61 protein-coding genes (2 of these 61 only partly in view) are annotated in these 53,959 nt (G+C 68.5%); 32 read left to right on the top strand and 29 right to left on the bottom strand.

What is annotated here, in order from left to right; genetic code table 11:
• Positions 1-1,224: the 5' portion of a sensor histidine kinase gene (locus ACWF99_RS16215; protein WP_378631545.1), read on the bottom strand. It extends 57 nt beyond the left edge of the window; 1,224 of the gene's 1,281 nt are visible here — the first part of the coding sequence; the start codon lies at positions 1,222-1,224; its stop codon lies off the left edge, out of view.
• Positions 1,225-1,370: 146 nt separating this feature from the next.
• On the opposite strand from ACWF99_RS16215, the gene ACWF99_RS16210 reads away from it, so the two are divergent.
• Together ACWF99_RS16210 and ACWF99_RS16205 are read left to right on the top strand one after the other, a co-directional pair.
• Positions 1,371-2,270 (top strand): ABC transporter ATP-binding protein, encoded by a 900-nt coding sequence (locus tag ACWF99_RS16210; RefSeq protein WP_452536493.1) that lies wholly within the window; start codon positions 1,371-1,373, stop codon positions 2,268-2,270.
• Positions 2,267-3,127 (top strand): ABC transporter permease, encoded by an 861-nt coding sequence (locus ACWF99_RS16205; protein ID WP_452536491.1) that lies wholly within the window; start codon positions 2,267-2,269, stop codon positions 3,125-3,127. Before ACWF99_RS16210 ends, ACWF99_RS16205 begins: the two co-directional genes overlap by 4 nt.
• 73 nt (positions 3,128-3,200) lie before the next feature.
• On the opposite strand, the gene ACWF99_RS16200 is transcribed toward ACWF99_RS16205, so the two are convergent.
• A complete protein-coding gene (locus ACWF99_RS16200; protein WP_378631550.1) occupies positions 3,201-3,677 on the bottom strand; it encodes a DUF4240 domain-containing protein in 477 nt (158 codons plus the stop codon).
• A 53-nt stretch (positions 3,678-3,730) separates the two neighbouring features.
• Positions 3,731-4,336: a TetR/AcrR family transcriptional regulator gene (locus ACWF99_RS16195; protein WP_378631551.1), complete on the bottom strand. Its 606-nt coding sequence runs from the start codon at positions 4,334-4,336 to the stop codon at positions 3,731-3,733.
• A gap of 102 nt (positions 4,337-4,438) precedes the next feature.
• Here ACWF99_RS16195 and ACWF99_RS16190 point away from each other — a divergent pair, with 102 nt between their 5' ends.
• From ACWF99_RS16190 to ACWF99_RS16175, 4 genes are read left to right on the top strand one after another with little or no spacing between them, the layout of a single operon-like run.
• Positions 4,439-5,092 (top strand): FMN-dependent NADH-azoreductase, encoded by a 654-nt coding sequence (locus ACWF99_RS16190; protein ID WP_452536488.1) that lies wholly within the window; start codon positions 4,439-4,441, stop codon positions 5,090-5,092.
• Positions 5,089-5,409, top strand: a complete 321-nt coding sequence (locus tag ACWF99_RS16185) for a DMT family transporter (RefSeq protein WP_378631554.1) — start codon at positions 5,089-5,091, stop codon at positions 5,407-5,409. Before ACWF99_RS16190 ends, ACWF99_RS16185 begins: the two co-directional genes overlap by 4 nt.
• 55 nt (positions 5,410-5,464) lie before the next feature.
• On the top strand, positions 5,465-5,911 hold the full coding sequence (locus tag ACWF99_RS16180) for an SRPBCC family protein (protein WP_378631556.1): 447 nt from the start codon (positions 5,465-5,467) through the stop codon (positions 5,909-5,911).
• A gap of 56 nt (positions 5,912-5,967) precedes the next feature.
• Positions 5,968-6,405 carry an OsmC family peroxiredoxin gene (locus ACWF99_RS16175; protein ID WP_378631557.1) on the top strand — a complete coding sequence of 146 codons (438 nt, stop codon included), beginning with the start codon at positions 5,968-5,970 and terminating at the stop codon, positions 6,403-6,405.
• A 13-nt stretch (positions 6,406-6,418) separates the two neighbouring features.
• On the opposite strand, the gene ACWF99_RS16170 is transcribed toward ACWF99_RS16175, so the two are convergent.
• The 4 genes from ACWF99_RS16170 to ACWF99_RS16155 form a co-directional block, all read right to left on the bottom strand.
• Positions 6,419-6,871, bottom strand: coding sequence for a hypothetical protein (locus tag ACWF99_RS16170; protein ID WP_378631559.1), 453 nt, complete (start codon positions 6,869-6,871; stop codon positions 6,419-6,421).
• A 36-nt stretch (positions 6,872-6,907) separates the two neighbouring features.
• Positions 6,908-7,693, bottom strand: a complete 786-nt coding sequence (locus ACWF99_RS16165) for a CbtA family protein (RefSeq protein WP_378663373.1) — start codon at positions 7,691-7,693, stop codon at positions 6,908-6,910.
• Positions 7,684-7,884: a CbtB domain-containing protein gene (locus ACWF99_RS16160; RefSeq protein ID WP_019044677.1), complete on the bottom strand. Its 201-nt coding sequence runs from the start codon at positions 7,882-7,884 to the stop codon at positions 7,684-7,686. Before ACWF99_RS16160 ends, ACWF99_RS16165 begins: the two co-directional genes overlap by 10 nt.
• A gap of 225 nt (positions 7,885-8,109) precedes the next feature.
• A complete protein-coding gene (locus ACWF99_RS16155) occupies positions 8,110-8,433 on the bottom strand; it encodes an antibiotic biosynthesis monooxygenase family protein (RefSeq protein WP_378631562.1) in 324 nt (107 codons plus the stop codon).
• A gap of 91 nt (positions 8,434-8,524) precedes the next feature.
• On the opposite strand from ACWF99_RS16155, the gene ACWF99_RS16150 reads away from it, so the two are divergent.
• Positions 8,525-9,268 (top strand): alpha/beta fold hydrolase, encoded by a 744-nt coding sequence (locus ACWF99_RS16150; protein ID WP_452536485.1) that lies wholly within the window; start codon positions 8,525-8,527, stop codon positions 9,266-9,268.
• A gap of 48 nt (positions 9,269-9,316) precedes the next feature.
• On the opposite strand, the gene ACWF99_RS16145 is transcribed toward ACWF99_RS16150, so the two are convergent.
• Positions 9,317-10,195: an A/G-specific adenine glycosylase gene (locus tag ACWF99_RS16145; RefSeq protein WP_452536483.1), complete on the bottom strand. Its 879-nt coding sequence runs from the start codon at positions 10,193-10,195 to the stop codon at positions 9,317-9,319.
• Between the two features lie 90 nt (positions 10,196-10,285).
• Here ACWF99_RS16145 and ACWF99_RS16140 point away from each other — a divergent pair, with 90 nt between their 5' ends.
• Both ACWF99_RS16140 and ACWF99_RS16135 read left to right on the top strand, forming a co-directional pair.
• Entirely contained in the window at positions 10,286-10,909 is a 624-nt protein-coding gene (locus ACWF99_RS16140) for a carbonic anhydrase (protein ID WP_056819369.1), read from the top strand.
• 82 nt (positions 10,910-10,991) lie between these two features.
• A complete protein-coding gene (locus ACWF99_RS16135) occupies positions 10,992-11,669 on the top strand; it encodes a hypothetical protein (protein ID WP_452536481.1) in 678 nt (225 codons plus the stop codon).
• Between the two features lie 155 nt (positions 11,670-11,824).
• Here ACWF99_RS16135 and radA read toward each other — a convergent pair whose 3' ends face one another.
• Positions 11,825-13,225, bottom strand: coding sequence for a DNA repair protein RadA (radA, locus tag ACWF99_RS16130; RefSeq protein WP_452536479.1), 1,401 nt, complete (start codon positions 13,223-13,225; stop codon positions 11,825-11,827).
• Positions 13,226-13,306: 81 nt separating this feature from the next.
• The gene (locus ACWF99_RS16125; RefSeq protein ID WP_378631569.1) at positions 13,307-14,008 is read right to left on the bottom strand and encodes a hypothetical protein; all 702 of its coding nucleotides are present in this window, start codon (positions 14,006-14,008) and stop codon (positions 13,307-13,309) included.
• A 351-nt stretch (positions 14,009-14,359) separates the two neighbouring features.
• On the opposite strand from ACWF99_RS16125, the gene carD reads away from it, so the two are divergent.
• The 6 genes from carD to ACWF99_RS16095 all read left to right on the top strand — a co-directional run bounded on the left by carD (position 14,360) and on the right by ACWF99_RS16095 (position 18,920).
• Positions 14,360-14,848 carry an RNA polymerase-binding transcription factor CarD gene (gene carD, locus ACWF99_RS16120; protein ID WP_019044685.1) on the top strand — a complete coding sequence of 163 codons (489 nt, stop codon included), beginning with the start codon at positions 14,360-14,362 and terminating at the stop codon, positions 14,846-14,848.
• A gap of 14 nt (positions 14,849-14,862) precedes the next feature.
• The gene (ispD, locus tag ACWF99_RS16115; RefSeq protein WP_452536477.1) at positions 14,863-15,609 is read left to right on the top strand and encodes a 2-C-methyl-D-erythritol 4-phosphate cytidylyltransferase; all 747 of its coding nucleotides are present in this window, start codon (positions 14,863-14,865) and stop codon (positions 15,607-15,609) included.
• Entirely contained in the window at positions 15,606-16,073 is a 468-nt protein-coding gene (ispF, locus tag ACWF99_RS16110) for a 2-C-methyl-D-erythritol 2,4-cyclodiphosphate synthase (RefSeq protein ID WP_378631571.1), read from the top strand. Before ispD ends, ispF begins: the two co-directional genes overlap by 4 nt.
• A gap of 131 nt (positions 16,074-16,204) precedes the next feature.
• Positions 16,205-17,608 carry a cysteine--tRNA ligase gene (gene cysS, locus ACWF99_RS16105; protein WP_378663359.1) on the top strand — a complete coding sequence of 468 codons (1,404 nt, stop codon included), beginning with the start codon at positions 16,205-16,207 and terminating at the stop codon, positions 17,606-17,608.
• Entirely contained in the window at positions 17,608-18,591 is a 984-nt protein-coding gene (rlmB, locus tag ACWF99_RS16100) for a 23S rRNA (guanosine(2251)-2'-O)-methyltransferase RlmB (protein WP_378631574.1), read from the top strand. Before cysS ends, rlmB begins: the two co-directional genes overlap by 1 nt.
• Positions 18,592-18,641: 50 nt before the next feature.
• Positions 18,642-18,920 carry a DUF4190 domain-containing protein gene (locus ACWF99_RS16095; RefSeq protein WP_378631576.1) on the top strand — a complete coding sequence of 93 codons (279 nt, stop codon included), beginning with the start codon at positions 18,642-18,644 and terminating at the stop codon, positions 18,918-18,920.
• Between the two features lie 3 nt (positions 18,921-18,923).
• Here the strand turns inward: ACWF99_RS16095 and ACWF99_RS16090 are convergent, their stop codons facing one another.
• The 7 genes from ACWF99_RS16090 to kstR form a co-directional block, all read right to left on the bottom strand.
• Positions 18,924-19,727, bottom strand: a complete 804-nt coding sequence (locus ACWF99_RS16090) for an enoyl-CoA hydratase/isomerase family protein (RefSeq protein WP_378631577.1) — start codon at positions 19,725-19,727, stop codon at positions 18,924-18,926.
• Between the two features lie 14 nt (positions 19,728-19,741).
• Entirely contained in the window at positions 19,742-20,917 is a 1,176-nt protein-coding gene (locus ACWF99_RS16085) for an acyl-CoA dehydrogenase family protein (RefSeq protein WP_378631579.1), read from the bottom strand.
• Between the two features lie 59 nt (positions 20,918-20,976).
• Entirely contained in the window at positions 20,977-21,843 is an 867-nt protein-coding gene (locus ACWF99_RS16080; RefSeq protein WP_378631580.1) for a metal ABC transporter permease, read from the bottom strand.
• Positions 21,843-22,691 carry a metal ABC transporter ATP-binding protein gene (locus ACWF99_RS16075; RefSeq protein WP_378663348.1) on the bottom strand — a complete coding sequence of 283 codons (849 nt, stop codon included), beginning with the start codon at positions 22,689-22,691 and terminating at the stop codon, positions 21,843-21,845. The genes ACWF99_RS16080 and ACWF99_RS16075 overlap by 1 nt, the downstream gene beginning before the upstream one ends.
• An 8-nt stretch (positions 22,692-22,699) precedes the next feature.
• The gene (locus ACWF99_RS16070) at positions 22,700-23,584 is read right to left on the bottom strand and encodes a metal ABC transporter solute-binding protein, Zn/Mn family (RefSeq protein WP_378631583.1); all 885 of its coding nucleotides are present in this window, start codon (positions 23,582-23,584) and stop codon (positions 22,700-22,702) included.
• 134 nt (positions 23,585-23,718) lie between these two features.
• Positions 23,719-26,289, bottom strand: a complete 2,571-nt coding sequence (otsB, locus tag ACWF99_RS16065) for a trehalose-phosphatase (RefSeq protein ID WP_378631585.1) — start codon at positions 26,287-26,289, stop codon at positions 23,719-23,721.
• 343 nt (positions 26,290-26,632) lie between these two features.
• Positions 26,633-27,250: a cholesterol catabolism transcriptional regulator KstR gene (gene kstR, locus ACWF99_RS16060; RefSeq protein WP_378631587.1), complete on the bottom strand. Its 618-nt coding sequence runs from the start codon at positions 27,248-27,250 to the stop codon at positions 26,633-26,635.
• Between the two features lie 147 nt (positions 27,251-27,397).
• Between kstR and ACWF99_RS16055 the strand changes: the two genes are divergently transcribed.
• From ACWF99_RS16055 to ACWF99_RS16025, 7 genes are read left to right on the top strand one after another with little or no spacing between them, the layout of a single operon-like run.
• Positions 27,398-29,521 carry an acyl-CoA dehydrogenase family protein gene (locus ACWF99_RS16055; RefSeq protein WP_452536472.1) on the top strand — a complete coding sequence of 708 codons (2,124 nt, stop codon included), beginning with the start codon at positions 27,398-27,400 and terminating at the stop codon, positions 29,519-29,521.
• A gap of 4 nt (positions 29,522-29,525) precedes the next feature.
• On the top strand, positions 29,526-30,605 hold the full coding sequence (locus tag ACWF99_RS16050) for an acyl-CoA dehydrogenase family protein (protein ID WP_378663340.1): 1,080 nt from the start codon (positions 29,526-29,528) through the stop codon (positions 30,603-30,605).
• Positions 30,590-31,753: an acyl-CoA dehydrogenase family protein gene (locus ACWF99_RS16045; protein WP_378631592.1), complete on the top strand. Its 1,164-nt coding sequence runs from the start codon at positions 30,590-30,592 to the stop codon at positions 31,751-31,753. The genes ACWF99_RS16050 and ACWF99_RS16045 overlap by 16 nt, the downstream gene beginning before the upstream one ends.
• Positions 31,750-32,721, top strand: a complete 972-nt coding sequence (locus ACWF99_RS16040) for a bifunctional MaoC family dehydratase N-terminal/OB-fold nucleic acid binding domain-containing protein (RefSeq protein WP_452536469.1) — start codon at positions 31,750-31,752, stop codon at positions 32,719-32,721. The genes ACWF99_RS16045 and ACWF99_RS16040 overlap by 4 nt, the downstream gene beginning before the upstream one ends.
• 20 nt (positions 32,722-32,741) lie before the next feature.
• Positions 32,742-33,164, top strand: a complete 423-nt coding sequence (locus tag ACWF99_RS16035) for a MaoC family dehydratase (RefSeq protein WP_452536467.1) — start codon at positions 32,742-32,744, stop codon at positions 33,162-33,164.
• The gene (locus tag ACWF99_RS16030; protein ID WP_378631595.1) at positions 33,161-34,351 is read left to right on the top strand and encodes a lipid-transfer protein; all 1,191 of its coding nucleotides are present in this window, start codon (positions 33,161-33,163) and stop codon (positions 34,349-34,351) included. The genes ACWF99_RS16035 and ACWF99_RS16030 overlap by 4 nt, the downstream gene beginning before the upstream one ends.
• An 18-nt stretch (positions 34,352-34,369) precedes the next feature.
• A complete protein-coding gene (locus ACWF99_RS16025) occupies positions 34,370-34,807 on the top strand; it encodes an NUDIX domain-containing protein (RefSeq protein WP_452536464.1) in 438 nt (145 codons plus the stop codon).
• Here the strand turns inward: ACWF99_RS16025 and ACWF99_RS16020 are convergent.
• Complete coding sequence (locus ACWF99_RS16020; protein ID WP_452536462.1) at positions 34,780-35,418, bottom strand: TetR/AcrR family transcriptional regulator; 639 nt, start codon at positions 35,416-35,418, stop codon at positions 34,780-34,782. The genes ACWF99_RS16025 and ACWF99_RS16020 overlap by 28 nt on opposite strands.
• A 65-nt stretch (positions 35,419-35,483) precedes the next feature.
• Here ACWF99_RS16020 and zapE point away from each other — a divergent pair, with 65 nt between their 5' ends.
• From zapE to ACWF99_RS15990, 6 genes are all read left to right on the top strand, one after another.
• Positions 35,484-36,536, top strand: a complete 1,053-nt coding sequence (gene zapE, locus ACWF99_RS16015) for a cell division protein ZapE (protein ID WP_452536460.1) — start codon at positions 35,484-35,486, stop codon at positions 36,534-36,536.
• A 138-nt stretch (positions 36,537-36,674) separates the two neighbouring features.
• The gene (locus tag ACWF99_RS16010) at positions 36,675-37,604 is read left to right on the top strand and encodes a DUF4129 domain-containing protein (RefSeq protein WP_452536458.1); all 930 of its coding nucleotides are present in this window, start codon (positions 36,675-36,677) and stop codon (positions 37,602-37,604) included.
• A 139-nt stretch (positions 37,605-37,743) separates the two neighbouring features.
• On the top strand, positions 37,744-38,238 hold the full coding sequence (locus ACWF99_RS16005) for a hypothetical protein (protein ID WP_101464691.1): 495 nt from the start codon (positions 37,744-37,746) through the stop codon (positions 38,236-38,238).
• A gap of 17 nt (positions 38,239-38,255) precedes the next feature.
• Positions 38,256-39,218 (top strand): AAA family ATPase, encoded by a 963-nt coding sequence (locus ACWF99_RS16000; protein ID WP_056818940.1) that lies wholly within the window; start codon positions 38,256-38,258, stop codon positions 39,216-39,218.
• Positions 39,215-40,489, top strand: a complete 1,275-nt coding sequence (locus tag ACWF99_RS15995) for a DUF58 domain-containing protein (protein WP_358069548.1) — start codon at positions 39,215-39,217, stop codon at positions 40,487-40,489. Before ACWF99_RS16000 ends, ACWF99_RS15995 begins: the two co-directional genes overlap by 4 nt.
• Complete coding sequence (locus tag ACWF99_RS15990) at positions 40,486-40,935, top strand: hypothetical protein (protein ID WP_378631603.1); 450 nt, start codon at positions 40,486-40,488, stop codon at positions 40,933-40,935. Before ACWF99_RS15995 ends, ACWF99_RS15990 begins: the two co-directional genes overlap by 4 nt.
• A gap of 6 nt (positions 40,936-40,941) precedes the next feature.
• Here ACWF99_RS15990 and ACWF99_RS15985 read toward each other — a convergent pair whose 3' ends face one another.
• Both ACWF99_RS15985 and ACWF99_RS15980 read right to left on the bottom strand, forming a co-directional pair.
• A complete protein-coding gene (locus ACWF99_RS15985) occupies positions 40,942-41,772 on the bottom strand; it encodes a GNAT family N-acetyltransferase (RefSeq protein WP_452536629.1) in 831 nt (276 codons plus the stop codon).
• Positions 41,773-41,841: 69 nt separating this feature from the next.
• The gene (locus ACWF99_RS15980; RefSeq protein ID WP_452536456.1) at positions 41,842-42,189 is read right to left on the bottom strand and encodes a winged helix-turn-helix transcriptional regulator; all 348 of its coding nucleotides are present in this window, start codon (positions 42,187-42,189) and stop codon (positions 41,842-41,844) included.
• Positions 42,190-42,259: 70 nt separating this feature from the next.
• Between ACWF99_RS15980 and ACWF99_RS15975 the strand changes: the two genes are divergently transcribed.
• On the top strand, positions 42,260-43,021 hold the full coding sequence (locus ACWF99_RS15975) for an SDR family oxidoreductase (protein ID WP_452536454.1): 762 nt from the start codon (positions 42,260-42,262) through the stop codon (positions 43,019-43,021).
• A 103-nt stretch (positions 43,022-43,124) separates the two neighbouring features.
• On the opposite strand, the gene dmpG is transcribed toward ACWF99_RS15975, so the two are convergent.
• The 3 genes from dmpG to ACWF99_RS15960 are packed head-to-tail and all read right to left on the bottom strand — an operon-like array spanning position 43,125 to position 45,902.
• Entirely contained in the window at positions 43,125-44,174 is a 1,050-nt protein-coding gene (gene dmpG, locus ACWF99_RS15970; protein WP_378631607.1) for a 4-hydroxy-2-oxovalerate aldolase, read from the bottom strand.
• A gap of 12 nt (positions 44,175-44,186) precedes the next feature.
• A complete protein-coding gene (locus ACWF99_RS15965; protein ID WP_378631609.1) occupies positions 44,187-45,092 on the bottom strand; it encodes an acetaldehyde dehydrogenase (acetylating) in 906 nt (301 codons plus the stop codon).
• A 24-nt stretch (positions 45,093-45,116) separates the two neighbouring features.
• Positions 45,117-45,902, bottom strand: a complete 786-nt coding sequence (locus tag ACWF99_RS15960) for a 2-keto-4-pentenoate hydratase (RefSeq protein WP_452536451.1) — start codon at positions 45,900-45,902, stop codon at positions 45,117-45,119.
• Positions 45,903-46,075: 173 nt separating this feature from the next.
• On the opposite strand from ACWF99_RS15960, the gene kstD reads away from it, so the two are divergent.
• Together kstD and ACWF99_RS15950 are read left to right on the top strand one after the other, a co-directional pair.
• Positions 46,076-47,779: a 3-oxosteroid 1-dehydrogenase gene (gene kstD, locus ACWF99_RS15955; RefSeq protein ID WP_378631612.1), complete on the top strand. Its 1,704-nt coding sequence runs from the start codon at positions 46,076-46,078 to the stop codon at positions 47,777-47,779.
• A gap of 93 nt (positions 47,780-47,872) precedes the next feature.
• Positions 47,873-48,733 carry a MaoC/PaaZ C-terminal domain-containing protein gene (locus ACWF99_RS15950; RefSeq protein WP_378664298.1) on the top strand — a complete coding sequence of 287 codons (861 nt, stop codon included), beginning with the start codon at positions 47,873-47,875 and terminating at the stop codon, positions 48,731-48,733.
• Between the two features lie 55 nt (positions 48,734-48,788).
• Here ACWF99_RS15950 and ACWF99_RS15945 read toward each other — a convergent pair whose 3' ends face one another.
• Together ACWF99_RS15945 and ACWF99_RS15940 are read right to left on the bottom strand one after the other, a co-directional pair.
• The gene (locus tag ACWF99_RS15945) at positions 48,789-49,334 is read right to left on the bottom strand and encodes a YdeI/OmpD-associated family protein (RefSeq protein ID WP_378631615.1); all 546 of its coding nucleotides are present in this window, start codon (positions 49,332-49,334) and stop codon (positions 48,789-48,791) included.
• Between the two features lie 48 nt (positions 49,335-49,382).
• Positions 49,383-49,979 carry a TetR/AcrR family transcriptional regulator gene (locus tag ACWF99_RS15940; RefSeq protein WP_452536448.1) on the bottom strand — a complete coding sequence of 199 codons (597 nt, stop codon included), beginning with the start codon at positions 49,977-49,979 and terminating at the stop codon, positions 49,383-49,385.
• A 31-nt stretch (positions 49,980-50,010) separates the two neighbouring features.
• Between ACWF99_RS15940 and ACWF99_RS15935 the strand changes: the two genes are divergently transcribed.
• Positions 50,011-51,207 (top strand): saccharopine dehydrogenase family protein, encoded by a 1,197-nt coding sequence (locus ACWF99_RS15935; RefSeq protein WP_452536446.1) that lies wholly within the window; start codon positions 50,011-50,013, stop codon positions 51,205-51,207.
• Positions 51,208-51,258: 51 nt separating this feature from the next.
• Here ACWF99_RS15935 and hsaB read toward each other — a convergent pair whose 3' ends face one another.
• The 4 genes in view from hsaB to hsaA are tightly spaced (at most 18 nt apart) and all read right to left on the bottom strand, a layout consistent with a single transcriptional unit that may run on beyond the window.
• Positions 51,259-51,834 carry a 3-hydroxy-9,10-secoandrosta-1,3,5(10)-triene-9,17-dione monooxygenase reductase subunit gene (hsaB, locus tag ACWF99_RS15930; RefSeq protein WP_378631620.1) on the bottom strand — a complete coding sequence of 192 codons (576 nt, stop codon included), beginning with the start codon at positions 51,832-51,834 and terminating at the stop codon, positions 51,259-51,261.
• An 18-nt stretch (positions 51,835-51,852) separates the two neighbouring features.
• Positions 51,853-52,758: an iron-dependent extradiol dioxygenase HsaC gene (hsaC, locus tag ACWF99_RS15925; protein WP_378631622.1), complete on the bottom strand. Its 906-nt coding sequence runs from the start codon at positions 52,756-52,758 to the stop codon at positions 51,853-51,855.
• Positions 52,758-53,627, bottom strand: a complete 870-nt coding sequence (gene hsaD / locus ACWF99_RS15920) for a 4,5:9,10-diseco-3-hydroxy-5,9,17-trioxoandrosta-1(10),2-diene-4-oate hydrolase (RefSeq protein ID WP_378631623.1) — start codon at positions 53,625-53,627, stop codon at positions 52,758-52,760. The genes hsaC and hsaD overlap by 1 nt, the downstream gene beginning before the upstream one ends.
• 3 nt (positions 53,628-53,630) lie before the next feature.
• Positions 53,631-53,959, bottom strand: partial view of a 3-hydroxy-9,10-secoandrosta-1,3,5(10)-triene-9,17-dione monooxygenase oxygenase subunit gene (gene hsaA, locus ACWF99_RS15915; protein ID WP_378631625.1) — the final stretch only. 835 nt of this gene lie beyond the right edge of the window; 329 of the gene's 1,164 nt are visible here — the last part of the coding sequence; its start codon lies off the right edge, out of view; its stop codon occupies positions 53,631-53,633.

The following is a 53,959-nucleotide window of genomic DNA, read 5'->3' as shown; positions in this document are numbered from 1 at the left end:
CGCTGGGCGAGCGGGCAATCGGGCCGCCACCCGGAACCCGCCGGACGGTCGCGGCCCCGCGGTGAGCGCCCCGCCGAGCGCGTGCGCCCGCTCACGCATGCCGATGATCCCGTTGCCGCCGATGCCGGTTCGGACAGCGGTTCCGGTCGGCCGGGTGTTGTCGACGGTGATGTCGACCGATTCCGGGGTGTATCGCAGGGTGATCAGGGCGGTCGCGCCGGGCGCGTGGCGCACCACGTTGGTCAGCGATTCCTGCACGATTCTGGCCGCGGCCACATCGATCACGCTCGGCAGCTTCTTCGGCGTACCGATGATCTTGGTATCGACGTCGAGCCCGGTCGCGCGGGTGCGCTCGAGCAGTGTGTCGAGGTCGTCGAGGGTCGGTGCCGGCGCGCGCGGAGCGGGACGCGGCGGCGGGGGCGAATCATCCACGACGGGAGCGTGTTCCGGGTACTGCGGCACCACCGCCGCGCCACTGCGAATCGCGTGCAGCAGCGTGTGCACCTCGGTCAGCGCCTCTTTCGAGGTCGTCTTGATGGTCGCCAGCGCCGCGGCCGCTTGCTGCGGCTTGCGATCGAACAACTCCAGCGCCACCGACGACTGCACGTTGATCAGCGAAAGACTGTGTGCCAGCACATCGTGCAGTTCCCGAGCGATCGCCAACCGCTCCTCGGAGGCCGCCCTGGCCTGCTGAGCTTGCTCGTCGCGTTGTGCCGCCTCGGCCCGTTGTTCGCGCGCGAGCACCACCGCGCGCCGCTGCCGTACGCCTTCGGCGATCCCGACCAGCACGCCCATCCAGGCCAGCAGGCCGAATATCTGCCACGCGTCGGAGTGCCGCCCGAGCAGGGCGGGTAGTGGCCACACCATCGTCAGATACCCGATCGCGACCACCGGGTAGGTGCGCCATCGCGACCCGGTGACGGCGGCCGAGAGGAAGGCGATCACCAGCGACAGGAAGATCGGCCCATATCCGTAGTCGCGCAGGACATAGGTCACCGTGGCGATCAGCGACACCGCCAGCACCACTTCGGGCGCTACCCGCCGGAAACCGAGCGCCACCGGCCCGGCGAGCAGCAGCAGATACGCGAACGCGTCCAGTGACCGCACGCCGGTTTGATGCGAATTCGCACCGGAACTACCGGCCAGCTGGATCACCGCGACCACCACTGCCAGGCCCCAGTCCTGAACGACTGAGCCACGCTCCCACTTCGCAGACGCTCCCACGTGCCCAACCCTATTGTGTGCGCCCACCCGCCGCGTCGGCCTGCGCACGTATTTCCCGCGAGAAGCCGCGTAGGCCGCGCGGCGTAGCGCCGTGCACGCCGCGGGACGGATGTCCCGGCACCCCTCGAGCACGGATTCTGATTTGCATGAACGAATCGATCGTGGTCACCACCGAGTTGACCAAACGCTATGGCGAGCACCTCGCGGTGGACGGGGTGAGCATGCGGGTCGCGGCCGGGGAGATCTACGGATTCCTCGGGCCCAACGGCGCGGGCAAAACCACCACGTTGCGCCTGCTGGCCGGTCTCATCCGGCCCAGCGCGGGCACCGCGACCGTGCGGGGCCTGCCGCCGGGCGACCCGGAGGTGCTGCGCCGAATCGGTGTACTCATCGAGGGCCCCGGCTTCTACCCGTACCTCTCCGGCCGCGACAACCTGCGGGTATTGGCCCGCTATCGCGGCCATGGCGATGCCGAGGTCGAGAAGGCATTGCAACGCGTCGGCCTGGCCGACCGGGCAGGCGACCGTTTCCGGGCCTATTCGCTCGGCATGAAACAGCGTCTCGGCGTCGGCGCGGCCATGCTCGGCGACCCGGACCTGCTCATCCTCGACGAACCGACCAACGGCCTCGACCCGGGGGGCCTGGCCGAAATGCGCACGCTCATCACCGATCTCGCGGCCGACGGACACACTGTGCTGCTGTCGAGCCACCAGCTCGCCGAGGTGCAGGAGATCTGCCACCGGGTCGGCGTGATCTCCGGTGGCCGCCTGCTGGCGGAATCTACGGTGGCCGAATTGCGCGGCACCGCGACACTGCTGGTGCGCGCCGAGCCCGTGGACGTGGCTCTGGACGCCGTACGCGCCGTCACCGATGCCCCCGCCCGAGCGGGGACGGACGGCATCAGGGTCGACACGAGCGCCGCGCTGGCCCCTGAGGTCGCGCGAGCCGTCGTGACGGCAGGCGCGGACCTGCTCGAACTGCGGGTGGACGAGAAATCGCTGGAAGAAGTGTTCTTCGAGATGACGGCTGTGGAGGTAGCGAAATGAATGCCATGACAAGGGATCTCACCGCGAGCGTCCGTGCGGAAGCGCTACGCCTCGGCCGCTGGCCCGCCTTCTGGATCGTCCTCGGTACCTGGATCCTGCTCAACCTGACCTTCGCCTACCTCTTCAACTACCTCGCCTACACCTCGGGTGAAAACGGTGCGATGTCGGACGGGCTGCCTCGCGATGTTCTGCTCGGCCAGCTCATGCCCGCCGCTGTCCCCGAGGTGTTCACGCAGGGCATGTCGATGTTCGGCGGCGCGCTGGTGCTGATCCTCGGCGCTCTCGCGGTGGGCAGCGGATATGGCTGGGGCACATGGAAAACCGTGTTCACTCAGGGCCCGAGCCGAGCTGCGGCCGTGGCGGGACTGCTGTTGACGCTGCTGGCAGTGGTCCTCGCGCTTGTCCTGGCGGCCTTCGCCGTCGATGTCGGCATCGCCACCGTGATCGCGGTCGGCGAAGCCCAGCCGGTCACGATGCCCGCACTCGACGACTCATTGATCGGAATCGGCACCGGTACCGCGATTCTCGGCATGTGGACCCTCGCGGGGGCCCTCATCGGCGCCATTGCTCGCGGCCCCGCTCTCGCCGTCGGGCTCGGCCTGGTCTGGGTTTTGGTGGTGGAGAACCTGCTTCGCGGTGTGGCGGGGATCTTCGGCCCGATCGAAGCTGTCACCAACTTGCTCCCCGGCACGGCCGCGGGCTCGCTGGCCGGGGCGATGCGCACCGTGGAGGGACCGGCCAACCCCGGAGTTCTCGACATCCTCACCCGCGGTGAATCTTTCGCTCTGCTGGCCGTGTACGTGGTGGCCTTCGCCGGCGGCACCGTCTGGTTGATGACCCGCCGCGATCTCAGCTGACGCGCTGCGATCATCGAACCCGGCACCAGGGAGCGGCAGTCCGAAAACGGGCTGCCGCTACCTGCGCGTCAGGTCAGGACCAACCGGCCGGGTTGGACGCCGTTTCACGGGAGATGCCCGAGCCCGTGTCGGGGAAGGCGCCGAAGCGCTCATTGTGCAGGTGGGCGAAGAAATAGCACATCTGCTCGCATTCGGCGTCGGTGGTCGCGGCCTCCGGGTCGGAGCTGACGGCGTCGTAGTAGTCGCGGCCCATGGCCACGATGAATCCCCGGGCGTAGAGGAAGCCGTCGTCGGAGCCGTCGGTGACCGCCTGGAGGTCGGCGCGATCGATGTCGTAGAGCGCGCGTTCGGCGACGCGGTCGAGCGCGGTCAGTTCCGCGCTGCTGAAATCTGTTGACAGGGCGCTCAACTGCGTCAGAAAGGCGTCGAGTCGGCTGTCGAGGTCGTCTGCTGCCGACCGCAGGGCGGCGGACGGTTCGGTACCGGTGGCCGTCCAGGCCGACGCGATCAGATTCCAGAATCGGGAGATGTCTTCGGGGGTGCTCGTCACCTGCCGGACGGTACTGCTCGGGTCCGACACGGAGTGGGGTCCGAGGTCATCGATCAGGCACGCAGGAGGCGCTGGGCGAGGGCGGACAGACCGGCGGTGATCTGCTCGGGCGACAAGCCGCGGTCGCGTTGCTGGAGGTAGACCTCGGCGGCGAGTGGCGCGAGGACCGGATCGACCAGCGAATCCGGCTGTGACACACCGGCTTCGACCAGCAGCGACCGCACGTGCGCCGACCAGAACCCGTAGGCGCCGGTGGCGAAGCGGGCGCCGCCGATCTCCGCGCCGAGCACCAGATGAGCGTGGGCGGTGAGCAATTCGATCATCGCCGCGTAGAAGGCGGCCAGGCGATCGGCCGGGGCAGCGCCGGGGCCGAGCGGGGGTGCGCCGCGCAGGAGCTGTTCCTGGAGGGCGCGTTCGTGCTCGTCGAGGAGGGCGACGGCGATCGCGTTGCGGTCGGGGTAGCGGCGGTAGAGGGTGCCGCGGCCCACGCCCGCGGCCTTGGCGATGTCGTCCATGGTGACCGTGCGTGGGTCGCGAGTGGCGAAGAGGTCGGCGGCCGCCGCCAGTACTTTCGCGCGATTGCGGGCCGCGTCGGTGCGCTCGGTGGGTGGCTGCGCGTCCAGCGCCAAGCCGGTGATCAGGTCGGATCGTGGCTCCATGGGTCGACTGTAACCCGGCAACGATTATCTGGACAACATGTCCACTTGTGTTCTATCGTCGGGAGATCAACAAGTGGACATCATGTCCAGTTAGGAACCGTCATGACTCACCTGCTGCACCTCGATGCCAGCGCTCGCACGAACTCCCTCAGCCGCAAGCTGGGCGCCGAATTCGTCCGGGCCTGGCGCGACGCCGAACCCGGCGGCACCTACACCTATCGCGACCTCGCCGCCGAGCCGACGCCGTTCATCGACGAGGGCTGGACCGAACTGTGTGACGCCGTCCTCGCCGCCGGGGCCACCGACCTCGACCGGCTCCCGGAACTCGCCGTCACTCCCGCGGCGAAGGCCGCATGGCGGGTGGCCGAACCGCTGCTGGCGCAGGTGCTGGCCGCCGATGTGATCCTGATCGGCACACCGATGTACAACTACTCCGTCCCCGCCGCTCTCAAGGCATGGCTCGACCAGGTCACCTTTCCCCGAATGTCGCTGGGGGAACGCAGGTTCGTCGTGGTGACCGCCCGCGGCGGTGCGTACTCGCCCGGTGCGCCCAAAGCGGCGTTCGACTACCAGGAGCGCTTTCTGCGCGACTTCTTCGCCGGCCACTTCGCGGTCACCGACACGGTTTTCGTCAACGCCGAACTGGCCAATACCGTGCAGGATCCGAATCTGGCCCATCTGCGCGACGCTCACGAAGCCTCGCTCGCCGCCGCGCAGGCCGAAGTACGTTCGCTGGCAAAGGATTACGTGCGATGAGCTGGATAGTGCTCGGCCTGGCCGGGCTCGTCGAAATCGTCTGGTCACAAACCATCAAACCGACCGAGAACTTCACCAGACTCGGTCCGACCCTGCTCTGCGTCGCGCTCGGCTCCCTGGCGGTATATCTGCTCTCGCGCGCCATGCAGACCCTCCCGGTGGGCACCGCCTACGCGGTTTTCACCGGAATCGGCGCGCTCGGCGCGATCGGTCTCGGGGTGCTCGTGCACAAGGATCCGCTGAGCGCGGGCCGCGCGCTGGCGCTGTCGCTGATCCTCGGCGGCATCGTGCTCGCGCGGGTGACGAATCCTGAGTAACTCTGTCGCACACCCGATGCGAGGATCGGCCGGTCATGACCGGTAAGGTCGGCTGATGGACCAGCCAGTTCGCCCCCCGGACCTGTCCACGCGGCCACACGAGCTCACGGTCGAGCGCGTGATGAAAGCCCAGCCCAGCCTGCTCTACGCGGCCTGGACCCAAGGCTTGGATTTATGGCTGGCCGTTCCCGGATCGGTGCTGATGCGCCCCGCCGTCAACGAGCCCCTCTACTTCGACACCGGCTCGCCCGACAAGCGCAACCCCCATTACGGCCGCATTCTGCTGCTCGAGCCGAATCGGCGGATCGAATTCACCTGGGTCACCGCCGCCACCGACGGCGTGGAAACGGTGGTCGCCGCCGAATTCCTCAAACAACCACGCGGTATCCGCCTGCGTCTGCGCCACTCGGGTTTCCCCACCGCGGCGATCCGGGATCTGCACCAGCAGGTCTGGCCGGACAAACTCGAGCGTCTCGACGAAATCACCAGCGCCACCGTCTGAGGACCCGAGTAGGTTCGTCATCGCCACGCAATACAACTCGAACCGAAAGGATCGCGATGCCGACTCGCAGCGCACGCACACTCTGGTCAGGCGGACTGCAGGACGGGTCCGGGCAGGTCGAACTGGCCAGCTCGGGTGTGGGCAAGTTCGATGTGAGCTTCCCACGCCGGGCGGCCGACACGGCCGAGGGCACCAGCCCGGAGGAACTGATCGCGGCGGCCCACTCGTCGTGCTATTCGATGGCGCTGTCGGCGGAGATCGCCAATGCCGGTGGGACGCCGGAAAGCCTCGACGTCAACGCCGATGTCACCCTCGCGCCTGACCCGGCCGGTGGCTTCCAGATCAGCAAGATCAAGCTCACGGTGCGCGGGCGTGCCTCGGGGCTGGATGCCGACGGGTTCGCCGCGGCTGCCCTCGCGGCCAAGAACGGTTGCCCGGTGAGCAAGGCCCTCACCGGTGTGGCCGAGATCGAGCTGGACGCGGCACTGGCCTGAGCGGCGCTCGCCGTCACCGCTGGGTGAACCAGCGGTGCGCGGCGGGGGTGTACATGGCCGGGATCGCGAGGACGACGGCCAGGATGTGCACGGTCCGGCAGCCTGCCAGCACGGTCGAGCTGGGGGACATGCCGTCGAGCAGGGTCGCGTAATCGTCGGTCGACAGCACCACCGCCAGCGGCTCGATGATCAGCGAGACCAGGCCCACCACGCCGATGCCGACGGTCAGTAGCGCACGGGCCACCCGGCTGCCGTTCAGCATGTACAGGGCGACCCCGGCGACGGCCAGGTAGATGGCGAGCCGGGGCAGCAGACCCGTTGCGGTGGCGCCGAATTCATCGCCGCCACGAACGGCGCGCAACAGTCCCTCGGCGACCCCGGCCGCGAGCGCGGTGACGATCCCGCCGAAGGCGACATTCACGGCGCGGGGGCGAGTGCTGGAAACAAGAAAGGCAGTGCCGGTCATGACACCGACACTGCCGTTCTCAGCTGCTCGCGAGGATCACCCTGCGGTAGGAACCTTGTCCACTACCGGAGTGCTACGCCGCGAGGCGAATTCCGTGAGCGCGGCGAACGCCAGCCCCAAACTCACCCACAGCGTGGTGGTTTCGGCCAGCGAAGCCACCCGGAAGTTCCACAGGAGGGTGGCGGGGAAGTCGTCGGCCACCTCGTTCACGCCGGGCAGCAGCACGTAACCGACCGTGGTGACCACGACGAACGCGCCCACCCCGGCGATGAGTCGCAGCGTGTCCGACGCGGCGAGCGCACGGTAGGCCGCGACGGCGGCCGCGACGGCCAGCAGGCCGAGGACGACGGCAGCGACCCACAGCCAGGTGCGCTCGTTGATGGTGTCCGGATCGCCCACCGCGGGCGGGTTGGCCGGATACTTGAAGAACGGCACCGCGACGATCGCCGCCCACGCGAGAACCGCCGAGGTCAGCGACAATTGGGGGCCCGACAGGTTCGTGAACCGGCGAGCCACGTTCACCGCCGACGCGAACAACGCGCCGAACGCCATGCCCGCCAAGCCCAGCGCGAGGAACTGTCCCGCCTTCTGTCCCGACCGGCTGACCAGCGGTTCTTCCTCGTCGCCGTGGGAGTGGCCCTGCGGCTGCGCGGCTTCGTGGCCGTGCTCGGCCGGAGCGGCCGCGGCCTCTTCGATAGCGATCGCGGCGTCCACCTGGGGCTCGCCGACGAAGTAGCCCACTGTCGCGGCCAGCAGGCCGGCGATCAAGCCGGCCAGCAGGCCGCGCAACAGCAGGGTCTTGAGTGATCCGATCAGTGGCACGGAACACCCAGCAGGTGACGTCCGTCGTGCATCAGCTCGTGCAGGAACATCCCGCTACGCGAGACGGCCCCCTGGTCGAAACCGACCAGGTACAGGGCGAGCAGTGCAAGCAGGACGACACCGACCGTGACGAGCACGGTTGCGAGGGTGTCGAGACCGGTAGACCGGCTGGGTGAATGCGCGATAGCCATTCGGGTCCTCCTCTAGGGATACGCGTCCCACGGTTGAAGTGTGGTGCGAAGGTGCCGGTGTCTGGCTCTCCGGCACCGGGGACCCGGTACTTGGATACAGTGGCGCGACCGCTCCGGACTCACACCGGAATTACCGCGCACCCTCGCGGTGTTCCCTCGAACTGTGACAGCCGCGAGCCGTCCACGTCAATACACGTAACCGCATGTCCAGCGGAAACGCCGCTGTCAGGCCTTCGCGGGCACGTCGAGGACGACCTCGAACTCGAGCAGCGAGGCACCCGTCGACACCGGCTTGGGACGCTCGCCGTCACCACCGTTTCCGGCGTGCGCCGCACGGGCCGGACCGTCACGCCACGCGGCGAACGAATCCTCCGAATCCCATTGCGTCACCACGAAATACCGGTTGTCGCCGGCGACGGGGCGCAGCAACTGGAATCCGAGGAAACCGGGGGAGTTCTCCACCGCGCCGGCACGCGCGGCGAACCGCTTCTCCAGCTCGGGGCCCGCGCCCTCGGGAACTTCGATCGCATTGATCTTCACAACAGCCATGCAGACAGTATCTCTGCCGGCCGGCGCCGGGTGTTCGCGGCCCGCGAACTCGCCTTCGGCGACGTGACGTAGCTGGGGCAGTATCGGAGATGTGTTGTACGACGAAGGTGGGTCCGGGGTTCCGATTCTGCTGTTGCACGGGCTGATGGGGAGCGCGCGGACGTGGGCCGATCAGGTGCCGTGGTTGCGGGAGTTCGGGCATGTGTATGCGGTGGACGCCGCCGGGCACGGTCGGCCGGCGCCCGCCGAGCTCACGACGGAGGCGTTCGTGGCCGCCCTGGCCGAGCGCACCGCCGCGATCACCGAGCCGATGGTGATCGTCGGGCACTCGATGGGCGCGATCCACGGGTGGGTCTTCGCGGCGACCTGGCCCGAGCGGGTGCGCGCGATCGTCGTCGAGGACATCGCTCCCGATTTCACCGGCCGCACCGCCGCCCACTGGGCCGAGCTGATCCACTCCTGGCCGCAACCGTTCGCCGACGAGCAGGCGGTGCTCGACTTTTTCGGCCCGGTCGCGGGCACGTACTTCCTGCGCGCGTTCACCGCCGCGTCCGACGGCTACCGGCTACACGGCGAGGTGGACACCTTCCGCGCGATCTCCGAGGAGTGGGGCACGCGCGATTTCTGGACCGAATGGAAGTCGCTGCGGGTGCCCACGCTGCTCATCGAGGGTGAGCACACCATCACCCCGCCGGGGCAGATGCGGACGATGGCGCAGGTGCATCCCGATGCGGAGTATGTGCGCATCGCCGAGGCAGGCCACCTCGTGCACGACGAACAACCCGAGGCATACCGCGAACACGTCGGCCAGTTCCTGGAGCGCGTCACGAGGTGAGCCGGCCGGCGGTCGTCCCGCTCTCTCGGCACGTGCCGAGATCCGACATCACCCGGTGGGGCTTCCTTCGCCCGCGAGTGCGAACAGCCCATCGTCGGTCTGCTCGATCAGCCCGTCGACCAGCAGTGAGTCCAACGCTCGCGCACGCTGACCCGGATCGCGGGTCCATGCCAGGTCGAGGCGAATCCGCTCGACCGGGCCCGACGCGTCGCGCAGCACATCGAGCAGCCGCCCACGGGCCTGACGGTCGGTGCCCTCGTACTTCTGCACCTTCCGCACCACGTCGGCGGCCGGTTTGCCCGCCGTGACCCAGGCGCAGCTCGGCAGCGGGCAGCGGGCGCAGTCGGGGTTGCGGGCCGTGCACACCAGCGCGCCCAGTTCCATCAGGGCGGCCGAGAACCTCGCGGCTCGCGGCACCGGAACAGGGAGCAGCGCTTCGGTTTCGGCGAGATCGCGCGAGGACGGGTTGCCGGGCTCCCTGCCGTGGACCGCCCGAGCCACCACGCGCCGAACGTTCGTGTCCACCACGGGAACTCGCTGCCCGTAGGCGAAACAGGCCACCGCGCGAGCGGTGTACGCGCCGATGCCGGGCAGGCTCAGCAGCACGTCGACGTCGGCGGGGACCACGTCACCGTGTTCGGTCGCCAGCACCCGCGCGCACTCGTGCAGCCGCAACGCCCGCCGCGGATATCCCAGCTTGCCCCACGCCCGCAGCACCTCCGCTTGCGAGGACGCCGCCATCGCCGACGGCACCGGCCAGCGCGCCACCCATTCGCGCCAGATCGGCTCCACCCGCACCACCGGCGTCTGCTGGAGCATGATCTCGCTCATCAGGATGTGCCATGCGGTCGCGTCCGATTCGCGCCACGGCAGCGGGCGCGCCGTGTCGTCGAACCAGTCGAGCAGGGCCTGCGCGTCGATGCTCACTGTTCCCGTTTCCTCTGAGCCAGTCTCTCTTTGCCGACGCGTAACGTGGCGGACTCGCTGGTAACCAAGGGTCTGTGCACAATGGTCGGTATGCCTGGTTCCAATCCGATAAGCGCCTGGAAGTCGTTGCGCGAAGGCAATGAGCGCTTCGTCAACGACACCCTGCAGCATCCTAGCCAGGGTGCCGCGGACCGAGCCAAACTCGTCAAGGGCCAAAACCCCCACGCGATCCTGTTCGGCTGCGGTGATTCCCGCGTCGCCGCCGAGCTGATCTTCGACCAGGGGCTCGGCGACATGTTCGTGGTGCGCACAGCGGGCCACGTCGTGGACAGTTCGGTGCTCGGCTCGATCGAATACGGCGTCGAGGTGCTCAACGTGCCGCTGATCGTCGTCCTAGGGCACGACAGCTGCGGCGCCGTGAAGGCCACCATCGACGCTCTCGACGGCGGCGAGGTGCCCGGCGGGTTCATTCGCAGCGTGGTCGAGCGGGTGACCCCGTCGATCCTGGTCGGGCGACGCGAAGGGCTCACCTCGCTCGACGATCTCGAAGCGCGTCACGTGGTGGAGACCAGCAAGCTGCTCATGCAGCGCTCGATGATCATCTCCCAGCGCGTTGCCACTGGTCAGTGCGCTATCGCGAGCGTCACCTACAAGCTCGAAGACGGTCGCGTGCACCTGCGGCGCACTGTCGGCAATATCGGCGAGGTGGTCTGAACCGCCCGCTTCTCCCCGGTTCGGCCCCCGACACGCCGAGGTCATCGAGCGCGCCCCTGCGCGCTGCGCTTACCGTTGAGGCGTGCTGGAACCGAATGGACCGCTGTCACCGGAGATCTACTGGCGCCGCCGTGCACTCGCGATCGGCGTCATCGTCGTCGCGCTCGCGATCGTGATCTGGCTCGTCACCATGGTCGCGCGCGGTGGGGACTCGTCCGGCGCCGACAAGGCGGCCGCGAGCACGACCACGTCGGCGGAGTCGAGCGCGTCCGAGACGAGCTCGACGTCGAGTAGCGCGTCGACCACGCCCAGCAGTGGGTCGGTCACGCCCAGCGCGACGACGGCCGCCGCCGACCAGCCCGCGGCACAGCCGTGCTCGGACCAGTCGCTGGCGCTCAAGGTGACGGTCGGCCAGCCGACCTATCGGGTCGGCGACCAGCCCGCGTTCGGCACCGTGATCACCAACATCTCGTCCGCGGCCTGCTCGCGCGATCTCGGCGCGGGCCCACAGTTCCTCGTCTACACCCTCGACGGCCAGCGCAGGCTGTGGGCGAGCAACGACTGCAACCAGGACGATCCGGCGGAGATGAAGACGCTCAAGGCCGGTGAACAACTCTCCTACAAGGGCACCTGGTTCGGCACCACCTCGCAGCCGCAGTGCGCGGGTGACCGCCTTCAGGTGCCCGCGGGTGCGTACATGGTCGTGGCCCAGCTCGGTGCCGTTCGCAGCGCCGCGGAGCCGTTCAACCTCGCCTCTTGACGCCGCGCTCCCGCAGGCCGGGGGCATTGTGCGGGTGCGCCATAGGTCACATGTTCAAGATGGGTTGATTTGCAGCGTTCGCAAGATCGGCGGTGCCGTCAATGGACATTGGCGGAGCAATGGCGAACCGGCGCTGAATCAGCCGGTTGCCGGAGTTATTCCACCGCCACCACTTCGCGGGGTGCGCGGGATTTGCGGAGTTCGGCCAATCGCAGTGCCGATCGCAGATCCCCGACCTCGTGGATACGCATCGTGCCGGTCTTGATTTTCTCCGAACCGGGCGGAACGAGCGCGGTGGTGAACCCCAGCCGTTCGGCTTCGGCCAGGCGTCTGCCGAGCCCGGTGACCTTGCGAACCTCACCCGCCAGCCCGACCTCGCCGAGGATCACCCACCCCGCGGGCAGGGCGATGTCGGCCTCGGCGGAGGCGATGGCCAAGGCGATGGCCAGGTCGGCGGTCGGCTCGAGCAGGCGCATCCCGCCGACGGTCGCCGCGTACACGTCGTGCTTGCCGAGGAAGACCCGGCCCCGGCTCTGCAACACCGCCAGCACCATGGCGACGCGGTTGTAGTCCAGCCCGCTCACCGCCCGGCGTGGCTGCGGGATCTCGGTCTTGACGGTCAGCCCCTGCACCTCGGCCACCAGCGGCCGTTTGCCGTCCATCGCGACGGTCACCGCCGTGCCCGGCACGGTGTCGGTGCGATGGTGCAGGAACAACCCGGACGGATCGTCGACGCAGGCGATGCCGTCGTCGTGCAGTTCGAAGCAGCCCACCTCGTCGGCGCTGCCGAACCGGTTCTTGATGCCGCGAACCATGCGCAGCGACGAATTCTTGTCGCCCTCGAACTGCAGCACCACGTCCACCAGGTGTTCGAGCGTGCGCGGGCCTGCCACGTTCCCGTCCTTGGTGACGTGCCCGACCAGCAGCACCGCGATCCCGGTCGCCTTGGCCAGCGAGGTCAGCGCCGCGGTGACCGCGCGCACCTGGGTGACACCGCCGATCACCCCGTCCACCTCCGGTGCCAGCATGGTCTGCACGGAGTCGACGACCAGCAGCGTCGGCCGCACCTGCTCCACATGCCCGAGCACGATCGACAGATCCGATTCGGCCGCCAGGTACACGCGGTCGTGCACCGCACCCGTGCGATCGGCCCGCAGCCGCACCTGCCCGGCGGACTCCTCGGCGGTCACATACAGCGCGGTCTCCTCGCGCGCCGCTGCCCACCGGAACGCGACCTCGAGCAGCAGCGTCGACTTGCCGACTCCCGGCTCGCCGGACAGCAGCACCACCGACCCGGGCACCACACCGCCCCCGAGCACCCGATCGAGCTCGCTCACCCCCGTCGACCGCGCCTGCGTGACCTTGGCGTCGATCTGCGACAACGGCGCCGCCGCGGTACTCGGCAGCATCGCCCGCCGCCCCGGGGCCGCGCTGGAGGCCGAAACGGCCACCTCGTTCACCGTTCCCCAGGCACCGCAATCAGGGCACTTACCCACCCACTTGGACACCTCGTGCGTGCACGCGGAGCACCGGAAGACTGCTTTGGTCTTGGCCACACGCGCACCCTACGGACCCGGACCGACACAAAAAGGAAGAGCCGCCGCGAAGTTCGCGACGGCTCTTCCCTACGGCTGGTGTCAGTGACCGCCCGCGCCCTCGGGCGCCGGGCCGGACTTCTCGTTCTCGATGCGCGGGACGGCCGCGGCATCGACCGGGACCGACACCTGCACGGTGCCCGCGTCCTTGAAGTTGAAGGTGACGTTGTAGGTCAGGCCGGGAACGATGTCCTTGGACAGGCCCGTGATCTCGATCGTGGCCGGGGTCTTCACCGGATCGTTCGAGGGGATGTCGATGCCCGCGGCGGCGCTGGTCGGCGCGGCCGCGGAGGTGGTCGGCGCCGCCGAGGTGGCGCCGTGGTGATCGTCGGCCGCGGCGGGCTTGGTCTCGCCCGGTCCCACGACCACGGTCTGCTGCGGCTTCAGCACGAACTTGGGGTCGCCCGCGGGCCCGGTGATCTTGACCTGGCCCAGGTCGGTGCTCACGCTGGTCAGCTCGTCGGTGACGGTCTCGCTGTTGTTGATGATCGACATCGCGATCACCGCCTTGCCGCCCTTGTCGTGCTCGGCGGCGGCCTCCGGGTACACGATGTGCACGTTGCGCAGGGCGATGGCGCCGACGTTGGCGTGGTTGCCGTTGATCGCGGCGGCCTGCGTCGAGGTCTGGGTGTGCTGGCCGGCACTGCAGCCGGTCAGGGCGATGCCCGCGGCAGCGGCGAGCGCGGCAACCGTCACCATGCGACGTCGCGCCGAGTGGGCGGTCACAGCTTTCAGGGCAGTCACGGTTTGTCCTCCATGTCGACCGGGCTCACTCCGTCCACACGGGGATCGGAGGGTAGTAACTAGGCAGCGTAGTAGTTCACTTCGCGCGGGTGACGTTCGGGCTCGCGACGCGCGGGTGCGGAAGTAACAGTTCGGTGTCTCGAGGGGGTTTGCCGGATCGATGCCGGGATCGCCCTGTGCGATAACCTGTCGCTGTGCTGGTGGTTAACCCGTTCTGGCACAACACAATGCACAACAATTCTGGATTGTCAACCCCTGCGATGGCCTCGTTGTGGCCCTGACCTGCACAGTTGATCGCGCCGTTATCGAGTCGCATGTTAAACTGTGAACATCGAAAGGGGCACGGGACACATGATTTTTAAGGTCGGAGACACCGTCGTTTACCCCCACCACGGAGCGGCGCTGATCGAAGCAATCGAGACCCGCACCATCAAGGGTGTGCAGAAAGAGTATCTGGTCCTGAAGGTTGCGCAAGGCGACCTGACCGTTCGGGTTCCCGCAGAGAACGCTGAATACGTCGGCGTCCGTGACGTCGTCGGCCAAGAAGGTCTCGACCGCGTCTTCCAGGTGCTGCGCGCGCCACACACGGAGGAGCCGACCAACTGGTCCCGCCGTTACAAGGCCAACCTCGAGAAACTCGCCTCCGGCGATGTGAACAAGGTGGCCGAAGTGGTGCGTGACCTGTGGCGTCGTGAGCAGGACCGCGGCCTGTCCGCCGGTGAGAAGCGAATGCTCGCCAAGGCTCGTCAGATCCTCGTCGGTGAGCTCGCGCTCGCCGAGGGCACCGACGACGGCAAGGCCGAATCGCTGCTCGACGAGGTTCTCGCCGCGGCTTCCTAGAAACAAACAAACAAGTGCGACCTGTCGTAGCACTGGTCCCTGCCGCCGGTCGTGGCGTGCGTCTGGGTGAACCCACCCCGAAGGCGTTCGTCGCGGTCGGCGGCACACCTATGGTCCGGTTGGCCGTCGACGGTCTGATCGCCTCCGGTGCGGTGCACCGGGTTGTCGTGGTCGTGCCCGCCGAACTGGTCGAGGCCGCATCCGCGCTGCTGTCCACCACCACCTCGCTGACCGGCGGTTCGATGCCCCCTGTGCCGGTGCAGGTGGTGGTGGGCGGCGCCGAGCGCACCGATTCGGTGCGCGCGGGCATCGCCGCCGCGCCCGACGCCGCGTTCTATCTCGTGCACGATGCCGCACGAGCGCTCACACCACCGGAACTCATCGCACGGGTGGCCGCCGAGCTCCAGGCAGGCAGCCAGGCCGTGGTTCCCGCGTTGCCCGTCGTGGACACCGTGAAATCGGTCGACGACGCGGGCATCGTCACCGGGACCCCCGATCGCGCCCACCTGCGCGCCATCCAAACCCCCCAGGGCTTCGCCGCCGACCTGCTCCGCCGCGCCTACGCCACCGACGTCGGCGCCACCGACGACGCCGGTCTGGTCGAACGCCTCGGTGTCGCCGTGCACACGGTCCCCGGTGACCCACTGGCATTCAAGATCACCACCCCCCTCGACCTGCGCCTGGCCGAGGCGCTGCTGGCCGACGGCGGTCGGTCGCCTGCCGTCGGGCGTCCCGGCGTCGAGCAGGCGGTTGCCCGATGAGAGTCGGTATCGGCAGCGACGTACACCCCATCGAGCCGGGACGGCCCTGCTGGATGGCCGGTCTGCTGTTCCCGGACGCCGACGGCTGCGCGGGCCACTCCGACGGTGACGTCGCCGCCCACGCCCTCTGCGACGCCCTGCTCTCCGCCGCCGGCCTCGGCGACGTGGGCGCTGTCTTCGGCGTCGGCCGCCCCGAATGGGCCGGTGTCACCGGGGCCGCCATGCTCATCGAGGTCCGCAGGCTGCTGGCCGACGAAGGCTTCGAAGTCGTGAACGCCGCGGTGCAGGTCATCGGTAATCGCCCGAAGATCGGCCCCCGCCGCGCCGAAGCGCAAAAAGTGCTCGGCGAACTCCTCGACGCCCCCGTTTCGGTGTCGGGTACCACGACGGACGGTCTCGGTCTGACCGGTCGCGGCGAGGGTATCGCCGCCATCTCCACCTGTCTGATCGCAGCATGTTCGTAGCCCCGACGGGCCACTGAACCTTTCCTTCCGCGTATTGCTTTTCGCCGATTCGATCAGCCGTTCCGTTCACCACGGCGCCACGAACCGGCCGGTCAACCCCACCCCAATCCCACCGACTAGGATCGAATGCCGTGACCTTGCGCCTTTTTGACACCGACACGCGGACCATGCGGGAATTCACCCCGCTGGTCCCCGGCCGTGCCTCGGTGTATCTGTGTGGGGCCACCGTGCAGGGGCAACCCCATATCGGTCATGTGCGCAGTGGCGTCGCCTTCGACGTGCTGCGTCGCTGGTTGCTCGCGCACGACTACGACGTGCAGTTCATCCGCAATGTCACCGATATCGACGACAAGATCCTGAACAAGGCCGCCGAAGCGGGCAGGCCGTGGTGGGAATGGGCAGCGACCCATGAGCGCGCGTTCGACAAGGCCTACGAGACGCTCGGCGTGCTGCCGCCCTCGGCCGAACCGCGCGCCACCGGTCATATCACCCAGATGGTCGAGCTGATGCAGCGGCTGATCGAGCGCGGTCATGCGTATGCCGCCGACGGCGATGTCTATTTCGATGTGGTGAGTTGGCCTGATTACGGTGAGCTGTCGGGCCACAAACTCGACGACGTGCACCAGGGTGAGACCCCGACCCGCGGCAAACGCGACCCCCGCGACTTCACGCTGTGGAAGGCCGCCAAGCCCGGCGAGCCGAGCTGGCCGTCGCCATGGGGTCCCGGCCGTCCCGGCTGGCACCTGGAATGCTCCGCGATGGCCGAGTTCTATCTGGGGCCGGAATTCGATATCCACTGCGGTGGAATGGATTTGATTTTCCCGCACCACGAGAACGAGATCGCCCAGTCCAAAGCCGCGGGCGACGGTTTCGCGCGGTACTGGCTGCACAACGGCTGGGTGACGATGGGCGGGGAGAAAATGTCGAAGTCACTCGGCAACGTGCTCTCGGTGCCGAATGTCCTCACCCGGGTGCGCCCGGTAGAATTGCGTTTCTACTTGGGCAGCGCGCATTACCGCTCGATGCTCGAATACTCCGACAAGGCACTCGACGACGCGGTCGCCTCGTATCAGCGCATCGAAGCCTTCGTGCAGCGAGTGCTGGACCGGGCGGGCGAGGTGCCGATCGGAAAATGGACCGACGGATTCGCCGCCGCGATCGATGACGATCTGGCAGTCCCGAAGGCGCTCGCCGAAATTCACCACGTGGTGCACGAGGGCAATCGCGCGCTGGAAGCGGGTGCGGTGGAGACCGCGGTCGAACTGGCCGGTCAGGTGCGGGCGATGCTGGGAATTCTCGGCGTCGACCCGCTCGACGAACAGTGGTACACCCCCGCCGACAATTCGGCGGCGATCGACGCGCTCGACGTGCTCGTCCGCACGGAGCTGGATCGCCGCGCGAACGCGCGGGCCGACAAGAACTGGGCAGAAGCCGATGCCGCACGGGATCGGCTCATCGCCGCGGGTATCGAGGTAACCGATACCCCGCAGGGGCCGGAATGGTCGCTGGGCGCATCGAGCGGAAAGGCGAACTGATGGCAGGCAATTCACAGCGACGCGGAGCAGTCAGGAAGAGCGGCACCAAGAAGGGTGCCGTCGCCGGTTCCGGCGGGAAGCATCGCCGCGGTCTCGAGGGCAGGGGCGCGACTCCGCCCGCGTCCGAGCGCACCAAGCACCCCGCCGCCAAGCGGGCCAGAGCCGCGGCCAAAGCCAATGCGGCACAGGGTCGGCCGACCGGAAAGTCCGGCGTTCCGCGTGCGGGACGCAAGTCCGACGAGGGTCCCGAGTTGGTGCTCGGCCGCAACCCCGTCCTCGAGTGTCTGCGCGCCGACGTGCCCGCGACCGCCCTGTACGTGGCGGTCGGCACCGAGAACGACGACCGGCTCTCGGAGAGCGTGCAGCGCGCCGCCGACATGGGCATCTCCATCCTCGAGGTGCCCCGCACCGATCTGGACCGGCTGAGCGCCAACGGAATGCACCAGGGCGTGGCCCTGCAGGTGCCGCCGTACCGCTACGCACACCCCGACGACTTGATGGACCGGGTGAAGGCCACCGCCGAACCCGCGCTGCTGGTCGCGCTCGACAACATCACCGACCCCCGCAACCTCGGTGCCGTCATCCGCTCGGTGTCCGCGTTCGGCGGACAGGGTGTGGTGATCCCGCAGCGTCGTAGCGCCAGCGTCACCGCCGTGGCATGGCGTACCAGCGCCGGTGCCGCCGCCCGGCTGCCCGTCGCACGGGCGACCAATCTGACTCGCACGCTGAAGGATTGGGCCTCGAACGGCATCCAGATCGTGGGCCTGGACGCCGACGGCGACACCACCCTCGACGACTTCGACGGCAGCGTCCCGACGGTCGTCGTGGTCGGTTCCGAGGGCAAGGGCCTGTCGCGGCTCGTTCGCGAGAACTGCGACTCGATCCTGAGCATCCCGATGGCGGGCCCGGTCGAGTCGCTCAACGCCTCGGTCGCCGCGGGCGTCGTCCTCGCCGACATCGCCAGGCAGCGCCGTCTGGGCTGAGTCCGCGCGGTTGACGGGCAAAACTGCTCTGTCACCGTACAATTCGTGCTGTGGCGATCCCTAATCAGCCGATCGGCGAAACGGTCGAGCACCCGCAGGCCAACCTGATCCTTGTGCTCGGGCTGCTCAGCCCGTTCTGCTGTGGGCTCTTCGGGCCGGTCGCGTGGGTGCTCGGCAAGCGGGCACTCAACGACATCGACGCGTCCTACGGTGCGCTCAGCGGCCGGTCTCAGGTGATGATCGGCTATATCGCGGGCATCTTCGGCACCATCTGCATGCTGCTGTTCGCGATGCTGTACCTGGCCGGGTCCTGCAACGGGAACTTCTGAGGCTCAGTCCAGGCTCGGGCGCACGCCGGGCGCGTCCCAGGCGGGCCATTCGCCGCTGACGCTGCCGGTCCAGTTCGGCGGGCGACGCTCCTTGAACGCCACCATCGCCTCGCCGCCGTCGACGCTCTTGGCAACCTGCGCGTTGAGCTCGGATTCGAGCTGCCCGACCACCGCAGGCGTCATGCCGAGGCTCTCCCAGATCAGCCGCTTGGTGAGCGCGACCGGCAGGGGAGCGGTCCCGGTGGCGATGTCGTGGGCCACCGCCATCGCGGTCATGAGCACCTCGTCGGCGGGCAGTGCGGCATTGGCCAGCCCGAGTGACTTGGCTTCGTCACCGTCGAAGGTGCGCCCGGTGAGCATGATGTCGGCGGCGTTGGCCAGGCCGGCCAGGCGCGGCACCGTCCAGTGCGCGAACCCGTCGGCGAGCACCCCGCGACGCACCTGATTCAGCCCGTACACCGCGTCGCGCGCGAAATAGCGCAGGTCGCACTGGAGAGCCAGCGCCAGCCCGATACCGACCGCGTGCCCGTTCACCGCGGCGATCACCGGTTTACGGACCTGCCAGGGGGGCGGATCGAGGGTGGCGCTCACGTCGCCACCGCGCGCGGCCAGGTCGGCGCCCGCGCAGAAGGCAGGCGGCGTGCCGGTGATCACGACGGCGCGGATCGCGTCCTCGGTATCGCACCGGCGAAGGGCGGCGCTCAGCTCGGCCGCCATCGTCGGGGTGACGGCGTTCTGCTTGGCTGGTCGGTTGAGCGTCAGTAGCGCGACGCCGCCTTCGACATCGACGAGCAATTCCGAACTCATGGGATGGAATCGTACTAGCGACCGGCCAGCAAGTGTCTGCCGATCGCGTACTTGTGCACTTCCGTCGGCCCATCGTAAAGACGGAACGCGCGCATGTCCCGGAACAACATCTCCACCACCGTCTCGTCGCTGATCCCGATCCCGCCGAGCACCTGCACACAGCGATCGGTGACCTTGAACAGTTCCTCGGACACATACGACTTGGCCATCGACGATTCGTGCCTGGCCTGCTGCCCCTGATCCATCAGCCAGCAGGCGTGCCAGATCGTCAGTCTGCACTGGTGCAGCGCCACCTCGTTGTCGGCGAGCATGAACGACACGCCCTCGTGTTCGCCGATCGGCTTGCCGAACGCGGTGCGGGTACGCGCGTAGTCCAGCGCGATGGACTGGGCGCGGGCCGCCGCGCCGAGCCAGCGCATGCAGTGTGTGAGCCGGGCGGGGGCGAGCCGTAATTGCGCGTACCGCAGGGCTTGTCCGGTGCGCCCGAGCACGGCCGTCGGCGGCAGCGTGAGATTGTCGAACCGGACGACCGCGTGCCCGCCGACGTAGTTGCGGTCCATCGTGTTCATGATCCGCTCGATCACGATGCCGGGCGCGTCACCGTCGGCGAGGAACAGGGTCGGCCCGGCGGGCAGGTGGGGGTTCTCGGCGAGCAGGGCCATGATGATCCAGGTCTTGGCGCCGTCGGCGCCGGTGATCAACCACTTGAGGCCGTTGATCACGAAGTTCTCGCCGTCGAACACCGCCTCGGTGCTGAGCTGTCCGGGATCCGAACCGGCCCCACCGGGCTCGGTCATCGCGAACACCGAGCGTTGTTCACCGCGGATCACCGGCATCAGATACTGGTCGACCTGCTCCGGGTCGGCGACCTTGCCGAGCAGAAACATGTTCCCCTCGTCGGGCGCGGCGCAGTTCATGGCGACCGGTCCGAGCGTGGACCACCCCGCCGCCTCGTACACCAGCGCCTGCTCGACGTGGCTGAGTCCGAGCCCGCCGTATTCCACCGGCGCCTGCACGGTCAGCAGCTTCTCGGCGCGGGCCAGTTCGACGAGTTCGGCCCGCAGGTCGTCGTTCGGGCCGTGCGCGGTGAGCCGGGGATCGCGCTCGAACGGCACGATCTGCTCGACGACGAAGGCGCGAACCCGATCTCGCAGTGCGGCCAGATCATCCGGAACGGTGAAGTCGATCATGCTGGCCATTCTGCGCGCCGACCTACGTGGTTCGCGGCCGTTCGGGCATCGGAGCGGGTTCAGCGCGCGTGCGCGAGTTGCCGATTGCGATGTCCGACGACCCGGCACACCAGGTAGATGCTGAACGAGATCGCGGTGACGAAGGTCGACACCGGAACACCGGGCGCCAGCGACAGCAGCAGCCCGCCGACCGCGGCGACCTCGGCGAAGATCACCGACAGCACGGTCGCCCGCATCGGGCTCGAGGTCACCTGCGCGGCCGCGGCCGCAGGGGTGATCAGCAGCGCGAGCACCAGCAGCGCGCCGACGATCTGCACGCCGAACGCGGCGGTGATCCCGAGCAGTACCGCGAACACCACCGACAGCGCCCGCACGGGCACCCCGCGCGCGATCGCGACCTCGGGATCGGAGCTGGCGAACAACAGCGGCCGATACACCACGGCCAGCACGGCGAGCACGCCCGCGGTGCAGGTGACCAGCAGCGCGAGCCCGTCGTAGCCGACCCCGGCGACCTGCCCGGTGAGCAGCGAGAATTTCGACCCGGCCCGTTCCGGCGCGAGCCACAGGAACAGCACCGACAACCCTAGCCCGAACGACAGCACCACCGCGATCACCGAATCGCGTTCGCGCGCACGAGAACCCAGCCACCCGAACAGCACGGCCGCGACCACCGAACCGGCGATCGCCCCGAAGCCGACCCCGACCCCGACGAGCAGGGCCGCCGACGCGCCGGTGAGCGAGAGCTCGCTGGTGCCGTGCACGGCGAACGACATCTGCCTGGCGACGATCAGCGGTCCGATCAAGCCTGCCAGCAACCCGAGCAGGGCACTGGCCAACAGCGCCTGCTGCACGAAGTCGTAGCCGAGCAGGTTCGCGGTGGTGGCGAAGTCGAACATCTGCTGGAACACCTTGGTGAGCTTTTCCATCAGGCGGTACCGCCCAGGGCGTCCATATCGTCGCCGGTGCCGACGACCACCAGGCGGCCGCGCACCCGCAGTACCTCGACCTCGGTGCCGTAGAGCTCCGACAGCGTCTGCGAGGTCATCACCTCATCGGGCGTACCGATCCGGAAGCCACCGTCCACCAGGTAGAGCACCCGGTCCACCAGCGGCAGGATCGGGTTGATCTCGTGGGTCACGAACAGCACCGCGGTGTCGTGTTCGCGGCGGCGCTTGTCGACCAGTTCGGCGACCAGCCGCTGGTTCGCCATGTCCAGGCTCAGCAGCGGTTCGTCGCACAGCAGTACCGACGGGTCGCCGACCAGGGCCTGCGCGACCCGCAACCGCTGCTGCTCACCACCGGACATCGTCTCCAGCGACGCGTGCGCGAACGACCCGGCACCCACCGCGGCGATGGCCCGCTCGACCTTCTCGGCCCGGCTGCGACGCCCGCGCCATCCGAGCCCCCACCGATGCCCGTCCACGCCGAGGCCGACCAGGTCGACGCCGCGCAGTTGCACGCCGGCGTCGATGGTCTTCTGCTGCGGGATGTAGCCGATGCCCGGATTACCGACCCCGGCTCGCCTGCCCGCGATCTCCGCGCTGCCCGAGCTCAGTTCGAGGGTGCCGAGCAGGGCGCGCAGCAGTGAGGTCTTGCCCGAGCCGTTGGGTCCGAGGACGGCGATGAACTCACCCGGCCGCACGTCGAGGTCGAGGTCGCGCCAGAGGGTGCGGTCGCCGAAGGCCATCCTCGCCCCGCGCAGCCGGATCGCCGCGTCGGCGGTCTCGATGTCCGGTGCGGCGGTGGTGTCCGACAGTGCGGTTGCCTCGGTCATGGGGGTCCTCAGCGCAGGGCCGCGGCGAGCGCCTTGGCGTTGGCGGTCTGCCACTGGATGTAATCCATTCCGGCGGGCAGGGTTTCGGTGACCTCGACAACGGCGATGCCCGCGGACTGCGCGGTGGCCCGCAGGTCCTGGGTGATCTTGTCCTCGGTCTGGGTGTTGTAGATCAGTGCCTTGACCTGCTTGGCGGTGATCAGGTCGCGGGTGGCGGCGACGGCGGCCGGGGCCGGGTCGGTCTCCTGCTCGATCGCTTCCTGGAACTCGTGCGGGGTCTTGTCCTGCGCGGTCGCGGCCGTGAGCAGGTAGTGCGCGAGCGGCTCGGACTGGGCGACCGGCGCGTTCGGTGTCTGGGTGGCGATGGTGCCGGTGATGGTGCTGACGCCGATCAGCTGATTCTTGAAGGCGACCGCGCGCTCGGTGTAGGCGTCGGCGTGCGCGGCGTCGACCTGGCCGAGCTGTGCCGCGATCCGATCGGCGACGGCGGCGACGGTGCTCACGTCGTACCAGACGTGCTCGTTGTCGTCGTTCTTGTCCGCGCGCTGCTCGAACGCCTCGACGGTCCGCTTGTCCTTGCCCGAGATGGCCTTCTCGATGAACTCGTCGTAGTGCCCACCGTTGAACACGACGAGATCCGCGTCACTGATCTTGGCGGTGTCGGTGGCCGAGGTCTCGAACGAATGCGGATCGGCGGCGGGATCGCTGATGATCGAGGTCACCTGGGCATCCGGCCCGGCGACGGCGGACGCCACCGAACCCCACACATTGGTGGAGGCGACGATCTGGGGGGTATCGGAATCGCTGGAGCTGGTACCGCAGGCACTGAGGACGACCACGGCCGCCACCCCCGCCGTGAGACCGGCAAACAAGCGGGCGAATCGAGGGTTCACGCGGCACTCCTGGCGAGCAAGCTCTAGATCGTAATGGAAATCGTTACCGTTTTAGATTAGCAGCTTCGAATACCCAGTACGAACCGCATCGAAAAGCCGGGCTCGAAATTCGAACCCGGCTTTCTCGAGCGTTGTCAGACCAGGGCGTTGACCGGCTGGCTGAGCAGTTGGGCGCAGCGCAGCAAACCCAGGTGGCTGTACGCCTGGGGGTGGTTACCGAGGGAACGTTCGGCGACCGGGTCGTATTCCTCGCTGAGCAGGCCGGTGGGGCCCGCGGCGGCGACGAGCTGGGCGAACAGCGCCTCCGCATCGGAGCGCCTGCCGATCAGCAGGTACGCCTCCACCAGCCAGGCGGCACACAGGTGGAAGCCACCTTCGCCGCCGGGCAGCCCGTCGTCGTGGTGGTAGCGGTACACCGTGGCGCCGCTGCGCAGTTCGGCCTCGGTGGCCACCACCGTCGCGGCGAAGCGCGGGTCGGCGGGATCGATCAGGCCGCTCAGGCCGATGTGCAGGGTGGCCGCGTCCAGGTCGGTGCCGTCGTAGGCGGCGGTGTAGGACTGGACCTCGTCGTTCCAGCCCTTCGCCTTCACCTCGTCGGCGATCGTGTCGCGCAGGCTCACCCAGTCGGGATCGGGGGTGCGATCGAAACGGTCGGCCAGGGTCAGGGCACGGTCGATGGTGAGCCAGCCCATCACCTTCGAGTACACGTGGTGGCGCGGATTCCCGCGGATCTCCCAGATGCCGTGGTCGGGTTCGGTCCAGCGGCGCTGCACCGCCGACACCATCGCGTGCACCAGTTCCCAGTCGGCATCCGGCAGTGCCTTGGCCGGGGCGGTGATGCCCTGACGCTCGCGCTCGTGCGCCATCGAGGTGATCAGGTCGACGATCGGCCCGAACACGTCGAGTTGCACCTGCATATTGGCCGCGTTGCCCACGCGCACCGGCCGCGACCCGGCGTAACCGGGCAGCAGGTCGATCACGGCCTCGGGCGGCAGCGTCTCGCCGTAGATCGTGTACAGCGGGTGCAGGCGCTCCGGCCCCGGCAGGGTGTCGAGCACCTTGTGCACCCAGCCGAGGAACTCCTCGGCCTCGGTCAGCGAGCCCAGGGTCACCAGTGCCTGCGCGGTCAGCGACGCGTCACGCAGCCAGCAGTAGCGGTAGTCCCAGTTGCGCACGCCGCCGATGTCCTCGGGCAGCGAGGTGGTGGCCGCGGCCAGGATCGACCCCGACGGGCGATGGACCAGCCCGCGCAGGGTGAGCGCCGAACGCTTCATCAGATCCGGCTTGAGCGGCGGCAGCAGCAACTCCGAGGCCCACTGCGACCAGTACTGCTCGGCGAGCTGGCGGCGCTGCGGCTCCGGGGTCATCGAGGGCGCGAGATCTGCTGTTCCGCATCGCAATTCGAGCACGACCGGCCCGAGCGACGGGTCGACCACCGCGCGCGCCTGCTCGTTGGTGCCGTCGGACAGGATCTCCCATTCCACACCGGGGGAGCGAAGCACCATCGGATCATTGGTGCCGCTGACCTGAATTCCGCTGCGTACGGCCTGCATTCGCACCGGCACCTGGCCGAACTCCGGCTGCGGCGCGAAGATGACCACGGCCTTCGCGGCGCCGGTGATCACCCTGGTCAGATCGGTGCGATCGGGAGCGACGTCGTGCGGCAGGTAGTCGGCCACTTGCAAACTGGCCCACCGTGTCTCGACCGTCATCGTGCCGTCCACATACCGCTGCGACAGCGGCAGGCTCGGCCGCTCCGGCGCCACCGTGAAGTGTCCGGCCGCCGCGCCGCCGAGCAGATGCGCGAACACCGCCGCCGAATCCGGTTCGGGGTGGCAGAGCCAGGTGACCGTCGCGTCGGGGGTGAGCAGCGCGACCGAGCGCGGGCTGGCCAGCATGCTCAGCCGCTCGATCCGGGGGGCGCTCGCCCCGGCCAGCCAGGTGCGCCGCTCCTCGACGAGGAACGCCAGCGCGCGCGCCACGTCCTCGGTGGAGTTCACATGCAGCTTGGCGATGCTCTCGCCCTCGCCGACCTTGATGCCGACATCCGGTCCCGAGAGCACCCGGAACGCCTTCTCGTCGGTCACGTCGTCGCCGAAGAACACTGCGGCGGAGGCGCTTTCCTGATGGCGGATGGTGTCGAGCGCGGTGCCCTTGTCGGTGGGGATCACCGCGAGCTCGATCACCGCCTTGCCTTCGGTCACCTGCACGCCCACCCAGCAGGCCGGGCCTTGGCGCACGGAAGTCAGTGCGCGCCTGCCGATTTCGGGGCTGGCGTTGCGCACGTGCAGCGCGGCGCTGGCCGGCTTCATCTCGACGGTCACGCCCGGGTTCTCGGCGGCGATCTTCGAGAACGCGGAATTGATCTCTGTCAGTAGCTGTTTGGCGTCGTTGTCGATCGCGTGCACGAAGCCGACGTCGAACTCCGAGCCGTGACTACCGATCAGCTGCACCTCGACCGGCAGGCGCGACAGCGCCGCCAGGTCTCGGAGCGCTCTACCGGAAATCACCGCCGCAGTAGTGTTCGCCAACCCCGCCAGCGCGCGTAGCGCGCTCACCGATTCCCGCTGGGGAAACGCTTTCGACGGGTCGGACACGATCGGGGCGATGGTCCCGTCGTAGTCCGAGGCAACCAAGAGCCGTGGCACGCGCGCAACCGACGCCAGTGCACGGCGGACATCCAAGGGCAGTTCCTGTGCGCTCACGCATCCAACCTAGTGATGGGAGGAGTTGATCAGGGGGCGCGAAAAACAATACTGCGTCAATTTTGCCGCGCGAGCGGCGCGGCGCGTTGTGCGCACTATCCCCGGTCGTTTGCTCGCGACCTTACGGCAAATTCCGTCCCGGCGGCCCACCGCCCTCCGCCGGATTCGTCGAGCTCACCGGGCATACGAGGGCGCGGCGAGGCACGCGCGCCCGGTAGATGCGATGTTTCGCATATGCGACGTCGGCTATGCATCTTCCTACTGGAAGGCGCACAGCCGACGGGTGTCAACAGCGATGGGCGATTTGTGATGTTGCGGTGGTGAGCTTTGCCGGGTTGCTGGGTTATCCGCGATCGCCCAGCAACAGGTCGACGGTGAGCTCGAGTCGTTCCGTGACATCGGTCGCGGACGCGCGCCGGGTGAGCCAGGCCACCAGGTTCGACAGCCACACATCGGAGATGACGCGGGCGATGGCGAGCTGACGGTCGTCGGGTTCGCCGTCGCTCATCGCGCGGGCGAAGACCCGGTCCATCACCTTGCCCACCCGATCCACTTCCGCGGCGGCCGAGGCGTCGGCGAACATGAACGCGCGCGTCATCGCCTCGGTGAGCAGGGGGTCGCGCTGCATCATCCGGGTGATCTGGGTGAGCAGGGTGTGCATGCGCTCGGACGGGCCGTCGCCGTCGGGTAGTGGCTTGCGCTTGCCCTCGAACATCTCGAATTCCCTGGCCAGCGCCGAAACGAGCAGGTGAACCTTGGACGGGAAATAGCGGTACAGCGTGCCGACGGCCACATCGGCGCGCTCGGCGACCGCACGCATCTGCACGGCGTCGTAGCCGCCCTTGGAGGCGAGCGCGAGGGTCGCGTCGAGGATGCGCTTGCGCCGGTCGCGCTGTGCGCTGGAGCTGAGCTCGTCCTCGGACAGCGTCGTCACGGTGGGCGTTGGTGCGGGACTGTCCATCGTGGAAACCCTTTCGCTTCAGTGGCAATTCATCGGCCGAGCCGTGCCCGGAGCTTAGTGCGAGTGTAGGTCTCTTGACTTATACCCGGCTTAGATATTAGAACATGTTCTAGAAGTGCGAACCACGCCGGAAGGGCGGATCTTCTTGTGACCATCGCCACCACTGACGAGCACAAAGCCGTCGCGGCATCGCTGCGAGGCTGGGCGAGCACGGTCGCGCCGATTGAAACAATGCGGGCCGGCGGCTCGACCGCCTGGCGCGGGTACTGGACCGGGCTGAGTGAGTTCGGGCTGTTCGAGGTCGCGCTGCCCGAGGACAATGGCGGTCTCGGTGGCACCGTGGCCGACCTCGCGGTGATGCTCGAGCAGACCGGCGACGACCTGGTCGGCGGTCCGGTGCTGGCCACCGCGCTGGCCGGGCTGATCACCGACGGCGTGTTCGCCGACGGCACGCCGTGCGCGGTCGCGGTGCCCGGCGACGAGCAGCCCGCGAAGGCGGTCGCCACCGATACGGGCTGGACTGTCTCCGGCACTTGGGATTTCGTCTACGGCGCCGATGAGCTGACCCGAGTTCTCGTGCCCGCCAACACCATCGACGGCACCCGTTGGCTGCTGCTGCCCGCCGAAGCGGTGACGGTGACGTCGCTGGCACACGGCGACCACACCGTGCCGCTGGCGCGGGTCAGCGCCGCCGAGGTGGCCGTACCGGCCGATCACGGCTTCGCGCCGACGGCCGATGTCACCGATCTCTTCGTAGCGCTCGCGGTAGCGGAGCTGGCCGGCATCGCCGGCTGGACCCTGCGTACCGCGGTCGAATATGCCCGTGTCCGTGAACAATTCGGCAAGCCGATCGGCAGCTTCCAGGCGATCAAGCACCTGTGCGCCTGGATGCTGTGCCGCACCGAGCTGATCCGCGCGGTCGCCGCCGACGCCGCCGCCGCGATCGACGAGGGCGGCGACGAGCTTCCGATCGCCGCGGCTGTGGCCGCCTCGGTGGCCCTCGACGCCGCCGTCGACAACGCCAAGGACGCCATCCAGGTGCTCGGCGGCATCGGCTTCACCTGGGAACACGACGCGCACTTCTACCTGCGCCGGGCGAGCTCGCTGCGCCAGCTCCTCGGTGGTTCGGCGCGCTGGCGCGCCCGTGTCGCCGAGCTCACCAGGGCAGGCCGGCGCCGCACCACCGGCGCCGAACGGGTGCTCGGTGACGCCGCTGTCGACACCGCGCTGGCGGACGAGGTCGCCGCGATCGCCGCCCTCGAGCCCGCCGACCAGGCGCGCGCGCTGGTGGAAGCGGGCATGGTGATGCCGCACTGGCCGCGGCCCTACGGCCGTGCCGCCGATCCGATGACCTGCCTGCAGATCGCCGAACAGCTCCGTCGCGCCGAGCTGACGACCCCCGACCTCGCCGTCGCGGGCTGGGCTGTGCCGACGCTGTTGCGCTTCGGCACCGAGGAGCAGATCGAACGCTACGTCTGGCCGACCCTGCACGGCGAGGTCATCTGGTGTCAGCTGTTCAGCGAGCCGGGCGCGGGTTCCGATCTCGCCGCTCTGCGCACCACCGCCGAGAAGGTCGACGGCGGCTGGGTGCTGCGCGGCCAGAAGGTGTGGACCTCGCTCGGCTCCACCGCGAACTGGGGCATCTGCCTGGCCCGTACCGATCCGGCCGCGGCCAAGCATCGCGGCATCAGCTACTTCCTCGTCGATATGCGCGCCGCGGGCGTGCAGGTGCGGCCGCTGGTGCAGATCACCGGCGAGGAGAAGTTCAGCGAGGTCTTCCTCGATGACGTGTTCGTGCCCGACGATTGCCTGGTCGGCGCACTGAACAACGGCTGGAAGATCGCGCGCACCACGCTGTCGGCGGAGCGGGTCGCGATGGGCGGCGGCGGTATCGGTGGCGCGCTCGAAGCCCTGCTCGACCGTTTTCCGGTCGGTGGATGGGGAACAGAACTGCGTGAGGACCGTTTCGGCGCGCTGATCACGTCCTCGGTTGCTGGATCATTGCTGGAACAGCGGATCGCGGTGGCGACGATGGCGGGCGTCGACGCGGGCGCCCAAGCCGGTGTCCGCAAACTGGTCGGTGTCCGGCATCGGCAGGAGCTGGCGGAATACGCGCTGGAACTTGTCGGCCAAGAAGGTTCCCTGGACAGTGATGCTCTGAAAGAATTCCTGCTTACGCGGTGTCTCTCGATTGCGGGCGGTACCGAGCAGATCCTGTTGACCGTGGCCGCCGAACGAATTCTCGGCCTGCCGCGCGATGCGGACAGTTAGCTCGATGAGGGAGGACGCCGTGGATTTCACCCGCGACGAAAGCGCCGACGCCGTAGCCGAGGTAGTGGTAAGCCTGCTCGAACGTGAGCCGGCCAGGGACATGGCCCTGTGGCCGAGCCTGGTCGACTCCGGTCTGCTGGCCGTGCCGGTGCCGGAACGGTTCGGCGGCGACGGTATGGGACTGCTCGAGGTATCGGCCCTGCTCATGGAGCTGGCCACCGATGCCGCGGCGGTCCCGGCGCTGCCGACCTTCGGGTTCGGTGTGCTGCCGCTGCTCGGTGTGCTGTCGGACGAACTGGCCGAACGGGTGCTCGCCGAGGTCGGCAAGGGCACCGTGCTCACCGCCGCGCTCAACGAACCGGGCGCGCCGTTCACCACCGCGCCCACCACCGAGGCCGTGCGCGCGGGCGACACGGTGCGGATCACCGGGCGCAAGTCCGGCGTGATCTACGCCGAGCAGGCACGGTGGATTCTGGTGCCCACCGATGCCGGTGTGGCACTGGTCGATTCGGTCGCGCCGGGGCTCGAGATCATCCCGGTGGCGGGCTCGGCGGGCATCCCGGAGGCGACGCTGGTCCTCGACGACGTCGAGATCCCGGCCGACCAGCTGCTGCCCGACGCGCTGCCCGTCCTGCATCGCCACGCGCTGGCCTGTATCGGCGCGGTCGCCGACGGCCTGTTGAAGGGCGCGCTCACGCTCACCGCCGAGCACGTGCGCACCAGGGAACAGTTCGGCAGGCCGCTGGCCGAATTCCAGGCCGTGGCTCAGCAGATCGCGGACCTGTACGTGGTCTCGCGCACGCTGCACGTGGCCGCGGAGTCGGCGTGCTGGGCGCTGGCGCAGCCGGACCTCTCGCCCCAGCACCAGTACCGCATCGACGAGGACCTCGACGTGCTCGCCTACTGGGCCGCGGCCGAAGTTCCGCGCGCCATGCAGAAATGTCACCACCTGCACGGTGGACTGGGTGTGGATATCACCCACCCGATGCACCGCTACTACTCGCAGGCCAAAGACCTCGCCCGGCTCCTCGGCGGTGCGGGTCTGCGGCTCGACCTTCTGGGAGCAAGATGTTCATCGATCTGACCGCCGAACAGCGGCGGTTGCGCGAAGAATTGCGTTCCTATTTCGCCGATCTCATCAGCCCGGCCGAGGCCGCGGCGATGGCGGTGGACCGGCACGGCGACACCTACCGCGAGGTGGTGCGCCGGATGGGCCGCGACGGCTGGCTCGGTGTCGGCTGGCCCAAGGAGTTCGGCGGCCAGGGGTTCGGCCCGATGGAACAGCAGATCTTCTTCAACGAGGCCGTCCGCGCCGATGTCCCGCTGCCGCTGGTCACCTTGCTGACCGTGGGGCCGACCCTGCAGAAGTACGGCACCGACGCGCAGAAGAAGAAATTCCTGCCCGGAATCCTGTCCGGTGACATCCATTTCGCCATCGGCTACTCCGAACCGTCGGCGGGCACCGACCTCGCCGCGCTGCGCACCACCGCGGTACGCGACGACGACGGTGACTGGATCGTCAACGGGCAGAAGATCTTCACCACCGGCGCCCACGAGGCCGACTACGTCTGGACGGCGTGCCGCACCGGCACGGTCGAGTCCCGCCACCGCGGCATCACGATCCTCATCGTCGATACCAAGGACCCCGGCTACTCCTGGACTCCGATCATCACCTGCGACGGCGCCCACCACACCAACGCCACCTACTTCGACGATGTGCGGGTGCCCGCGGACATGCTGGTCGGCGAGGAGAACCGCGGCTGGCGGCTGATCACCACCCAGCTCAACCACGAGCGGGTCAGCCTCGGCCCGTCGGGCAAGATCGAACAGCTCTACGACCGCCTGCGCGACTGGTCTGCCCAGCACGGCTTGCTCGGCGAGCCCGAGGTTCGGCGCGCGCTCGGCCGGGTGCGGACCATGGTGCGGCTCAACGAATTGCTGAACTGGCAGGTCGCGGCGGCCGACACCTCGGCGGCGCAGAACGCGGTGATCGCTGACGCCTCGGCCACCAAGATCTTCTCCACCGAGTCGCTGCAGGAAGCGGGCCGGGTGGTCGAGGAGATCATCGGCCGCTACGGCGACCCGGCCGAGCCCGGCACCGCCGAATTGCTCGGCTGGCTGGATCGGCGTACCAAGCAGAACCTCGTCGTCACCTTCGGCGGCGGCGTGAACGAGATCATGCGCGAACTGGTGGCCTCGGCCGGCCTCGAACTGCCGCGCGTACCCCGATGAACAAGGAGCGGCGCGTGCCGGAATCCCTCACCGCAGAAGAACTCGCAGAGGGCGCGGCGAAGATCGTCGCGGCGGGGGAGTCGGCGCCGCGCGCCGGTCGTGATCCGGTGAACCAGCCGATGATCCACAACTGGGTCGAGGCACTCGGCGACGCCAACCCGATCTACGTCGACGACGAAGCCGCCAGGGCAGCGGGGCATCCCGGCGTCGTCGCGCCGCCCGCGATGGCTCAGGTGTGGACCATGCAGGGTCTGCACGGTGTCCGTGCCGCCGACGACCCGATGAATCTCGCCAACGAGCTGTTCGACGCGGCGGGCTACACCTCGGTCGTCGCCACCAACTGCGAGCAGACCTACCACCGTTACCTGCGGCCCGGCGAACAGGTGCAGGTCACCAGCAAGCTGGCCGAAGTCAAGGGCCCCAAGCGAACCGGGCTGGGCGACGGCTGGTTCCTCACCTACGCCACCACCTGGACGGTCGGCGACGAGGTGGTCACCGAAATGCTGTTCCGGCTGCTGAAGTTCGCACCCGGCACGGCCGCCGCGCAGCCCGCGGCGGACGGTATCGAGACAGCGCCCGAGGGGCGGGTCGGCCCGGTGATCTCGCGCGACACCGAATTCTTCTGGGCCGGTACCGAAATCGGCGAGCTGCGGATCCAGCGGCTGCCCGACGGTTCGTTGCGGCACCCGCCGATTCCGGCCCTCTGGCAGGACAAGGCGGAGCCCACCGACTACGTCGTGGCGGCGGGCACCGGCACGGTGTTCAGCTTCGTGGTGCACCATGCGCCGAAGGTGCCCGGTCGCGACCTGCCCTTCGTCGTAGCCCTGGTGGAACTCGACGAAGGCGTGCGCGTGCTCGGCGAACTGCGGGGCATCGACCCGGCGGACGTCGCCATCGACGTGCCCGTCCGCGTCGCCTTCGAAAAGCTCGCCGACGGAACCGTGCTGCCGTACTGGCAGGCCGTGTGATGACCGCAAAGGACGCCTCGATGACCCCCACGGTCGAACTCGCCACCATCGCAGTGGGAACTGTGCTGCCGGAGTTGGCGATTCACGCCGATCCCACCTTCGTGATCAGCACCGCCCTGGCCACCAGGGACTTCCAGGATGTGCACCACGACCGCGACAAGGCGGTCGAGCGCGGGTCGAGCGACATCTTCGTCAACATCCTCACCGACACCGGTCTGGTGCAGCGCTTCGTCACCGACTGGGCCGGTCCGCGTGCGCTGGTCAAGCGCATCGCTCTTCGTCTCGGCGTGCCGCTGTACGCCGGTGACACCCTGACCCTTTCCGGCACGGTCACCGAGATCGACGGCACCCAGGTCACCATCGACGTGCACGGTAAAGACAGCCTCGGCGAGCACATCACCGCCACGGCCGTCATCGCCCTTCCCGATCTGGAGCCGAAATGAGCACCACCTCCGCCGAATCCGCCGGCCTTTCCGGTCACGCCGCCATCGTCGGCATCGGTGCCACCGACTTCTCCAAGGACTCCGGTCGCAGCGAATTGCGGTTGGCCGCGGAGGCTGTCAGCGCGGCGCTGGCCGACGCGGGTCTCACGCCCGCCGATGTCGACGGCCTCACCACGTTCACCATGGACACCAACACCCAGGCCGCGGTGGCCAGGGCGGTCGGCATTCCGAGCCTGAAGTTCTTCAGCCACATCGGATACGGCGGCGGCGCGGCCTGCGCGACCGTGCAGCAGGCCGCGATGGCCGTGGCCACCGGGGTGGCCGATGTCGTGGTGGCCTATCGCGCGTTCAACGAACGATCCGGCGCCCGGTTCGGTCAGTTCTCGCCCGCGCTGGCCGCCGCGCCCACGTCGTCGGGGATCGACGCGGGCTGGGCCTATCCGCAGGGGCTCGGCACGCCCGCCGCGCAGGTCGCGATGGTCGCCCGCCGGTACATGCACGTCACCGGCGCGACCAGTGCCGATTTCGGGGCGGTGGCGGTCGCCGACCGCAAGCACGCCGCGGTGAACCCCAACGCCTTCTTCTACGGCAAGCCGATCACCCTGGAACAGCACCAGGATTCGCGCTGGATCGCCGAACCGCTGCACCTGCTCGACTGCTGCCAGGAATCCGACGGCGGGGTCGCCATCGTGGTCACCAGCGTCGAACGCGCCCGCGACCTCCCGCAGCGCCCCGCGATCATCGCGGCCGCCGCTCAGGGCAGCGGCGCCGACCAGTACGTGATGACCAGCTACTACCGCGACGCCATGACCGGCCTGCCGGAAATGGGTCTCGTCGGCGACCAGCTGTGGGCGCAGAGCGGCCTGACCGCCGCCGACATGCAGGCCGCGATCCTCTACGACCACTTCACCCCGTTCGTCCTCATGCAGCTCGAGGAACTGGGCTTCTGCCCCCGTGGCGAAGCCAGGAACTTCATCGCCGACGGCGCCATCGAGCTCGGCGGCCGCCTTCCGCTCAACACCCATGGCGGCCAGCTCGGTGAGGCCTATATCCACGGCATGAACGGCATCGCCGAAGCGGTTCGCCAGATCCGCGGCACCTCGGTCAACCAGGTCGAGGCCCTGGAACGCATCCTGGTCACCGCGGGCACCGGCGTTCCCACCTCCGGACTCGTCCTGACGTCGTAGCCTCGTACGCTCGACCGGGTGACTCCCCGCCACCTGGTCGACGTGCACGTCCTGCTGTTCCGCGGTGACGAGGTTCTGCTGAGCCTGCGCCGCAGCGGCGACGAGTTCGATCACCGCTGGCACCTGCCGTCGGGAAAGGTCGAAGCCGGCGAGTCGGTGGCGGCGGCAGCGGTCCGTGAAGCCGCGGAGGAGGTCGGGGTCGACATCGATCCCATCGCCCTACGGCTGTTCCACGTCGCCCACGTCACCGCCCCCGGGCGCGACTCCCGCCTCGGTCTGTTCTTCCGCGTCGAGGTTTGGCGCGGTGAGCCTTTCAATCGGGAACCCGATAAATGCTATGCATTGCAATGGTTTCCGCTGACCGAGTTGCCCGCCGACCTGATCGAGTATTCCGCGCTCGGATTAGCCGCGCTGAATTCGACCGCCACCTATTCCGAATTCGGCTGGCGGGACTGACCGCTCCTCAGGAAATCGGCCAGTGGCCGGGCGAGCTGGTCGACGGTGCCCGCTGATCCCGCGCGCAGTCCCGCGAACCGATCGAAGACGAGTCCTTCCAGCAGGGCGAGGAAGTCGTGGGCCCACTCGCGTGGTTCGGCGGCACCGAGGGCGATGAACAAGTCTGTCGCGCGGTCCAGCGAGAACAGGCTGCCTGCCAGGCGAGCGTGCAGTTCTGGGTCGGACAGGACCTCGATGATCAGGGCGTGCCGGGCGATCAGCGCGTTGCGGCGATGGAGGAGCAGCTGATCGAGCCAGGTCGCGATGTCGTGCGCGACCTGCACGGGATCCATCGGCGGACTTGCTGATTCTTCGCGCGCGACCTGCGTCAGATCTTCCGGGTGGGGCGTTGATTCGTACTGCGCGGCAACGAAATCCGCGCGTGAGCGAGTGGTGATCCCGTCGGCCACCGCCTCGATCAGGGCTCGTCGGGTGCGGAAGTAGTACGAGGTCGAACCCGCCGGCAGGGCCAGCTGGTTGTCCAGCGCGCGGTGGGTGAGCGCGCGGATTCCCCGGGTCGCGATGAGTTCGATGGCGCCCGCCACGATCTGTGCCCGCCGGTCTGTGGACATCGTCACCTCTCCTGGCCGTCGGCGACGGCCATCCTCTACAACTGTAGAGGAACGAGGAGGCTCGCATGAAACCCGACACCGTGGTGCTCGACCCCGCACAGCAAGCGGCCCTGCACGCGCTCGAATCACTGCTCGACCCGGTCGACGGGCACCCCGCACACCGTGGGCACCCCGCTCGACGCACCGGCCCGTTCGGCATCCCGCTCCCGCGCCTCGCTGACAGCGGCGGTCGGCGGGCCGGTCGCGGCGGCATCTACCTGCACGGCCGACCGGGCCGCGGCAAGACCATGGTGATGGACCGGTTCTTCGGCGCGGTCGAGACACGGCTCAAGCGCCGCTTCCACTTCCACAGCTTCTTCGCCGCCCTCCATACCGCCACGCACACCCTGGGTTCGATCGAACGTGCCATCGACGAACTCCTCGGCGACGCCGACCTGGTCTGCTTCGACGAATTCCACGTCACCGATATCGGCGATGCCATGCTCGTCGCCCGCATGCTCGAAGCCCTCTTCGCCGGCCACCGCACCCTCGTGGTCACCTCGAACTACCGGCCCCAGGAGCTCCTGCCCAACCCGCTGTTCCATGACGCGTTCCTGCCCACCATCGAGTTGATCCTCGCCCACCTCGATACGGTCGCTCTCGATGGACCACTCGACTACCGCACCCGCACGCCCCACCGCGACACCGGCTTCCTCGCGGGCCGCTATGTGCTCACGGTGGGTACCGGACCCCTGAAGGGTGTCGGCCTCGTCGACGTGCCCCTCGGCAACGGCCGGACCATCCGCGCCCACGCCGCCACCGATGCCATCACACTCGACTTCCACGACATCTGCGCCGCCCCCACCAGCGCCGCCGACTACCTCCGCCTGACCGAGCGCTACCGCCACTGGACCCTGCGCGAGGTCCCGCCACTGCGCGCGGTCCCGCCGGACTGGTCGATGCGGCTGGTGAATCTCGTCGATGTCCTCTACGACGCCGATCTCCCGTTCACCGTCCATGCCCCGGAGCGCCCGTACGACCTGACCGCCGGGGTCCCCGCGATTCCCGATCTGGCTCGCAGCGCCAGCCGTCTCGGTGAGTTGCCATTAACTGGCGTGTCAGACGTTCGCACTGCGTAGCAAGCCCTTGATCGCGGGGGGACAATAAGAGGGGAGGGGTCCAAAAGCATCGATTTCCTCTCGAGCGGACCACTCGGCATGTAACTATGTGGCTGTTTTGTGCAGTCTCTGGGGTTTGGTGGTACAGCTGTGATCGGGGTGAATCAGCCCATTACGCGGGCGATTGTCGTGATCGCACTGGTCGTCGCTTCGACGATCGCGTTGCAGGGCACGCTGCCCGGCTCCGGCGCGACCTCGACCGGAGCCCCTTCTCCGCTGCTCATCGCCGTGATGCCGGTCTTGCTGCTGGTCTCGATCGTCATCCTGGTCGCGGGCGTGATCGCCAGCCAGCATCGCCTGCCGCTGGCGATGCCGGAAGCCGAACGCGACGCCATGCCGCGCATCCAGTGGCGCAGGATGGCGCTGCTGGTCCCGGTCGCCGTCGCCGCGGTGGCACTGATCTTCGCAGGCGGGGTCACCGCACTGTTCCTGCTGCCCGGCGCCCGCCCGATGCGCCCGGCCGCCGAGACGCTCACCGAGGGCTCCGGCCCCGTCCCCACAACCGACACCCATGCCGCGGATCCCACCACCGGACCCACCGAACTCACCGGCACCGCCCTGGTGATCGCGGCGATCCTGGCCATCGTGCTGATCGTGGTCGCGCTGGTCGGCCTGGTCGTCGTGGCTGTCGCCGCGCGTCGTGAACCGGCCCCCGTCGCGCCCGTCGAGGACGAACCGTCCGCCAGCGAAGTCGACTCCCTCACGCGCGCCGCCGAAATGGGCCTCGCGGCGATGAACGCCCCGGGCCAGGATCCGCGCACCGCCATCATCGCCTGCTATGTGGCGATGGAGCGCGGTCTGTCCAGCGACCGTGCCGCCCGCCCGCTGGCCTCGGACACCCCGATGGAGGTGCTGGCCAGGGCCTTCGAAAGCGGTGTGCTGCACGATGCCTCGGCCCGCGAGCTGGTCGCGCTGTTCGAGGAGGCGCGGTTCAGCCCGCACTCGATGCTCGAATGGCAGCGCATGCGCGCCGAACAACTGCTGCGCATCGTCCTCACGGACCTGCAGCGCAGGCTGGTGACGGCATGAGCGGTCAGCGCCCGGAGGCGGTAGCGAAGTGTGACCACGCAGGGCGCCCGAGCATGCCGAATGGATACCGCATGAGCGGACCGGAGTCGGTAGCTCGCGTCACCACGCAGGTCGCCCGAGCATGCCAGGAGGGCTCAGCGTGAACCGGACTTCGGTGATTGTGACGGCCGTGCTCGCGGTCGCGGTGATCGAAGTGACGTTGGTGCGTCTTGATCGTGACTCGGTGCTGCTCGCGGTCGCCGTACCGGTCGCCGCCGCGCTCGCGATGCTGGTCTGGTCGTTGCGGCACCGCGTAATCCGCGAGGAACCGCTCACCGAGTACATCGACAACGGTCCGGCGGAGATGCTCGGTCGCTGGCACGCGCGCGCCGAGATGCTCACCGCTCGCGCCGACGGCACCCGCGCCGACTGGGACCGCCACCTGCGGCCACTGCTCGCCAAGGAATTCGAGCTGTCCACCGGGCTGAGGGTTTCCAAGAATCGCCGGGCCACCGAGGCCGCCGGTCAGCTGCAGTTCGGACCCGAACTGTGGCGCTGGGTGGATCCGGCGAACTCCGCGTTGCGCGATCACACCGGTCGCGCACCGGGTAGAGAGGCGCTGGACGAGATCCTGCGCCGTTTGCAGACGATGTGAGGGGTTAGAGGCCACCGATGACAATGCCGTTGAACGTGACCGTCCAGCGCTCCGATGCCGTACTGCGTGAGCTGGGCCGTGTCGTGGTCGGCAAGCGAGATGAGATGCAGCTCATCATGATTGCCGTGCTGGCCGGAGGCCACGTACTCATCGAGGACCTGCCGGGCCTCGGAAAGACCCTGATCGCGCGCTCTTTCGCGGCCGCGCTCGGCCTGGACTTCACCCGCGTGCAGTTCACGCCCGATCTACTGCCCGCCGACCTGCTCGGTTCGACGATCTATGACATGGCGTCGGGCCGGTTCAACTTCCGTCGCGGTCCGGTGTTCACCAATGTGCTGCTCGCCGACGAGATCAACCGCACTCCGCCCAAGACCCAGGCCGCGCTGCTGGAGGCGATGGCCGAGGGTCAGGTGAGCATCGACGGCGAAACCTTCCTGCTCCCACAGCCGTTCGTGGTGCTGGCCACCGACAACCCGATCGAGTACGAGGGCACCTACCCGCTGCCCGAGGCCCAGCTCGACCGCTTCGCCATCCAGCTGCGTCTCGGCTACCTCTCCGAGGCCGACGAGACGCAGATGATCCGGCGCAGGCTCGAACGCGGTTCCACCGCACCGCAAGTGGGCCAGGTGGTCGACGCGCAGGGGCTGATGGAGATGCGTCAGTCGGTCGAGTTCGTCACCGTGCACCCCGACGTGGTGAGCTACGTCGTCGCGCTGGCCTCGGCCACCCGCAGCCACCCGCAGGTGGAAGTCGGCGCCAGCCCGCGCGCCGAACTCGACCTGGTGCAGATGTCGCGGGCGAGGGCGTTGCTCCTCGGGCGCGACTACGTGATTCCCGAAGACGTGAAAGCCCTCGCGGTGGCGGCGATGTCGCATCGCATCACGTTGCGCCCCGAAATGTGGGTGCGTCGTATCCGCGGCGAGGACGTCATCACCGAGCTACTCCGCCGGCTACCGGTGCCCCGCGCCACGAGCACATGAAGCACCGCGACGAATCCAGAACGGTCGAGGTCGACCTCCGGTGGCGGCCCGCCCCGCTGGTGTTCATCCTGGCCGGTTGCGCGGCAGCGGCACTGGTCGTCGCGGTGCTGCTGGGGCAGTGGCAGCTGGTCGTCTTCGCGGCGCCGATGCTCGGCGTGCTCGCCACCGCGCCGTGGCAGCAGGCGCCGACCAGGGTCCAGGTCGACGGCAGCGGCACCGTGCGCTGTTTCGAGAACGAGGTGATCGGTTGCAGCGCGGTCGCTTTCGTCGAGAGCGGGCACGCGCTGCTGCGGATGACCGCCCTGCCGATGCCCGGCCTGGAACTCGAGGTCGAGGAAGCCCACGATTCCGGCGGTGCGCCCGCGGGCATGCGGCTCGGGCTCTCGGCCACCCGCTGGGGCCGGTATCCGGTGCAGGTGAAGGTGTCCGCACTGAGCCCGGCCGGTCTCGCGGTCGCGACCACCGAGCTGCCCGCGGCCAAGCTCTACGTGTACCCCATCGCCGATCCGCAGCGAATGCGCATGCCGCGCACCGAACTGCCCGACCGCATCGGCACCCACCTGACCCGTCGGCACGGCCCCGGTGTCGAATACGCCGACATCCGCGCCTACACGCCGGGCGATCAATTGCGCGCCGTCAACTGGCCGGTGAGCGCGCGGCGCGGCAGGCTCTACGTCACCCAGCGGTTCACCAACCGCTCCGCCGATGTGGTGGTCATGGTCGACACGTCCTTGCAGGCGCCCGGCCCCGCCAGCGCTTCGCTGGAACTTTCGGTGCGCGGCGCGGCCCAGGTGGTGCAGTCGACCCTGCAATCCGGCGACCGCACCGCCGTGGTCTGCCTCGGTGAATCGCCGCGCTGGCTGCGCCCCGACATCGGCCGCAGACAGTTCTATCGCATCGTCGACACGGTCCTGGGCGTCGGCGACGAACACGTCGAGACCACCGGCACTCTCGCACCGCACGCCGCCGTGCCGATCGGCGCGATCGTGGTGGCCTTCTCCACCCTGCTCGACACCCAGTTCGCGCTGGCCCTGATCGACCTGCGCAAACGCGGCCACGTGGTGGTCGCGGTCGACGTCCTGCGCGGTACACCCTTCGAGGACGGCCTCGACCCGACCATGGCCAAGATGTGGCAGCTCGAGCGCGCCTCGATGTATCGGGACATGGGCACCGTCGGCGTCGACATCATCGCCTGGCCCGAAGGCACCCGCCTGGACCAGGCCATGCGCCTGCTCCCCGAACACCGCCGAGCAGTACGGGTACGCCGATGACGAGATTTCTTGCCCTGCTGGCCGGTCTGCTCCTGGTCGCCGCGGTCGCGCTGATCAATCCCCTCGCCGGGGTGCCCGCGCTGGCGCTGGTGATCGCGAGCTGGTGGTGGCGTCCGGCCTCGGTCGGCGCGGTGCTGATCACCATCGCCGCTCTCGCCTTCGCCGACGTCGGCGTCATAGCCGCAGCCGCAACAGGACTTGTCGCAACCACCTACCTGCTGAACGCTGCCGTGCTGCACGCCCCCGAGGGCGTGGTCCCCACCACCATCCCCTCGGTGGGCGGCGCGGTCCTGTTCACCATCGCCGCCGCCACCGCGGCCTGGGTACCCGTCCAGCTGATCTGGGCGCCACTGGCCGCGCCCGTCCTCATCGTCGCGATCTATGCCCTGCTGGTGAGCGGCCTCTCGGCCAAGGGCCCCACCGTCGAAGAGATCCGCATCGAGTAGGACGGATCAGGCGGGATCTTTGACCAGCACCGCTCGGGTGTAGAGCAGAGCGAAGCCTTGGGACTGGGAGTTCTGCTGGGATTTCGATCCGGGCTGGGTGGTGACGACCGCGAGGTCGCAGTCGGCCGCGGCCGCCGCGTTGAGCCGGGTGGAGAGCAGCGCTGTCTGGACGCCTTGTCGACGGTGCTCGGGGAGCGTCGCCGCCCCGGCGAGAGCGGCGATGCCGCCGTTCGTGCGAAGGCTGGCGCCGCCCGCGGGTTTGCCCGCGCGGTAGGCCAGATAGCGGTGGGTGTTGTTGGTGGCAGCCAGATCTCGGACGGCGGTGGCGAGGATGTCGCGAGGGAAGTCCTCGGTGGCGGGTAGGCCGTCGTCGTCGGGGTGGGCGAAGCCGTCGACGACGATATCGAGCCAGGTATCCAAGTCGTTGTCGTCACGGCGTACCTCGACCGACTGCGGAACCGGCCACGCACGGCCGCGCAGACGCAGGCCGAGCACGTTTTCGAAGGATGTCAGCCGATACCCGCGCGCGGTCAGTTCGGCGCCGATCCGGGGGTCGGCGAGATGAGCCAGCTCGACCTGGACCGGCGCCCCGACCTCGGCATAAGCCTGTTCGACCGCCTCCCACTGCGCCGTCGAGGGCACCCCGGCCAAGCCGACACCGACCACCTTGTTCAACGGCGAGTTCGGCCCGGCGAAACACGCTGCGCCACCGGCGATCTCCTGTGTGAACCCGCCCGCGGCCGGGGTGGCCCGGTGTAGTCCGGCGCGCACTCCACCGGCAATGGCCTCGGTCTCCATCCGCTCGATCCGACCGGCCATACCGGTATCGCAGAACAACGCCGCCGCATCCTCGCTCATCAGCCAGTTATATCGCCCCTGTCCAGCGAGTTTTCGAGAGTCGGCGGACTAGCGGTCGGGCCGCCAGGGGATTCGACCGTTGCCGTCGCCGGTGGGGGTCCGGTTCTCGGACCAGTCCCACAGGGGCTGGAGGGATTCGGCGAGGAGGGCGCCCTCGGTGGTGAGCTCGTAGGCGCCGCGCTGGCCGTTCTTGCGGATCAGCGCCGCGGACTGGAGTTGCTGGAGCCGGTCCGAGAGCATGCTCGACGAGCAGTTGCCCATCCGCCGGCGGAGGTCGAGGAAGCCGAGGGGGCCGGGCTCCAGTTCCCAGATCACGCGCAGCATCCAGCGCTGGCCGAGTAGGTCGATCGCGGCCAGGATCGCTGGCGAGGGCTGGTCGCCGGTTGCGCTTCTCATTCAGAAGCACGATAGTTGCTTCTGAATCAGAAGCACGACGGCCGGTCGGGGATGGACGAGGAGATCGACGATGGATTCGACAGTGCGGCAAGATCAGCGGATCGTGCTGGTCACCGGGGCCTCGAGGGGGATCGGAGCGGAGGCGGCGGCGCAGTTCGGCGCGGCCGGGGCACATGTCGTCGTGAACTTCCGGGAGAAGCGCAAGCGGGCCCAGGATGTCGTGGACGGAATCGTGACGGCGGGTGGGAGCGCCTCGGTGCTCGGCGCCGATGTCTCCGATCCGGCGGCTGTCGAGGCGATGGTCGAGGAGGTCGGCCGGACGTTCGGCCGGCTGGATACCTTGGTGCTCAACGCGTCCGGCGGACTCGAGCGGGACGCCGATGCCGGGTACGCGCTCCGACTCAACCGGGATGCGCAGGTGAACCTGGCGACGGCGATGCTGCCGCTGATACCCGAGGGCGGCCGGATCGTGTTCGTCACCAGCCATCAGGCGCACTTCATCTACGAAAACGACAACGTGCCACAGGGTTACACGCCGATCGCACGGAGCAAGCGGGCCGGCGAGGATGCGCTGCGAGCGTTGATCCCCGAATTCCGTGAGCGCGGAGTCGGTTTCACGGTGGTGTCCGGCGACATGATCGACGGGACGATCATCGTCCGGCTGCTGGAACGGCGCGACCCGGGCAGTGTCGAGTCCCGCCGCGCGGCAGGCCCGTTGCCCACGGTCGAGGACTTCGCGCGCGTGATCGTTCAGGCCGGCACCGACGCGGTCGTGGACGGCCACACGTTCTACGTCGGCGGTCACGACTACCAGGCTGCATCGCGGCGGTGACGGACTCGATCCAATTGGATCGAGTCGAACCCAGAGGCTGTGCACAAAGAAACAGCACCGGGCCGGCAGGATGTCTGCCGGCCCGGTGCTGGGTGGGGAACTATCAGGCGGTGACCGAAGCTTCGCGCTGGAGTTCCAGGGCGATATCGATGAGCTGGTCTTCCTGGCCGCCGACGAGCTTGCGCTTGCCCGCGCGGACGAGCATTTCGGCGGCGGAGACGCCGTAGCGTTCGGCTTGGCGTTCGGCGTGGCGCAGGAAGCTGGAGTAGACACCCGCGTAGCCCATCATCAGGGCCTGACGGTCGAGCAGGCATTCCGATGGCATGGCCGGGCGGACCACGTCTTCGGCGGCGTCGGTGACGGCGAAGAAGTCGACGCCGGTCTTGATACCGAGCTTGTCGCAGACGCCGATGAAGGCTTCGACCGGCAGATTGCCCGCGCCCGCGCCGAAGCGGCGAGCCGAGCCGTCGATCTGGGTGGCGCCCGCGCGCACGGCGTAGACCGAGTTCGCCACGGCCAGGCCGAGGTTCTCGTGGCCGTGGAAGCCGACCTGGGCGTCGTCGCCGAGTTCGGCGACCAGGGCCGAGACGCGGTCGGAGACCTGCTCGAGGACGAGCGCGCCCGCGGAATCGACGACGTAGACGCACTGACAGCCCGCGTCGGCCATGATGCGGGCCTGCTCGGCCAGCTTCTCCGGCGTGGTGGAGTGGGCCATCATGAGGAAGCCGACGGTTTCGAGGCCGAGATCACGGGCGTAGCCGAAGTGCTGGATGGAGACGTCTGCTTCGGTGCAGTGGGTGGCGATCCGGCAGATCGACGCGCCGTTGTCCTGGGAGATCTTGATGTCTTCCTTGACGCCGACGCCGGGCAGCATGAGGAAGGCGATCTTGGCCTGCTTGGCGGTCTCCGCGGCGGCCTTGATCAGTTCCTGCTCCGGGGTCTTGGAGAACCCGTAGTTGAACGAGGACCCGGCCAGGCCGTCACCGTGGGTGACCTCGATGACCGGGACACCGGACGCGTCGAGCGCGCCGACGATGTCGCGAACCTCGGTCACGGTGAACTGGTGGCGCTTGTGGTGCGAGCCGTCACGCAGTGAAGTATCGGTGACGCGCACATCGAGTTCGCCCGAGAAGGGCTGCAGGATGTTGTTCATGGTCGAATCTCCTTACACCCGAGCTGAGAGAATTTGATCGGCCAGCACATCGCCGACCTTGGTGGCCGCGGCCGTCATGATGTCGAGGTTGCCCGCGTACGGCGGCAGGAAGTCGCCTGCGCCCTCGACCTCGACGAAGATCGACACCTTCGCCAAGCCGCCGGATACCAGCGACGGGTCGTCGAACTGCGGGTCGTTGAGCAGCCGGTAGCCGGGCACGTACTCCTGAATGGACTTCTCCATCCGGAAGATCGACTCGGAGATCGCGTCGCGATCGGCGTCCTCGGGGATGGCGCAGAAGATGGTGTCGCGCATGATCATCGGCGGCTCGGCCGGGTTCAGGATGATGATGGCCTTACCGCGTTCGGCGCCACCGATGGTCTCCACACCCCGGGAGGTGGTCTTGGTGAACTCGTCGATGTTCGCGCGGGTACCCGGACCGGCCGACACCGAGGACACCGAGGCCACGATCTCGGCGTAGGACACCGGGACAACCCGCGAGACCGCGTTGACCATCGGAATCGTGGCCTGGCCACCGCAGGTGATCATGTTGACGTTCGCCGCGTCCCGCAGCGAATCCAGGTTCACCGGGGGGATCACGGCCGGGCCGACGGCGGCCGGGGTGAGGTCGACGGCGCGGATACCCGCGGCCTCGTATTTCGGCGCGTACGCGCGGTGCACGTAGGCGGAGGTGGCCTCGAACAGCAGATCCGGCTTCTCGTCGAGGGCGAGCAGCCAGTCCGCGCCCTCGGCGGAGGTTTCCAGACCAAGCCCGCGTGCCCGCTTCAGCCCCTCCGAATCCGGGTCGATGCCGATCATCCAGCGCGGCTCGATCTTGTCCGAGCGCAGCAGCTTGTAGAGCAGATCGGTGCTGATGTTGCCGGACCCCACGATCGCGGCGGTGACTTTGCTGGTCACGGTGTACTCCTTGGGAAGTCTGGTTCAGCTGAAACGCAAACGGACGGAACCGAGTCCGGTGAACTCGGCGAGGAAGTCGTCACCGGGGCGGGCGTCGATGGCGCGGGTGCAGGAACCGGGCAGCACGATGTCGCCCTTCTTCAACCGCACCCCGAAGGTCGCGACCTTGCGCGCCAGCCACGCGACGGCGATCACCGGATCGCCCAGCACCGCGTCGCTGCGGCCCTCGGCGATGACCTCGCCGTTGCGGGTGAGTACGGCGTCGATGGCCTTGATGTCGATGTCGCCGGGTGCGACGCGTTCTTTGCCGAGCACCCACCCGGCCGAGGAGGCGTTGTCGGCGATGGTGTCGGTCAGGCCGATCTTCCAGTCGTTGATGCGCGAGTCGATGAGTTCGATCGAGGGCGCGTAGGCGACGGTCGCGGCCAGCACGTCGGCCTCGGTGCAGTCCTCGCCGGGCAGGTCGGCGCCGAGCACGAATCCGACCTCGACCTCCACGCGTGGCAGCAGGAACTTCGAGGTGTCGACGGGGACGTCCTCGTAGACCTCCATGTCGGCGAGCAGGTGACCGTAGTCGGGCTCGTCGACGCCCATCATCTCCTGCATCGCCTTCGACGACAGCCCCACCTTGTGCCCGACGACCTTCGCGCCGGACCGGAGCCTGCGCTGGATGTTGAGCAGCTGGATCTCGTAGGCGTCGACCACATCGATATCGGGGAACCGGTCGACGAGCGGCGGCACGGCGACGCGCTCGTCTTCGGCGCGGGCCAGTTCGTCGGCGAGATGGGTTCGTACCGCGTCAGGCAGCACGCGGACCTCCTTGGCAGCACGGTCGGAAGGATCTAGACGTCAAAACTGTAACCGGTTTTCCAGTCCAGCATCAGCCGTTCACCTGACAATACAACGCTACATCTGGTGATTTCTGCAACATGTTCTACTGAGTTCTATTTTTATCTGTCCAAACGCCCGGACCCTTCTATAACGTGTTCTACATGAGTGATCGGGAATACGATGTCGTGGTCGTCGGTAGCGGCGCCGCCGGGATGACCGCCGCCCTCGCGGCGGCGCACAAGGGACTGAGCGTTGTGCTGCTGGAGAAGGCCGCGCACTACGGCGGGTCGACGGCCCGATCCGGCGGTGGCGTCTGGATTCCGGGCAACAAGGCGTTGCTCGCCGCGGGCCGCCCCGACGACCGCGAGGACGCGCGCACCTACCTGCACAGCATCATCGGCGACGTGGTGCCCGCCGAGAAGATCGACACCTACCTCGATCGTGGCGCCGAGGCGTTCGACTTCGTCCTCGACCACACCCCGCTGAAGATGAAGTGGGTTCCCGGCTACTCCGACTACTACCCTGAGGCCCCGGGCGGGCTCGGCCAGGGACGCTCGTGCGAGCCGACGCCGTTCAACGGCAAGGTGCTCGGCGCGGAACTGGCCAATCTGGAACCGCCCTACGCCAAGGCGCCGCTGAACGTGGTCGTCATGCAGGCCGACTTCGTGCGGCTCAACCTGATCCGCCGTCACCCCAAGGGCGCGATGCGGGCGCTGCGCGTAGGCGCGCGCACCTACCTGGCCAAGTGGACCGGCAAGCATCTGCTCGGCATGGGGCAGGCCATCATCGCCGCCATGCGCAAGGGCCTGCTCGACGCGGGCGTGCCGGTGCTGCTCAACACCCCACTCACCGACCTGGTGGTCACCGACGGCAAGGTCACCGGGGTCAAGGCCACCGTCGACGGCGAACCGGTCACCTTCACCGCGCGCTACGGCGTGATCCTCGGCGCGGGCGGGTTCGAGCACAATGCCGACATGCGGGCCAAGTACCAGCGTCAGCCGATAACCACTGAGTGGACAACCGGTGCCGCGGCCAACACCGGCGATGGCATCGTCGCGGGTATGGCAGCGGGTGCGACGGTCGGATTCATGGAGGACGCCTGGTGGGGTCCGACGATCTTCAAGGGCGGCAAGCCCTGGTTCGCGCTGGCCGAGCGCAATCTGCCCGGCACCATCATGGTCAACGACCGGGGCGAACGGTTCGGCAACGAGTCCGCCCCCTACGTCGAGGCGGTGCACACCATGTACGGCGGTGAGTACGGGCAGGGCGCGGGCCCCGGCGAGAACGTGCCGTCCTGGCTGGTGTTCGACCAGCGCTACCGCAACCGCTACATCTTCGCGGGCCTGCAACCGGGACAGCGCTTTCCGTCGCGCTGGATGGAGAACGACTACATCGTCAAGGCCGACACGATCCAGGAGCTGGCCGAGCGCATCGGCGTGCCCGTGGACAACCTGACCTCGACGATCGAGCGTTTCAACGGCTTCGCCGCCGCGGGCAAGGACGAGGACTTCGGCCGCGGCAACAGCCACTACGACCGCTACTACGGCGACCCGACCGTGAAGCCGAATCCGTGCCTGGCCGAACTGTCGCAGGGCCCGTTCTACGCGGCGAAGATGGTGCCCGGCGACCTCGGCACCAAGGGCGGCCTCGTCACCGATACCGCCGCACGTGTGCTGCGCGAGGACGATTCCGTCATCGACGGCCTCTACGCCGCGGGCAACACCAGCTCGCCGGTGATGGGCCACACCTACGCGGGCCCCGGCGCCACCATCGGCCCCGCGATCACCTTCGCCTACCTGGCTGTGCTCGACATCGTCGCCAGGAAGACGGCCGACTCGGCGAAGGCGAGCGCATGAGCGTCAGCCCGACGATCACGATCGGCTATCTCGCCGTGCTCGACGTTGCCACGACGGGCTCGGCGGACGAGCCAACACCCACAGGAGAAGACCGTGCCCATTGATCTAGCGACCGCGCTCGGCGCGACTCTGCCCGCGCGCGAGTTCAGTTGGACACCCACCGACGTACAGCTCTACCACCTGGGCCTCGGCGCGGGCGCCCGCCCGACCGACCCGGCCGAGCTGGCCTACCTCGACGATCGCGCACCCCAGGTGCTGCCGACGTTCGCGACGGTGGCGCCGACCCTCGGCGAAACCGAGCCGCCGCGAGTGAGCTTCCCCGGTATCGAGATCGACCTGGCCAAGGTCGTGCACGGTCACCAGGAAGTGGAGGTGCACAAGCCGATTCCCGCCACCGGCAAGGCGGTCTCGGTCGGCCGGATCGCCGAGATCTGGGACAAGGGCGCCAACGCGGTGATCGTGCAGGAGCACACCGTCACCGGGTCCGACGGTGAACCGCTGTGGACTGTGCGGTCCTCCATCTTCGCCAAGGGCGAGGGCGGCTTCGGCGGCGAGCGCGGCCCGAGCGCCCGCACCGAACTGCCGGATCGGGCCCCCGACGCGGAGTTGCTCACCCCCACGTTGCCGCAGCAGGCCCTGCTGTACCGCCTCTCCGGCGATCGCAACCCGCTGCATTCGGACCCCGAATTCGCCCGTGGCGCAGGTTTTCCCGCCCCGATCCTGCACGGGCTGTGCACCTACGGCACGGTATGCAAGGCCATCACCGACGCTCTGCTCGACAGCGACGCGGGCCGGGTCGGCGGTTTCCGGGCCAAGTTCGCCGGCGTGCTCTACCCGGGTGAGACCCTGCGCACCAAGGTGTGGCGCGAGGGCGACCAGTTGATCGCGGTCGTCACCGTGGTCGAACGAGACGATGCCCCTGTCCTCAGCGACGTCGCCCTGCGCATCGCTTGATCTGGACCACTGATCACCAGGTCGCCGGAGCGTGAGAACTCCGGTGGTCTGGTGATCATTTTTCGAGTGCGGCGATCGCTTGGACGATGCGGCCGGCGCGATCGGCGGGGGTGCTCGCTTTGAGGACGGGGAGAAACAGCAGGTACCGCTCGGTGCGGGTGAGGGCCCGGTAGGCGGCGTCGGCCTCAGGGGTGAGCGCGGCGAGGAAGTCGGTGGGCGGTTCGGCGGTGCGCTGCGGTTCGTATGCGCCCGCCCAGCGGCCGTCGGCGCACGCCGCTTCGATGGCCGCGAACCCGGCCGGGCGCATCCGCCCCGCGGCGATGAGAGCTTCGGCCTTGGCGACGTTGACCTGCGACCAGGGGCTCCGTGCTCGACGCGGCGAGTATCTCTGCAGGTAGTGGTGGGCGTCGTGGCTGCGGCGATGGCTGTCGATCCAGCCGTAGCAGAGCGCGCCGTCCAGGGTTTCGCTGATCGTCACCGATTTCTCGGGGGCGTTCTTCTTCGAGATCAGCACCCACACGTCGCGGGCGTCGGCGTGGTTCGCCGCCAGCCAGGTGTCCCAGGCTTCGGCGTCGGGGCAGGTGATGAATTCGATGTCCATGCCATCTATCCTCCGACTCAAAGCGCTCACCGAATGAGCACTTTGAATTCACTCCGGTTCGAGTGTCGCCAGTAGGGCGTCGGCGGCTCGGGTGGCCTGCTCGGTCCGGAGGGAATCGACGACTCCTTGCAGGTGAAATGCCCAGTGCGCCTCGAACAGGCACGCGAGCCCGTAGGCGCTGGTCGCGACGCGATCCGCCGGGGCGGCCGGGTACGCGGCGGCGAGCTGTCGCTCCAGTTCGGGTAGCCACCGCTCGGTCCACAGCTCCCGGAGGCTGTTGCGGACCACCTCGTCGCGTGCTGCGAGATTCACCAGTTCGCTCCACACCACCAGGTCGTCGCGGTTTCCGTAAGCGCCCGGTGCGAACATCCGTGCCACTCGATCCTCGATCGGCCCCTCGGCGCCCAGCCGCAGTTGCGCGTCACCGTACGCGGCGACGGCCTCGGTGACGAAAGCCCGCATCAGCCCGTCTCTGCTGCCGAAATAGTGCAGCACCAGCGTGCGCTGGACCCCGGCCGCCGCGGCCACTCGCGACAGTGTCGTGTCGGCGAAACCGTCGGTCGCCACGACGGAATGAGCGGCCCGCAGGATCTGACCGATTCGCTCCTTGGCCTTGCTCGGCCGCCCGACTTTATTTACTGTCATGTTAGTCAATATATTCGACGGGGAGGCAGTCATGCGAGTTCTGGCACTGGGTGGGGCAGGGGAGATGGGCAGGGTCGCCGCCCGCATCATGCACGGCGACGACAGCGTGACGGCACTGACGATCGCCGACCGGGACGAGGCCGCGGCGCGCGCGCTCGCCGCCGAACTGGGCGTCACCGCGTGTCGCCTGGACGCCACCGACGGCCCGGGGCTGACCGCGGCGATGCGGGATTTCGACCTGGTGGTGAATACCGTCGGCCCGTATTTCCGCTTCGGCCCACCGATCCTGGCGGCGGCGATCGCCGCGCGCTGCGACTACATCGACATCTGCGACGATCCCCAGCCGACGATGGACATGCTGGAACTGGACGCGGCGGCGCGCGGGGCGGGGGTGACAGCGCTGGTCGGCATGGGCGCCAGCCCCGGAATCGCCAATCTGCTCGCCGGGCTGGCGGGCCGGGAACTCGACCGGGTCGACTCCGTGGTCACCGGCTGGAACATTCACTCCGCGCACACCGAACCGGCCGGTCCGGGGGCGACCGCGGCCGTGGTGCACGGCATGCGGCAGATCGCCGGTGACATTCCGGTCATCCGCGACGGCGTGCGCGCCCAGCGCCCGGCGCTGGAACGGGTGCGCATCGACTACCCGGGCCTCGGCACCGGCGAAGGCCGCAGCTTCGGTCACCCGGAGGCGATCACCGTGGCGCGAGCCTTCCCCGAACTCCGCGACGCGACCACCGTGGTCGTCGGCGACCGCTCGACCTCGGCAGCGCTGCTGGCACTGCGCTGGGTGATGGGCGCTCGCCTGTTGACGCTCGATCAGGCGGCGGCGGTGGCAGCCCGCGTCGAACGACTCCTCCCCGCCGATCCGGCGAAACTGATCACCGCCGGTGGCCTGCCACCGCTGTTCGCCGTCGCGACGGGCCTGCGGGCTGGAGTGGCCGCGACCGCCGCCACGGCGCTGTGTCAGGTCCCCGGTCTGACGATGGCCGACAACACCGGCGTGCCGTTGGCGGTCGCGGCACTGCTGCGGGCGAAGAGCCCCGGCGTCCACACGCCGGAGACCCTGCTCGATCCGCACGAATTCTTCACCGCGTTCGCCCCGCACTGTCTCGGTGCACCGCCTTCGGCCGCGATGACCGTCACCACGCGCAGCTGGGACACCGAGGAGGACAACGCCGCGGCACTGTCGTCCGCTCTGCTGACCGCACTGATCACCGCGAGATGAGCTGACAACAGTTCACGGCACGGCGCCGACCGCCTGCTCAGGCCGGTCGATTCACAGCCAGGTGTCGAGGCTGGTGGTGGTGAGGAAGTGGTCGAGGTCGGCGCGCCAGGGGGCGGGAGTGGTCTTGTCCGGCTCGATGCCGGTGTACTGGCCGCGGTAGAACAGCAGCGGACGGCCGCCGGTGGTGGCCGATTCCGAGAGCGCGTGGACCCGGCCGATCACGATGTAGTGGTCGCCGCCGTCGACGACGGAGTCGACCGTGCATTCGATGGTGGCCAGCGAATCATCGATCACCGGAACGCCGAGTTCGGAGGTGTGCCAGCCGACGCCGGCGAACTTGTCGGTCTCGCGTGAGCCGAAGCGCGCGCACGTGGGCTGCTGTTCCTCGGAGAGCACGTTCACGCAGAACTTGCCCGCCGCCTCGATCGCCGCCCACGACCGCGACCCCTTGGTGGGGCAGAACAGCACAAGGGGCGGGTCGAGGGAGAGCGCGGCGAAGGACTGGCAGGCGAACCCGATGGGCTCACCGTCCGGATCGAGCGCGGTGATCACGGTGATGCCGGTGCAGAACTGTCCCAGCACGGTGCGGAACTGCCGGCCGTCGATCGCCGGTATCTGTTCAGTCATGTCCTTCGCCGCCCGTTCCTATTGCTGCTTGAATCCGACAGTGAAGTCGTGACCCCACAGGCTCACCGCGGTCGATTCGCGGGCGATCCAGTCGTGGTCGTCGACTTCCAGTCCTTCACAGCCGAATTCGATGTCGAATCCGCCGGGGGTCTTCATGTAGAAGGACAGCATCTTGTCGTTGATGTGCCTGCCGAGGGTGGCCGACATCTTCACCTTCTTGCGATAGGCGCGGTCCAGGCAGAGGCCGACGTCGTCGGAGTTCTCCACCTCGACCATCAGGTGCACGATGCCGGTGGGGTTCGGCAGCGGCAGGAACGCCAGCGCGTGGTGGCGCGGGTTGCAGCCGTAGAAACGCAGCCAGGCCGGGTCGCCGTCGGCGGGACGGCCGACCATCTGCGGCGGCAGCCGCATGGAGTCCCGCAGCCGGAAGCCCAGGATGTCCTGGTAGAACGCCTGTGCCGCGGCATCGTCGGTGCAGGTGAGAACCACGTGGCCCAGCCCCTGCTCGGCGGTGACGAACTTGTGGCCGTAGGGGCTCACGAAGCGGCGGCCCAGGTACTGCGCGCCGTAGAACGCCTCGAGGGTGTTTCCGGACGGATCCTGGAACCGGATCATGCCCTCGACGCGACGCTCACCGAGCTCTTCCTTGGTGCCCTCGGTGAAGGCGACTCCGGCCTTGCTCAGGGTCTCCCGCAGCTGTTGCAGGCCGGGGCCGTCGGTGACCTCCCAGCCCGAGACCAGCAGCCGGTCCTGCTCGCCGGGAACGATCACCAGTCGCGCGGCGAAATCGTCCATGCGCAGGTAGAGCGCGTCGGGGTCGAGCCCGGTGCCCTCCATCATGCCGAGAACCTTGAGGCCGTACTCGCGCCAGGCCGCCATGTCGGTGGCCTCGATGCGCATGTAGCCCAGGGCGCGGATGCTCATTACTTCTCCCCGAGGAAATCGACGGTGAGCCGGTTGAACTCGTCGAACTTCTCCAGCTGTGCCCAGTGCCCGCAGCCACCGAACACGTGCAGCTGGACGCGCGGGATCACCTTGGTGGCCACGAGCGCGCCGTCGAGGGGGTTCACCCGATCTTCGCGACCCCAGATCAACAGCACCGGCTGACGCAGCTTGTACGCGTCACGCCACAGCATGCCCTTCTCGAAGTCGGCGCCGGCGAAGGACTTGCCCATCGCCTTCATCGCGGCCAGCGATTCGGGGGTGTTGGCGAGGGCGAACCGCTCGTCGATGAGCTCGTCGGTCACCAGGGACTGGTCGAAGACCATGATCCGCAGGAACTTCTCCAGGTTGTCCCTGGTCGGCTCGTAGGTGAACCGCGAGAGCAGCTTCACGCCCTCGGTGGGGTCGGGCGCGAACAGGTTGGTGCTCAGCCCGCCCGGACCCATCAGCACGAGTTTGCCCGCGCGCGTGGGGTGGTCGAGCGCGAACCGCACCGAGGCGCCGCCGCCGAGGGAGTTGCCGAGCAGGTGCACCCGGTCGGTGATCTCCAGGTGATCGAGCAGTGCGAGCAGTGCGTTCGAGCTGTGCACGAAGTACTGGGGGTGGTCGATCGGCTTGTCCGACTTGCCGTAGCCCGGCTGATCGGGCGCGATCACGTGATAGTGCTCGGCCAGTACCGGGATGTTGCGGGCGAAGTTCGACCATGCCGAGGCGCCGGGTCCACCACCGTGCAGCAGCACGATCGTCGGCCCGTTGCCCACTCCGGCTTCGTGGTAGTGCAGCTTCAGATCGGGGGTGACCTGCGCGAAGCGTGAGGTCGATTCGTAGGTCAGTTCAGCGGTCCGGGTCATCGGCTACACCATGGCGTCGGTGACGGGCAGCCCGAACTCGTGCGTGCCGTACATGACGTAGGCGCGCTCGGGATCGTTGGCCGCGTGCACTCGCCCGGCATGCGCGTCACGCCAGAAGCGTTGCAGCGGTGTGCCGTTGGCCAGCGCGGTGGCGCCGGAGGACTCGAAGAGCTTGTCGATCGAGGCGATCACCCGGCCGGTCGCGCGGACCTGGTCGCGGCGGGCGCGTACGCGCAGATCGAACGGCACTTCCTGGCCCGCCTGCAGCAGCGCGTACTCCTCGGCGACATTGCCCGAGAGCTGACGCCACGCGGCGTCGATATCGCTGGCCG

Source organism: Nocardia sp. NPDC055002, assembly GCF_053608825.1.
This window is presented reverse-complemented; position numbering and strand designations above follow the sequence as displayed.

Excerpts from the sequence above, each read along its gene's own strand:
- ACWF99_RS16090 (WP_378631577.1), bottom strand. The coding sequence starts at position 19,727 with ATGAGTTCGGAATTGCTCGTCGATGTCGAAGGCGGCGTCGCGCTACTG.
- dmpG (WP_378631607.1), bottom strand. The coding sequence starts at position 44,174 with ATGAACAACATCCTGCAGCCCTTCTCGGGCGAACTCGATGTGCGCGTC.
- ACWF99_RS16190 (WP_452536488.1), top strand. The coding sequence starts at position 4,439 with ATGACTCACCTGCTGCACCTCGATGCCAGCGCTCGCACGAACTCCCTC.
- kstR (WP_378631587.1), bottom strand. The coding sequence starts at position 27,250 with ATGGACAGTCCCGCACCAACGCCCACCGTGACGACGCTGTCCGAGGAC.
- ACWF99_RS15935 (WP_452536446.1), top strand. The coding sequence starts at position 50,011 with ATGCGAGTTCTGGCACTGGGTGGGGCAGGGGAGATGGGCAGGGTCGCC.
- ACWF99_RS16205 (WP_452536491.1), top strand. The coding sequence starts at position 2,267 with ATGAATGCCATGACAAGGGATCTCACCGCGAGCGTCCGTGCGGAAGCG.
- ACWF99_RS16170 (WP_378631559.1), bottom strand. The coding sequence starts at position 6,871 with ATGACCGGCACTGCCTTTCTTGTTTCCAGCACTCGCCCCCGCGCCGTG.
- hsaC (WP_378631622.1), bottom strand. The coding sequence starts at position 52,758 with ATGAGCATCCGCGCCCTGGGCTACATGCGCATCGAGGCCACCGACATG.
- hsaB (WP_378631620.1), bottom strand. The coding sequence starts at position 51,834 with ATGACTGAACAGATACCGGCGATCGACGGCCGGCAGTTCCGCACCGTG.
- hsaD (WP_378631623.1), bottom strand. The coding sequence starts at position 53,627 with ATGACCCGGACCGCTGAACTGACCTACGAATCGACCTCACGCTTCGCG.
- ACWF99_RS16020 (WP_452536462.1), bottom strand. The coding sequence starts at position 35,418 with ATGTCCACAGACCGGCGGGCACAGATCGTGGCGGGCGCCATCGAACTC.
- ACWF99_RS15945 (WP_378631615.1), bottom strand. The coding sequence starts at position 49,334 with ATGGACATCGAATTCATCACCTGCCCCGACGCCGAAGCCTGGGACACC.
- ACWF99_RS16050 (WP_378663340.1), top strand. The coding sequence starts at position 29,526 with ATGAGGGAGGACGCCGTGGATTTCACCCGCGACGAAAGCGCCGACGCC.
- rlmB (WP_378631574.1), top strand. The coding sequence starts at position 17,608 with ATGGCAGGCAATTCACAGCGACGCGGAGCAGTCAGGAAGAGCGGCACC.
- ACWF99_RS16035 (WP_452536467.1), top strand. The coding sequence starts at position 32,742 with ATGACCCCCACGGTCGAACTCGCCACCATCGCAGTGGGAACTGTGCTG.
- ACWF99_RS15990 (WP_378631603.1), top strand. The coding sequence starts at position 40,486 with ATGACGAGATTTCTTGCCCTGCTGGCCGGTCTGCTCCTGGTCGCCGCG.
- ACWF99_RS16045 (WP_378631592.1), top strand. The coding sequence starts at position 30,590 with ATGTTCATCGATCTGACCGCCGAACAGCGGCGGTTGCGCGAAGAATTG.
- ACWF99_RS16160 (WP_019044677.1), bottom strand. The coding sequence starts at position 7,884 with ATGGCTATCGCGCATTCACCCAGCCGGTCTACCGGTCTCGACACCCTC.
- ACWF99_RS15975 (WP_452536454.1), top strand. The coding sequence starts at position 42,260 with ATGGATTCGACAGTGCGGCAAGATCAGCGGATCGTGCTGGTCACCGGG.
- ACWF99_RS16000 (WP_056818940.1), top strand. The coding sequence starts at position 38,256 with ATGACAATGCCGTTGAACGTGACCGTCCAGCGCTCCGATGCCGTACTG.
- ACWF99_RS16085 (WP_378631579.1), bottom strand. The coding sequence starts at position 20,917 with ATGATCGACTTCACCGTTCCGGATGATCTGGCCGCACTGCGAGATCGG.
- ACWF99_RS15995 (WP_358069548.1), top strand. The coding sequence starts at position 39,215 with ATGAAGCACCGCGACGAATCCAGAACGGTCGAGGTCGACCTCCGGTGG.
- ACWF99_RS16180 (WP_378631556.1), top strand. The coding sequence starts at position 5,465 with ATGGACCAGCCAGTTCGCCCCCCGGACCTGTCCACGCGGCCACACGAG.
- carD (WP_019044685.1), top strand. The coding sequence starts at position 14,360 with ATGATTTTTAAGGTCGGAGACACCGTCGTTTACCCCCACCACGGAGCG.
- ACWF99_RS16080 (WP_378631580.1), bottom strand. The coding sequence starts at position 21,843 with ATGGAAAAGCTCACCAAGGTGTTCCAGCAGATGTTCGACTTCGCCACC.
- ACWF99_RS16175 (WP_378631557.1), top strand. The coding sequence starts at position 5,968 with ATGCCGACTCGCAGCGCACGCACACTCTGGTCAGGCGGACTGCAGGAC.
- ispF (WP_378631571.1), top strand. The coding sequence starts at position 15,606 with ATGAGAGTCGGTATCGGCAGCGACGTACACCCCATCGAGCCGGGACGG.
- ACWF99_RS15940 (WP_452536448.1), bottom strand. The coding sequence starts at position 49,979 with ATGACAGTAAATAAAGTCGGGCGGCCGAGCAAGGCCAAGGAGCGAATC.
- zapE (WP_452536460.1), top strand. The coding sequence starts at position 35,484 with ATGAAACCCGACACCGTGGTGCTCGACCCCGCACAGCAAGCGGCCCTG.
- ACWF99_RS16140 (WP_056819369.1), top strand. The coding sequence starts at position 10,286 with ATGCCTGGTTCCAATCCGATAAGCGCCTGGAAGTCGTTGCGCGAAGGC.
- ACWF99_RS16030 (WP_378631595.1), top strand. The coding sequence starts at position 33,161 with ATGAGCACCACCTCCGCCGAATCCGCCGGCCTTTCCGGTCACGCCGCC.
- ACWF99_RS16185 (WP_378631554.1), top strand. The coding sequence starts at position 5,089 with ATGAGCTGGATAGTGCTCGGCCTGGCCGGGCTCGTCGAAATCGTCTGG.
- ACWF99_RS16210 (WP_452536493.1), top strand. The coding sequence starts at position 1,371 with ATGAACGAATCGATCGTGGTCACCACCGAGTTGACCAAACGCTATGGC.
- ACWF99_RS16155 (WP_378631562.1), bottom strand. The coding sequence starts at position 8,433 with ATGGCTGTTGTGAAGATCAATGCGATCGAAGTTCCCGAGGGCGCGGGC.
- ACWF99_RS16040 (WP_452536469.1), top strand. The coding sequence starts at position 31,750 with ATGAACAAGGAGCGGCGCGTGCCGGAATCCCTCACCGCAGAAGAACTC.
- ACWF99_RS16195 (WP_378631551.1), bottom strand. The coding sequence starts at position 4,336 with ATGGAGCCACGATCCGACCTGATCACCGGCTTGGCGCTGGACGCGCAG.
- ACWF99_RS16075 (WP_378663348.1), bottom strand. The coding sequence starts at position 22,691 with ATGACCGAGGCAACCGCACTGTCGGACACCACCGCCGCACCGGACATC.
- ACWF99_RS15980 (WP_452536456.1), bottom strand. The coding sequence starts at position 42,189 with ATGAGAAGCGCAACCGGCGACCAGCCCTCGCCAGCGATCCTGGCCGCG.